Raw genomic sequence first — 57,671 nt, 5'->3', positions numbered from 1 at the left:
ACGGTCTCGATCCGAAACCGTCCGTCACCTTGCCAGACAAACCAGCAGCGCGCGAGCGCTGGCTGACGCGCGAGGAAGCAGCGGGATTGCTGCGCGCGGCATTGCGGCTGCGCCGGAAGCACGGTCAGTACGCTCATCTCTGCCGCTTTATCATTGTGGGGCTCTACACTGGCTGCCGACATCGTTCAATCCTGCAACTCAATTGGGATGGCGAGGCCGCAGGAGCTTGGCCGGACCTAGGCCGCGGTGTGCTCTATTGCAAAGATCAGCACGCGAAAAAAAGCAAGAAATGGCGTCCGCCGGCGCGACTGCCGTCACGGCTGATCGCCCATATGCGCCGCTGGAAGCGTATCGATTGTGACTGCGGGCCGGTCGTCCATGACAGCCTGGGCAAACCGACAAAGCGCATCGAGAAGGCGTTCCGCACGTGCCGCGTGGAAGCCGGACTCGGCGACGACGTCACCCCGAATGTGCTTCGCTATACCCGCACCATATGGCCTGTGCTGTGCGATGTCGACATGTGGCGGATCGCAAGCAAACCTATGCGCTCAGGCGAAATCGCGTGACATCAATGGCCGCGGCCATCAGTGTCTGCGTGTAGATTGCCTGCGGATTACTGAAGATCGCCTCGGCCGGTCCTTCCTCGACAATCTTTCCCTGCTTCATGACGATGATGTAGTCGGCCATGGCGCGCACGACGGCGAGATCGTGGCTGATGAACAGATAGGACAGTTCGTGGTCGGCCTGCAGCTTGCGCAGCAATTCGACGATCTGCTTCTGCACCGAGCGGTCCAGCGCCGAGGTCGGCTCGTCCAGCACCACCACTTTCGGCTTGAGGATCATGGCGCGCGCAATAGCGATGCGCTGCCGCTGGCCGCCGGAGAATTCGTGCGGATAGCGGTTGCGCGTGTTCGGGTCGAGCCCGACTTCGAGCAAGGCGTCGATCGCGCGGAGATCGCGCTGCCTGCCCGACAGATTGGGCTCATGGACCAGAAGCCCCTCGGTGATGATCTGGCCGACGGTCATGCGTGGTGACAGCGATCCGAATGGATCCTGGAAGACCAGCTGCAATTCGCGCCGCAGTGGCCGCATCGCCTGGCGGTCAGCGTGGGAAATGTCGCGGTCGCCAAGCCGGATGATGCCGTCGCTGGGCAGGAGCCGCAGCAAGGCGCGGCCGAGCGTCGATTTTCCCGAGCCGGATTCGCCGACGATGCCGATCGTCTGGTTGCGCTTCAGCCGGATCGAAATGCGATCGACGGCGCGCAGCAGCAGCGGCTCGCCGCCAAGAAATCCGCCGCCGATCTTGAAGGTCACTTCGACGTTCCTGCCTTCAAGCAGGACCGGGGCATTCGGAGGCGGCGGCGCCTTGGTGCCGGTCGGTTCGGCGGCGAGCAGCATCTTGGTGTAGGCGTGCTGCGGGTTGGCGAAGATCGCTTCCGCCTCGCCCTCCTCGACCACCTCGCCATAGCGCATCACATAGACCCGATCGGCAAAGCGCCGGACGATGCCGAGATCGTGAGTGATGAAAACGATCGCCATGCCGAGCTTGCGCTGCAGTTCGGCGAGCAGCATGAGGATCTGCGCCTGGATGGTGACGTCGAGTGCGGTCGTCGGCTCGTCGGCGATCAGTATATCGGGGTCGTTGGCCAGCGCCATGGCAATCATGACGCGCTGGCGCTGGCCGCCCGACAACTCGTGCGGATAGGATTTCATCCGCCGCTCCGGATCGGGAATATGGACCAGCCGCAGCAACTTGAGCGTCTCCTCGCGCGCCGCGGCGGCGCCAAGTCCGCGATGCTTGCGGATCGGCTCGATCAGCTGGTTGCCGATCGAATAGAGCGGGTCGAGCGAAGTCATCGGCTCCTGGAAGATCATGCTGATCTTGCGGCCGCGGATCTTGTTGAGCTCGGGCTTGCTCAAGGTCAAAAGATTGCGACCGCGATAATCGACGGTGCCGGTGGCTTCGCCGTTCGAGGCGAGCAGGCTCATCGCCGCCATCATCGTCTGGCTCTTGCCGGAACCTGATTCGCCGACGACGGCAACAGTCTCGCCTGATTTGACGTGAATATTGATGCCCTTCACCGCCTCCACCACACCGTCGAGGGTGCGGAAGCGGACGCGAAGGTCTTTGACGCTGAGGATGGTTTCGGAAGCAGCCATCTCAACGATCCTTCGGGTCGAGCGCGTCGCGCAGCCCATCGCCGACGAAATTCAGCGCGAACAGCGTTGAGACGAGAAAGAAGGCCGGGAACAAAAGCAGCCAGTTGGCAGAACCGATGTTCTGGGCGCCGACCGAAATCAGCACGCCCCAGCTGGTCATCGGCTCCTGGACGCCGAGCCCGAGGAACGACAAAAAACTCTCCAGGATGATGACCTGCGGCACCAGCAGCGTCATGTAGATCACCACCGGCCCGAGCAAATTGGGGATCACATGGCGCAGCAGAATGCCGCGCTGGCCGACGCCCATCGCCTCCGCCGCCTGGACATATTCCTGCCGGCGGATCGACAGCGCCTGTCCGCGCACGATGCGCGCCATGTCGAGCCACAGCACCGCGCCGACGGCCAGGAACATCAGCACGAAGTTCCTGCCGAAGAACACCACCAGCATGATGACGAAGAAGATGAACGGCAAAGAATAAAGCACGTCGACGACACGCATCATCACCTCGTCGACCCTGCCGCCGGCAAGGCCGGCGGTGGCGCCGTAGAGCACGCCGATGACAACGGCCACGATGCCGGCAAGCAGGCCGATGGCCAGCGATATGCGCCCCGCCATCAGCGTTCTGGACAGGAGATCGCGGCCGGTATTGTCGGTGCCGAACAGGAAATATTGCTGCTTGATCGAGGCACTCATCACCATCTCGAGACCGTCCGGCGATTTGCTCTCGATCTTTGTGTCATCAAAGGTATCGGAACGATCAAGGTAGCGAATGTTGCGGTCGTCGATCGGCTTGGACGATTTGACGGTAACGAACACACGGCTGCCCTCCTGCCGCCACTCCTTGATGTCGACGCGCATACGCCTGATCGCCTCATCGAGAGCGCCTTCGATCATGTCGGCCTTCGGATAGGCGGAGAAGCTCGGCGGCGTACGGACATAGTCGGCATAGATTGTGGTGTATTGGTGCGGCACGAAATAGGGCCCAAACACGCTGATGACGGCGATGAAGGCAAGATAATAGAGGCTGAACATGGCCGCGCGATTGGCCTTGAGGCGCGCCCAGGCGTCACCCCACAGGGACCGGCCGACGACTGGTGCGGCAACTGCGATATCAGTCATAGCGCACCCTCGGATCGACGACCCCATAGAGGACGTCGACGATCAGGTTGAAGACAATGGTGAAGAGCGCGATGACCACCACCGTCCCCATCACCAGTGTGTAGTCGCGGTTGAGCGCGGCAACGACAAAATGGCGGCCGATGCCCGGGATAGAGAAGATGGTCTCGACAATGATCGAGCCGGTGAGAAGGGCTGCAGCTGCCGGACCGGTGAAGGAGACGATCGGCAGGATGGCGCCGCGCAGTGCATGCTTGACGACGACTGACCAGTCGGACAGGCCGAGAGCGCGCGCGGTACGGATGTGATGCGAGTGCAGCGATTCGATCATCGAGCCGCGCATCAGGCGGGCAACGATGGCGATCTGCGGCAGAGCGAGCGTCAGCACCGGGCCGACCTTGTTGATGAGGGCTCCATCGCCCCAGCCACCGATCGGCAGCAGCTTCCAGGTCAATCCGAATACAAGCTGGATCACCGGGGCGATGACAAAGGTCGGTATGGTGCTGCCGGCGGTCGCCAGCGCGATCACCGAATAGTCGGCAAGCTTGTTCTGGTTGAGCGCGGCAACAGTGCCGAGCACGCTGCCGAGGAGCAGCGCCAGAACGAGCGCCGAAGCGCCGAGTTGGATCGAGATCGGCAGGCCTTCCCTGAACAGCTCGCCGACGGTGAAATCCGGCATGTTGTAGCTGGGGCCGAAATTGCCGCGCAGAAGATTGCCTAAGTAATGAAGGTACTGCAGCCAGAGCGGGTCGTTGAGCCCGAACTGGGCTTCGAGATTGGCCCTGATCTCGGGGCTCAGGCCCCGCTCCTGGTTGAACGGGCCGCCCGGCGCGACGCGTATCAGGAAGAACGCTATGGTCACGATGACGAACAGCGTCGGGATGGCGGTCAGCAGCCGCCGGAAAACGAATCGCAGCATCGATGCCCCGCTTGATCCAGAGCAGCGCGCGTCCGGCTGGACGATTGCGCTCTAGCCTTCAAATCTTCGCACCGACATTGTCGAAAATCGAATCCGGTTCCCGGGCCGATGCGATGGCAAACCGGCGCCGCCGCGCGTTGAGTTGCGCGGCGGTCTGGCTAAGGGATCAGTCCTTGCTGATGAAGCGGGACGGATGGATGTCCATCACATTGTCGTCGAAGCCGTGCAGCTTCGAGGAAACGATGTCGTGGTAGCTGTAGTAGAGAAGCGGTATCTCGCCGACGTCGTCGACGAGGATGCGCTCGGCCTCGGCGAGTTCCTTCATGCGCTGTTCGGGCTTGCCGCCGGCGGCGGCGGCCTTATCCATTGCCGCTTCGAATTTCGGGCTGTCGTAGCTCGAATAATTATTGCCGCTGGCCTTGCGGGATATGCCGAGGAAGGTTTCCGGGTCCTTGTAATCGGCGATCCAGGCGGCACGCGCCACGTCATAGTCGCCCTTCTGCTCGAGGAAGGAGTAGTGCGTCTTGGTGTCGGTGTTGAGCAGGCTGACCTCGACGCCAAGCGGCTTCAGCTGTTCCTGGATGGCGACAGCGGTGTTCTTGTGGTTTTCCGAGGTGTTGTAGCGGATCTGCATCTTCAACGGATGCTCGGGTGTATAGCCGAGTTTCTCGAGGATCTTCTTCGCAGCGTCCTCGCGGTCGATCTGCGACATGTCGGCGTATTTGGCCAGTGCCGGCGTGTAGCCCTCGATGCCCGGAGGCACCATCGAATAGCCGGGCAGCATCGAATTCTGCCAGACTTTTTCAGCAAGGAAGTCGCGATCGATCGCCATCGAGATGGCGTTGCGCAGTTCGACATTGTCCCACGGCGCCTTGTCGGTCTTGATCGCGTAATAGTAGATGCCGAGATATGGCCCGACACGGACCTGGTCGCCGAATTTGGCCCTGAGGTCGGCGAGCTGTTCGGTCGGCAGGTCACCGTAACTGTCGAATTCGCCGGCCTCGAAGCGCTTCATCGCAGACGAGCGATCCTCGGTCGGGATGTAGTTGACCACGTCGAACTTGACGCTGGCGGCGTCCCAGAATTTCGGATTCTTGACCAGCTTCAGATGGTCGTTGGGAATCCACTCTGCCGCTGTAAAGGCCCCGTTGGAGACCAGCTTGCCTGCCTTGATCCAGTCGGCGCCAAGCTTTTCGATGGACGCCTTGTTGACCGGATAGGTTGCCTGATGGGTCAGCATCTCCAGGAAGTAAGGCGTTGGCGCCTTAAGCGTGACTTCGAGGGTATTTGCGTCAATCGCCTTGACGCCCATATCCTCCGGCTTGCCCTTCTTGGTATTGACTTCCTCGGCACCCTTCACGGGATAAAGCATGGAAGCGTATTCGGCTGCGGTGGCCGGATCTTCCAGCCGACGGAACGAATAAACGAAGTCGTCCGCCGTCACCGGGCTGCCATCCGACCAGAGGCCGTCCTTGCGCAGCTTGAAGGTGTAGACAGTGCCGTCGTCGGACACCGTCCAGCTTTCGGCGGCGCCCGGAATGAGATTCGTCTTCTGGTCATGCATGACGAGGCCCTGGAACAGGTCGCGTATGATATCGGCTTCGTAGACCGTCGAGGTCTTGTGCGGATCGAGCGTCTCCGCTTCGGCGGCGGCTCCGCGGTTGTAGACGGTTTCGGCGAAAGCCGGCGTGTAGAACGTACCGGCGGCCAAGACCATGGTCGTGGCGAGTACCGTCGCCTTCAGCACATGTTTCAGCATGGAGTTCTCCCTAATGACGTCGCCCTTCAGCGACGTCTCTAAGTGTTGACGCCCCGAAACCGATTGGCTGGTTCCTTTCGAGCGCGCAGCCGGTTCCCTTTCCGGCAGCTGGTGGCCAAACAGTAACGTGGAGATTTTTTATTTCAACAGACTCTCGGGGTCACCCAAAGTAAGGGGGCCGGGGCAGTCGTTTTGCGAGCGGCCAATCAATGGTCGAAACCATGAGTTTGACTGGGTTTCCTGGCCAGAACGCCGATCTGGGAAATAATCTGGCCGGTCATTTCAGTTTACCAGAATGTATTAATTGGTTCTTAGGCAACCAACGGTTACAAACTTCGATGGGATCGACACATCGACCTTGGGTTCCAACGGGCAAGGGCAATGAACAAGATAGACAGTAATACTGTCACATTGAAGCGTAAAATATTGCGCCTAATACGGATGAATCTACGCAAAATTGGAGAAGAGTCCGGAACTTCCGCGGTCGAGTTTGCCCTGCTTTCCCCGATCTTTATCCTTCTTTTGCTCGGAATGGTTGCATACGGTATCTATTTTGGTGCAAGCAACTCCTTGCAGCAAATCGCCGCCGATGCCGCCCGTACCGCAATTGCCGGATTGAATCAGACCGAGCGCCAGGCGCTGGTGGCGAGTTTCGTCAAAAACAATGCCAGTGGATACCCGTTCGTCGATTCCGGCAAGCTGACCTATCAGGCGACGGACAGCACGGCCGACGGAAATCAGTTCGTCGTGTCGATCCAGTACGATGCCAGCAACCTGCCGATCTGGAACCTGTTGCCCAGCCTTGCGATGCCGCAAACCACGATCTCACGCAGGTCGACCATCCGGATTGGAGGCATTTGAAATGTCGCAGTTCTTGCTGAGGGGCATCGGGGGGATCGCTCGCTCGATGGTTGGCGACAAGAAGGCGAACTTTGCCGTCATGACGGCGCTGATAGCGCCATTCGCGTTGGGGCTGGCGGCCTTCGCTGTCGACGAAGGTTCGATCTACACGGAGCGCAGGGAAGCCCAGGCGATGACCGATCTGGCGGCGATCACCGCGGCGTCGAACATCAACAATATGGAAGCCGCGGCAGTAACCACGCTCAGTGACAACCGAATGCCCGGCATCATTGTTCAAAAGCCAGGTCAGACAATCGTTCCCACGGTTGGCAAAACCGTCGTGTCGGTCACCGGCGGCCGATACTCAGCGGCGTCCTCCGTTGGCGTCGACAAGCGCTTCGAAGCCGGTAAAACGCCTTACAACGCCGTTCGCGTCACTCTGAAAAAAATCCCCGACCGGTATTTCGCCAGTTCGCTCATCCCTACTCCGGTCGTCGGCACCGAAGCCATTGCCAGCGTGACCCCGCAAGCGATGTTCTCGGTCGGGTCCAGGCTCCTCAGCGTCAATGGCGGCATCCTCAACGCGCTTCTCAGCAAGTTGCTGGGCGCCAACATTGCGCTCAGCGTCATGGACTACAACGCGCTGATCTCGGCCGATGTAAACGTGCTTTCGTTCGTCGATGCCCTTGCCGTACAGTTGCAACTGACAGGTGTCAGCTATTCCGACGTGCTGGCGTCAAAAGCGACGGTAGGCCAGATCGCGACCGCCATGGCCAATGCGTCCGGGTCGGGCAGCGCCAGCAAACTTGTGCTGCAGACGATCGCGTCGAGGGCCACCAACACGGTCAAGATACCCCTCAGTCATCTTATCGATCTTGGCTCGATCGGCAAACTCGGCCTCGGACAAAAGTCTCCCGGCTTTTCCGTCGACGCAAGCGCGATGGGCATGCTGGGTGCCGCCGCCTCGCTGGCCAATGGCTCAAACCAGGTCCAGGTCGATCTCGGCGCCACTATTCCGGGACTTACCTCCACCACGCTCTCCATCGCCATCGGCGAACCGATGCAATACTCACCCTGGCTGGCCGTCGGGGAAAAAGGCACCGTGGTGCGCACCGCGCAGACGCGCATCAAGCTGGTCACCACAGTCGGCATCGGCAATTCCAATCTCGGCGGCGGCATCAGTCTGCTGTCCGTCAACCTGCCTCTGCATGTCGAAGTCGCCTATGCGGAAGCCAAGCTAACCGACATCAGCTGCCCGACGGGCCGGCCGGATAGCATCAAGGTCTCGATCGCCGCGCAGCCTGGCGTGGCCTCGCTGCACCTTGCCGCCAGCGACGCCGACAACAACCCATCGGCCTTCGCCGATTTCAGCAATCCGCAATCGTTCTCCGATGCCACGATTGCACAGGTAAGCGTGAGGCTTCTGCTGCTCACCCTCAATCTGCTCGATGTGAAGGGTTCGTCATCGCTTGCCATCACCAACAACGATCCGACCACATTGACCTTCGACAGCACCGATATCGCCAACAAGACGATAAAAACTGTCGCCACGAAAAACCTGACGCAATCGCTCACGACATCGCTGGTCAGCGGCCTCTCGCTCTCGGTCAATGCACTGGGCCTCGGGCTGGACGTGACGGCCCTGCTCGGAACAGTGAAGCCGGCGGTGGTAACGGTTCTGAACGGCGTGACGGCGCCGGTCGACGAACTGGTCTATAACGTGCTTGCAGCTGTCGGCGTGCATGTCGGCGAGGCCGATGTGCGGGTTGTCGGCGCGACTTGCGGGCGCTCCGTGCTCGTTCAATGAGATGATGAAATAGAGCTCAGCCGATCCGGCCGAGGAAGCAGCCCAACGGCGGCATCGACAGAGTTCTTTCCTGCAAGACGCCGGCAGCACCGCCAATATCTATCGGCTCTATCGCTTCCACACCCGGTGGCAAGTGCCAGCCGGCGGGCTCGTCGGCGAAATTGAAGACACAGAGCAGCTTTTCGTCACCGCCTTCGCGAATGAAAGCAAGGACGTCGCCGTTGGAATCGAGGAACCGGATCGAGCCTCGAACCAGCGCCGGATGCTGCTTGCGCAAGGCCAGCATCGCCCCGTAGCTCGCCAGGACGGAGGTTTGCTCGCCATTCTGGACGTCGACCGCCCGAGCGCGATGGCTTGCCGGGACCGGAAGCCACGGCTTGCCGGTCGAAAAGCCGGCATTGTCGGCGCCAGCCTCCCAGACCATCGGCGTTCGGCATCCATCCCGCCCCTTGATTGCCGGCCAGAAGCGGATGCCGAAGGGATCGCGCAAATCCTCGAACGCCAGTTCGGCCTCCTCTAACCCGAGTTCTTCGCCCTGGTAGAGGCAAATCGATCCGCGCAGGCAGGAAAGCAGCACGATCGAGAATTTCGCCACCCTGTCCGGATCGCCGCCCGGCCTTGTCCATCGACTGACATGGCGCACGACATCGTGGTTGGAGAACGCCCAGCAAACCCAGCCGTCGAACACCTTACTCTCGAAGGCCTCGACACAGCCACGCACATGCGACGCCGAGAATTGCGGGCCGAGCAGGTCGAACGTGTAGGACATTTGGAGCTTGTCGCCACCGCCGGTATAGGCGGCGAGTGTCTGCAAGGAACGAGTTTCGTCCCCAATCTCGCCGACAGCGACGCGGCCTTCATATTCGTCAAGCAAGGCCCGGAAGCGCCTGAGGAAAGCAAGGTTTTCCGGCTGGCTCTTGTCGAACAGATGCTCCTGATAGAGATAGGTGCTGGTTGCCGTATTGGTGCCGGCGACGCTTTCCGCCAAAGGCGGGTTGCTGCGAAGCCAGCGGTCGTGGACGTAGTAGTTGACCGTATCCAGCCGGAAACCGTCGACGCCGCGCTCGAGCCAGAACCGCACCGTTTCCAGCAACGCGTCCTGCACCTGCGGATTGTGGAAATTCAGGTCTGGCTGCGAGGCGAGGAAATTGTGCAGGTAATATTGCCTGCGCGTTGCGTCCCATTCCCAGGCCGGGCCGCCGAAAAGCGACAGCCAGTTGTTGGGGGCGGTGCCGTCGGGCTTCGCGTCGGCCCAGACGTACCAGTCGGCCTTGGGGTTGTCGCGGGTTGTGCGGCTTTCGACAAACCATTCGTGCCGATCCGACGAATGCGACAAGACCTGGTCGATGATCACTTTCAGGCCGAGCCGATGCGCCTCTGCAACCAGCCCGTCGAAATCCTCTGATGTGCCGAACATCGGATCGACGGCGCAGTAATCCGAAACGTCGTAACCCATGTCGGCCATTGGCGACTTGAAGAAAGGCGACAGCCAAACCGCGTCGACACCGAGCGATGCGACATGGGCCAGCCTCGAGGTGATGCCGCTGAGATCGCCGCTGCCGTCACCCGTCGTGTCCTGGAAGGAGCGCGGATAGATCTGGTAGATGACGCAGCCGCGCCACCATTCGGCATTGTCAGCCATCATGGCTCTCCCCTGCGCCCGCCCGCGATGTCCTGCTTTCGATCATGAACATGACCGTTCGCCCGGGCACCGGCCGTAAGATATCGCTACTATCCGGTTCGATAGCTGGGCGCCAAAGAAAACCGGCCCGTTCCGGCAGCGTGAACATGCAGGCCCGGCGGTCGCCATTGATGACCACCGCAAGGCGACTGTTCTCACCGCTACCGAGAATCATGACCAGCCGGTGCCGCCTGGGATCGTGCCAGGCTGCCTCGTCGAGCGGCATGCCGGTTTCCGTCAGCCAGGCTACGTCAGGTATTTCCGGGCCCGCTGGCGGTTCTCCGGTCAGGAATGCTGTGTCCAAGAGCGCCGGCGCGGCACGACGCATCTTGGCGAGCAGAGCCGTGTACCGCTCCAGCGCCAGATCGCGCCCGGACCAGTCGAGCCAGGTGATGTCATTGTCCTGCGCGTAAGCGTTGTTGTTGCCGCGCTGCGTGCGGCCGAACTCGTCGCCGGCCGTCAGCATGATCGTGCCGCGCGAGCCAAAGAGTGTCGCCAGCAGCGCGCGCCGGTCATCGAAACGGGCCGTAACGATTGACTGGTCACCGGTCTCGCCCTCGACGCCATTGTTCCAGGACAGATTGTCGTCGTGACCATCGCGGTTCTGTTCGCCATTGGCCTCGTTGTGCTTGTGTTCATAGGCAACGATATCGGCCAGCGTCATGCCGTCATGCGCAGCGATGAAATTGACACTGCGGCTCATTGTCTGGCCTGCTTTGGCAAAGACATCGGACGAACCGGCAAGCCGCGTCGCCAACGCACCGATCGTGCCGCCGTCGCCGCGCCAGAAGCGGCGGATATCGTCACGGTATCTGTCGTTCCATTCGAGGAAGGGCGGTGGAAAATTGCCGAGCTGATAGCCATCCGGTCCGATGTCCCAAGGCTCGGCGATCAGCACCCGGTCGCCAAGAACAGGGTCGTTGCGAATGGCGTTCAGCAGCGGCGCATCAGCGTCGAACACGCCCTCGACCCGACCCAGAACGGGCGCCAGGTCGAAGCGGAAACCGTCGACGCCGGCATGGCGGACAAAGTGACGAAGCGTGTCGAGGACCATTTCCCGGACGACCGGATGATCGCACGCAATCGTATTGCCGGTTCCGGTGTCATTGACCAGAGCGCCGTCAGCCTCGTGCCGGTAATAGGCGCGGTTGTCGAGGCCGCGCAGCGACAATGTCGGGCCAAGCCGGTCGCTTTCGCCGGTGTGGTTGAACACCAGGTCCAGAATGGTACCGATGCCGGCCTCGCGCAGCGCGGCGACCGTTCCGCGCAATTCGGCCAGACCGCCGGGCGCCAGTCGCGGATCGAGCGCCATGAAGGTCACGGGATTATAACCCCAGGCGTTGCGCAGACCGAGCGGCGGCAAATGCCGCTCGCCGATCGATGCAGTCACCGGCATCAGCTCAACGGCTGCGACACCTAGTTTTTGCAGATGCTCGACTACAAGGGGGTGGGCAATGGCTGCAATCGTGCCGCGTTGCTTCTCGGGAATGTCGGGATGCAGCTTTGTGAAGGCGCGTACCGGCACTTCGTAGATGAGGCCGCCAGGCCGAAACAGCGGCGGCAAGGCGGGCAAGGGTTGCGGCAAGGCGCCAGCAATGGCCTTCGGCATCAGCGACGCCGTGTCGGCCCCCGCGCCACGGCGCGCGGCCAGCCGGCCGTCATAGGTATAAGGCCTGTCGATCTCGACGGCATAGGGATCGGCCAGCAGCTTGTCGGGATCGAACCAGAAACCGTGTTCCGGCGCGTAGTCGCCATCGGCGCGGAACCCGTATCGGGTGCCGGCGGCGAGACCGGCAACAAAAAGTGCGTAGACGCCCTCGCCTTCCGACTGGAGTTCCAGCCGGTCGACTTCACGGTTGCCGTGTTCGTCGAAAATCGAGACCCAGATGCGCCGAGCCGACGAGGACCATGCGGCGAAGCGAATGCCGCTCTGCCCGGCAAGCCCGCCAAATCGCGGACGATAGCCGGCGGATAGTCCCGACGACATCAGGTGATGACGCTCGGCTTGGCGCGGCCGGTATGGCTGCGAATCCCGGCAATGTCGTCGGCCGCCGCGATTAGATCGGCAAGCGCCTCCTGGGTGTCGAGATCGTGGCGGCTCTTGTCCGGCTCGTAGCGCTCGACATAAAGCCGTAGCGTCGCGCCCGAGGTGCCGGTGCCGGACAGGCGGAAGACGACGCGTGAGCCGCCTTCGAACAACACCCTGATGCCCTGGTTCTTGCTGACCGAGCCGTCGACCGGATCGTGATAGGCGAAATCATCGGCGCTGGCGATCGTCATGCCGCGCACGCTGGTGCCAGGCAACGAGCCGAGCTTGGCGCGCAGCTCGTCGACAAGCGCGTTGGCACGATCGGTCTCGACCTCCTCGTAGTCGTGGCGCGAATAGTAGTTACGGCCGTAGGCCGCCCAATGCTGGATAACGATCTGCTTGGCGCTTTCGCCGCGCACGGCAAGGATGTTGAGCCACAAAAGCACGGCCCATAGGCCGTCCTTTTCGCGGACATGGTTGGAGCCGGTCCCGGCACTTTCCTCGCCGCAGATCGTCGCCATGCCGGCATCGAGCAGATTGCCGAAGAACTTCCAGCCGGTTGGCGTTTCATAGATGCCGATGCCGAGCTTTTCGGCGACCCGGTCGGCAGCACCGCTGGTCGGCATCGAACGGGCGATGCCTTTCAGCCCGGCCTTGTAGCCCGGCGCCAGATGGGCGTTGGCTGCGAGCATGGCCAGCGAATCCGACGGGGTGATGAAAATGCCCTTGCCGATGATCAGGTTGCGGTCGCCGTCGCCATCGGAGGCGGCGCCAAAGTCTGGCGCATCCGGGCCCATCATCTCGTCATAGAGATGTTTTGCATGCACCAGATTGGGATCGGGATGATGGCCGCCGAAATCCGGCAGCGGGATAAAGTTGCGGGCGGTGCCGTTCGGCGCGCCTAGCCGGTTTTCGAGGATCTCCTTGGCGTAGGGGCCGGTCACCGCATGCATGGCGTCGAAGCGCATGCGGAAGCCCGACTTGAACAGCGCGCGCAAGGCGTCGAAATCGAACAGGCTTTCCATCAGTTCGGCATAGTCGGTGACCGGATCGATGATTTCGACGGTCATGTCAGCCGCCTTGACCGTGCCGATCGTGTCGATGTCGACCGGCCCGATATCGGCGATTTTGAAGCTCGAGATCGCCTTGGTTTTTTCGAAGATCGCGTCGGTCAGCTTTTCCGGCGCCGGGCCGCCATTGCCGGCATTGTACTTGATCCCGAAATCCTCATGCGGGCCACCCGGATTGTGGCTGGCCGACAGGATGATGCCGCCGAAGGACTTGTATTTGCGGATGACATGCGAAGCAGCCGGCGTCGACAAGATGCCGCCCTGCCCGACCATCACCTTGCCGAAGCCGTTTGCCGCGGCCATGGCGATGGCCTTCTGGATGACCTCGCGGTTATAGAAGCGGCCGTCGCCGCCGATCACCAGGGTTTTGCCATCGAATCCGTCCAGCGCATCGAAGATCGACTGGATGAAGTTCTCGGCATAGTGCTCCTGCTGGAACACCGGGACTTTCTTGCGCAGCCCAGAGGTGCCGGGCTTCTGGTCGGGATAGGGTTTGGTGGCGACAGTGCGGATCATCAGTCAGGCAGCCCTTTTCGAAAGCAGCAAGCGATAGAGTTCGACATATCTTTCGGCGCTTTTGTCCCACGAAACGTCGGCCTTCATGCCTTGCCGCTGCATCGACGTCCACACCGCGAGGTTGGCATGCGCCTCGACAAGGCGGCGGACGGCGTACAGCAGGGCGCCGGCATTAGCGGGGGCAAACTGGAAACCGGTCGCAACGCCGGCTGAGATGGCGGCTTCGTTGGCATCGATGATCGTGTCGGCAAGGCCGCCGGTGCGCGCGACGACCGGCACGCAGCCATAGCGCAGGCCGTAAAGCTGCGTCAGCCCGCATGGTTCGAAGCGCGATGGGATAATGATTGCGTCGCAGCCGCCCTGCATGGTGTGGGAGAGTCCCTCGTCATAGCCGACGACGACGCCGATGCGACCGCGATGGCGGGCTGCGGCGGCAAGCAACGCGCCTTCCAGCCCAGCGTCGCCAGACCCAAGGACTGCCAGCCGTGCACCCGCCGCGACGATGCCGTCGACGGCCGCAGCCAGTATGTCCATGCCCTTTTGCCAGGTCAGCCGGCTGACGACGCAGACAATCGGGCTGTCATCGCGATCGAGGCTGAAACGGTCCTCGACCGCGGCCTTGTTGGGCATCCGCGCCTTGAGCGTCTTTGCCGTGTAGTTGGAGGCCAGATGCTTGTCGGTTTCCGGGTTCCAGATCTCGGTATCGATGCCGTTGACGATGCCATGGAGATCGACGGATCGCATATTGATCAGGCCGTCGAGGCCCATGCCGAATTCGGGCAAGCGGATTTCCTGCGCATAGGTCGGGCTAACCGTGGTGATCGCCCACGCCGCCTGCAGGCCGGCCTTAAGGAAGCCGACGCCGCCATAATATTCGACGCCGTCGAGCGCCATGGCCGCTGCCGGCAGGCCAAGCTCGCCAAAGATGCCGGCGCCGAACTGGCCCTGGAAGGCGAGGTTGTGCACGGTGATCATCGACGGCGTGCCGACCGCCTTGCCGTAGCGCATGTAGGCAAGCGTCATTGCCGACTGCCAGTCATGGGCATGGACGATATCGGGCAGGTAGCCCGAGATTGCGCCGCCGGCAATATCACCGCCTACCTGGCTCAAGGCCGCGAACCGGCGCCAATTGTCCGGCCAGTCGCCGCCGGTCGCGTTGCCGTATGGGCCGCCGGGACGGTCGAAAAGATGTGGCGCATCAAGCACGAACAGGTCGAGCCCGGCGATCTGGACGGCATGCACCGAAGCCTTGCCGCCCTGCAGCAATGGATATTGCTGAACCGCCTTCTTTTTCCTGAAGGCGCCCATCACCTGCGGATAGCCGGGGACGAGGGTGCGCATGGTGACGCCCTTGCCGGCCAATGCCACGGGTAAGGCGCCGGTTACGTCGGCGAGCCCGCCGGTCTTGACCAGCGGAAAGATCTCGGGCGCCACCGACAGAACCTGCATGCACTACGATCCCAACCTGTTGATCATGTCCTGCGTGACGAGGCAGATGCCTTTTTCCGAAACGCGGAAACGCTTGGCGTCGAGGACGGGATCCTCGCCGACCACCAGACCCTCCGGGATCCTGACGCCGTGATCGATGACCACACGCTTCAGCCTGGCGTTGCGGCCGACATGGACGTCGGGCAGCATGACGACCTCCTCCAGCGTCGAATAGGAATTGATTCGCGCGCCGGTGAAGATCAGGCTTCGCTTCAGCGAAGCGCCCGAAACGATGCAATCGCCCGACACGAGAGACGACACGGCCGACCCGCGGCGGCCATCCTCGTCATGCACGAACTTTGCCGGCGGCTTCAACTCGGCATAAGTCCAGATCGGCCAGTCGCGGTCGTAGAGGTCGAGTTCCGGCGTGATGTCGGTCAGGTCGATATTGGCTTCCCAATAAGCATCGACCGTGCCGACGTCGCGCCAATAGGCCTCGTTCTCGGCGGTCGAGCGCACGCAGGATTTGGCGAAGCGATGGGCGATCGCCTTTCCGTGCTCGACGATGTAGGGGATGATGTCCTTGCCGAAGTCGCGGCTCGAGCCGGGCTCTGCCGCATCGCGACGCAATTGCTCCATCAGGAACTTGGTCTTGAACACATAGATGCCCATCGAGGCCAGCGCAAAATCCGGTTTGTCGGGAATGCCCGGCGGATCGGCCGGCTTTTCGATGAAAGAGATGATGGTGTCCTTGTTGTCGACATGCATGACGCCGAAGCCGGTGGCTTCCAAGCGCGGCACTTCGAGGCAGCCGACGGTGACATCGGCGCCGGCCTCGACATGCTGGCGCAGCATCATTTCGTAGTCCATCTTGTAGATGTGGTCACCGGCCAGGATGACCATGTATTCCGGCCCATAGGCCTCGATGATGTCGATGTTCTGGTAAACGGCGTCGGCGGTGCCCTCATACCATTGTGTTTCCGACACACGCTGGCTGGCCGGCAGGATGTCGAAACTCTCGTTGCGCTCGGGCCGCAGGAAGTTCCAACCGCGCTGCAAGTGGCGGATCAGCGAATGCGCCTTGTACTGGGTAGCGACGCCCAAGCGCCGGATACCGGAATTGAGCGCATTGGACAGCGCGAAGTCGATGATGCGGGTCTTGCCGCCGAAATAGACCGCCGGCTTGGCGCGGCGGTCGGTCAATTCCTTGAGCCGGCTGCCACGGCCGCCGGCCAGCACATAAGCCATGGCCTCGCGTGCCAGCGGCTGTGTTCGTTTTATTTCAGCCATTCTTATCCTCCCAGGTTAGATGCTCCAGACATAGCTCCGTCCGGGACGAATTCGAGCATGATCGTCGACAGCGGCGGCAAAAGCATCGTCGCCGAAATGCCTCCTCCTTCCGCCTGAGCCTCGACGCCGCCGCTATTGCCCTTGCCGGAACCGCCATAATCCGTGGCATCGGTGTTGATGATCTCGCGCCATTTTCCGGCCTGCGGCAACGGCACGCGGTAATTGTCGCGCGGCACCGGCGTGAAGTTGGAAATGACGGCGACCGGGTTGCCGCCCGGCGCGCTGCGCAGCCAGGCAAATACCGAGTTCGCGCTGTCGTCGACGATCAGCCAGGAAAAGCCCTCCGGCTCGCAGTCGCGGGCATGCAGCGCCGGGCGCGAGCGGTAGAGATAGTTGAGATCGCGCACCGTCTGCCAGACGCCGCGGTGGAGCCGGAAATCGAGCAGGTTCCAGTCGAGCGCGCGCGCCTCGCTCCACTCGCGGCGCTGCGCGAACTCCTGGCCCATGAATAACAGCTTCTTGCCGGGATAACCCCACATGAAGGCGTAATAGGCGCGCAGCGTCGCGAATTTCTGCCAGTCGTCGCCGGCCATTTTGTTGAGGAGCGTGCCCTTGCCGTGCACCACCTCGTCATGGGACAGCGGCAGCACGAAATTCTCGCTGAAGGCGTAGACCAGGCCGAAGGTGATGTCGTTGTGGTGATGCTTGCGGAAGATCGGCTCCTTGGAGAAATACTCCAAAGTGTCATGCATGAAACCCATGTTCCACTTGAAACCGAAGCCCAGTCCGCCTTCATGCACCGGCTGCGAGACTTTCGGCCACGAGGTCGATTCCTCGGCGATGGTCATCACACCCGGATGATGGCCGTAGACCTCCTTGTTCATACGCTGCAGGAAGCTGACCGCTTCGAGGTTCTCGCGCCCACCCTTCTCGTTGGGAATCCATTCACCGGCCTTGCGCGAATAATCGAGATAAAGCATCGAGGCGACCGCATCGACGCGCAGTCCGTCGACGTGATATTTCTCTGCCCAGAACAGCGCATTATTGACCAGGAACGAAATCACTTCGCGGCGCCCGAAATTATAGATCGCGGTGTTCCAGTCGGGATGGAAGCCCTTGCGCGGATCGGCGTGTTCGTAGAGTGCGGTACCGTCGAACTTTGCCAGACCGTGTTCGTCAACCGGGAAATGCGCCGGCACCCAGTCGAGGATGACGCCGACGCCTGCACGATGGGCGCCGTCGACGAAGCGGGCAAAACCGTCCGGATCGCCAAAGCGGGCAGTCGGCGCATAGAGGCCGGTCGTCTGGTAGCCCCAGGAAGGGTCATAAGGGTGTTCGGAGATCGGCATGAATTCGATGTGGGTAAAACCGATCTCGACCACGTAAGGGATCAGCCTGTCGGCGAGCTCATCCCAAGACAGGAAGCTGCCGTCGTCGTGAAGCCGCCATGACCCGGCATGGACCTCGTAGATCGATACGGCTTCGCGCCTGTGGTCGGCATTGCGCCAGTAGTTCCGGTGCGCCTCGTCACCCCATTCATGCGCCGGCGGCAGCGCCGTCACCGAGGCGGTGGCCGGGCGCAGCTCGGATTTGAAGGCGAACGGATCCGCCTTGAGTGGCAATCTGACGCCATCCGGCCCGATGATCTCGTATTTATAAGGGCGGCCGGCGCCGATGTCGGGAATGAACAGCTCCCAGATGCCGGTATCGCGGCGGTCGCGCATGGTATGCCTGCGGCCGTCCCACTCGTTGAAGTCGCCGACCACCGAGACGCGCCTTGCATTGGGCGCCCACACCGCAAAATGCATGCCCGATGCACCTTCATGGTCGATGAGATGGGCGCCGAGCTTGTCGAACAGCCTGAGATGCGACCCTTCGGCGATGTAATAGTCGTCCAGCGGACCGAGCACGGGGCCGAAGGAATATGGATCGGTCAGCCACCAGTCGCCGCCAGAATTCCTGGCATGATAGCGCAACGGCTGGCGTTTGCGCAGCGACAGTTTGCCCTCGAAGAAGCCGCGGTCGTCGCGTCTCGACAGCTCGCCGGCCTTCTTGCCGGTCAGCGTATAGGCGGTGACGGACTCGGCATGGGGGACGAAGCAGCGGGCGACAAAGCCCTTCCCCGCCTCATGTACGCCAAGCACGGCAAAGGGGTCGCCATGCGTGCCGGCGACAATCGCCGCGACATCGCCGGCTGGCGTCAGTCCGTCCGGCCCGCTTGTCGCAACGGTCGCGCGCGGCTTGCTCATCAGGCAGTGTCCCTCCTCGGGCACCAAGTGTGTGTTTCTAGTGAAGTTTTGAATTCGATAGTCGCAGGCCGCCTGACCTTCCAAGGGATGCGAAGGTCAAATCACTCCACTAGGGCCACATTGTTCCTGGTCTCATGCAATCACATCAGGCGGGCACGTGCCAGATGTCTTTCGCATATTGGCGGATCGTGCGGTCGGACGAGAACCAGCCGACGCGGGCGACATTGCGGATCGCTCTGGCGTACCAGTCCGGGCTGTTGCGCCAGACGGCATCGACGTCGCGCTGGGTGGCGGCGTAGGCATCGAAATCCGCGGCGACCATGAACCAGTCGCTCTGGTAAAGACCGTTGATCAGGTCGCGATAACGGTCCGGATCGTCAGGCGAAAAGACCCCGCACGAAACCGCGGCAAGCGCCTGCGCCAATTCGGGCGATCCCTCGATTACGACGCGTGGATCGTAACCATTGTTGCGCCGCTCGGCGACTTCCTCTGTGGTCAGGCCGAAGATGAAGATGTTGTCGTCGCCGACGCATTCCTTGATCTCGACATTGGCGCCGTCGAGCGTGCCGATGGTCAGCGCGCCGTTCAGCGCGAACTTCATGTTGCCGGTGCCGGACGCTTCCATGCCGGCGGTCGATATCTGCTCCGAAAGATCGGCGGCCGGCATCATGATCTCGGCAAGGCTGACATTGTAGTTCGGCACGAACACCACTTTCAGCAAACCGCGCACCGCCGGGTCGCGGTTGATGACCCGGGCGACGTCGTTGGCAAGTTTGATGATCAGCTTGGCGTTGTGATAGCTGGGCGCCGCCTTGCCGCCGAAGAATTTGACGCGGGGCATCCAGTCGCGCTCCGGATGCGAGCGGATCTGGTCGTAAAGTGCGACCGCTTCGAGAATGTTCAAGAGCTGGCGCTTGTATTCGTGGATGCGCTTGACCTGGATGTCGAACAGCGCCGAGGGGTCGACCTTGATACCGAGCCGGTCGGCAACGAGATTGGCAAGCCTCGTCTTGTTCGCCCGTTTGACAGCGGCGAACTTGTCGCGAAAGGCGGCGTCCTCGGCGAAAGTATCAAGCCGCTTTATCTCGTCGATGTCGTCGAGGAAGCCGTCGCCGATCGCCTCTCGGGTGAGTGCAGTGAGGCCGGGATTGCACTGTATCAGCCAGCGCCGCGGTGTGATCCCGTTGGTCTTGTTGTTGATGCGATCCGGGTAGAGCCGGTGGAGGTCGGCAAACACCGTCTCCTTCATCAATTCCGTATGCAGTGCCGACACGCCGTTGATCGAGTGCGAGCCGACAAAGGCCAGATTGCCCATACGCACGCGGCGATCGCCATTTTCCTGGATCAGCGAGATGCGACTGATCTGCTCGTCCGAGAACTGGTCGGAGGCGCGCGCCTCGAGCAGCACCTCGGCGTTGATGGCGTAGACGATCTGCATGTGGCGCGGCAACAGCCGCTCGAACAGCGGCACGGGCCAGCTTTCCAGCGCTTCGGGAAGCAGCGTGTGGTTGGTGTAGCCGAAAGTCCGCTTGGTGATGCTCCAGGCCTGGTCGAAATCCATGCCGTGGACATCCATCAACAGGCGCATCAACTCGGGGACGGCGATGGCCGGATGGGTGTCGTTGAGATGGATCGCCGCCTTGTCGGGCAGCGATTGCAAGTCGCCATACTGACTGAGATGACGCTGGACGATGTCCTGCAGCGAGGCGGTGGAGAAGAAATACTCCTGCCTGAGCCGCAGCTCCTGGCCGGCCTTGTGGGAATCGGCCGGGTAAAGGACACGCGACAACGCATCGGCCTTGTTGCTTTCGGCGAGCGCGCCGATGTGATCGCCGGCGTTGAACTTGTCGAGCAAGATCGGGTCGATCGGCATGCCGGACCATAGACGCAGCGTGTTGACGCGGTTGGCCCGCCAGCCAACCACTGGCGTATCGTAGGCAACGGCCAGAACATGTTCGGTCGGCTTCCAGACATGGCGCTCGAGCCTGCCGTCCTTCGAGGTGATCGATTCCACCGAGCCGCCGAAGCCGACCTCGAAGGAGCGTTCGCGGCGCTCGAACTCCCAGGGATTGCCGTGATCGAGCCACGTCTCGGGCAGCTCCACCTGCCAGCCGTCATGGATCTCCTGCCGGAACATGCCGTTGGCGTAGCGAATGCCGTAGCCATGCGCGGGGATGTTGACGGTCGCCATGCTTTCCATGAAGCAGGCGGCGAGCCGGCCAAGCCCGCCATTGCCAAGGGCAGCGTCAGGTTCGAGCGCTGCAATGATGTCGAGGTCGACGCCAAGCGACGAAAGCGCCTCGCGCATGTTGTCCATCAGGCCGAGATTGGAGAAGGCATCGCGCATCAGGCGGCCGATGAGGAATTCCAGTGACAGGTAATAGACGCGCTTTTCCTGCTGGGCGTAGGCCTCTTGGGTCGCCTGCATCCAGTGATCGACGATGCGGTCGCGCACAACCTTGATCGAGGCGGTGAGCCAGTCGTACTGGGTTGCAACGTTGGTGCCCTTGCCAACCCTGTATTTGAGGGCCTGCAAGACTTCCTCGGCGAGCGTCTTTGGATCCGGGTTTTCGAGCGTGGGCAGAGGAGCTTCGGTTGTCATCGCGCGCGTCATGCTGCCTCTCGTGACGTTGCCAGGATCATACGGCTTTCACCATCTCTGCCAATGCTAATGCATCCCGCCGAATGTTCAATCGATTCAGGCGACCGCAAGCCGAGTTGCCCTGCGGCAATTTGGTATCTTGAAACAGCGCGTTTGGGCTCCTCGGCGATGGGCCTCAAGTTCTTGCTCAAGCCGCCAGCGCCGCTTCCGGCGGCACCTTGGCGCCGGTCATGAAGGCGACCGCGTCGGACATCGTATACTGCTTCGGATCGATGACGCACAGGCGACGGCCGAGCCGGTGAATGTGGATGCGGTCCGCCACCTCGAAGACATGCGGCATGTTGTGCGAAATCAGCACGATCGGCAGGCCTCGCTTCTTCACGTCGAGGATCAATTCGAGCACACGGCGGCTCTCCTTCACACCAAGTGCCGCCGTCGGCTCATCCATGATCACCACCCGGCTGCCGAAGGCGGCGGCGCGCGCCACCGCCACACCCTGACGCTGGCCGCCGGAAAGCGTTTCCACGGCCTGGCTGATGTTCTGGATGGTCATCAGGCCAAGCTCCGTGAGCTTGTCGCGGGCGCGCTTTTCCATGGCCGGACGGTCGAGCATGCGCAGCCAGCTGCCAAGAAAGCCCGGCTTGCGGATCTCGCGGCCGAGGAACATGTTGTCGGCGATAGACAGCGCCGGCGACAGCGCCAGATTCTGGTAGACGGTCTCGATGCCGGCTTCGCGGGCCTCCATCGGCGACTTGAATGCAATAGGCTTGCCTTCAAGCCGGATCTCGCCTTCGTCGGGGGTGACGGCTCCGGAAATCGCCTTGATAAGCGACGACTTGCCGGCGCCGTTGTCGCCGATGACAGCAAGGATTTCGCCCGGATAGAGGTCGAAGTCGGCGCTGTCGAGAGCGGTGACGCGGCCATAGCGCTTGACCAGGCTGCGGGCGGTAAGGATCGGTTCCTGAGTCTGGTTCATGCCGAGATCTTCCTGATCCACTGGTCGATTCCAACAGCGATGATGATAAGGGCGCCGACGGACAATTGCGTCCATTGGGGATCTGTCCCCCAAAGCCTGAGGCCGAGCGCGAACACCCCGACGATCAGCGCACCGAAGATGGTCCCGAGGATGGAACCGCGGCCGCCGAACAGCGATGTGCCGCCAATCACCACGGCGGTAATCGAATTGATGTTCTCGAACTGCCCGGCCTGCGGCGAGACCGATCCGATGCGTCCGATCAAGGCCCAGCCGGCGATGGCACAAATGATGCCAGTCAGCGTATAGACCGTGACCAGCATCCGGCTGACGCGCACCCCCGACAGTTCCGCGGCTTCCGGGTCGTCGCCGACTGCATAGACATGCCGGCCCCATGCCGTGTGATTGAGCACGTACCAGGCAATTGCCCCCATGATCAGCACCAACAGCACGCCGTAGGTGAAGACGGCGCCGCCGATCCTGAACGAGCCGCCGAAAAACTGCAGCAGCGGTGCCGTTGCCTCGAGATCCTGACTGCGGATGGTCTCGTTGCCGGAATAGATGAAGTTGATGGCAGCGTAGATCGACCAGGTGCCGAGCGTCACGATGAAGGGCGGCAGTTTCACCCAGGCGATGAGAATGCCGTTGATCAAGCCGCAAATCGCGCCGACAAGCAGCCCGACGGCAACGGCGACCGGCGCTGGAACACCGTAATGCATGGCAAACTGGCCCATAACAACCGAGCTCAGCACCATGATGGCGCCGACTGACAGGTCGATGCCAGCGGTGAGCACCACCAGTGTCTGCGCGATGCCGACCATGCCTGTTATCGCCACCTGCTGGAGGATCAGGGTGAGGGTGAACGGAGAAAAGAAGCGGCCACCGACGACGACTGCGAACAGAACCACCGAGATGAGTAGGATGATCAGCGGCACCATGGCGGGGCTTTTGTGCAAGCGGTGCTGGATGCTCTCCAATGTCGAGCGGGAATGCGTCTCGAATGAAGCGACGCTGGCGTCGCTGGCGGCCAGGACCGTCTCGAATTCCTGCGGTCCCTTGCTCCTGGTTGTTTCGACGCTCAAGTCGGCCTCCCCGCCTGTGATGTGGAGCGGCCGAAACCGCTCCACATTCTCGATTGTTGTTTTGAAGTTGAGCCGATCAGGGGATCAAATCAACCCCAGCACTTGCTGAGGCCTTGCTTCGTGTCGATGGATTCAATGCCGGCGGCAGGCTTATCGGTGATCAGCGTGACGCCGGTGTTGTAGAAATCCAGACCGGGCGACGGCTCCGGCTTCTTGCCGGTGTCGGCAAAGGTCTTGATCGCTTCGATGCCGAGCGAGGCCATGAGCAGTGGATATTGTTGTGAAGTGGCGCCGATCACGCCCTCGGCAACGTTCTTGACACCAGGGCAGCCGCCATCGACCGAGACAATCAGCACGTCCTTCTCCTTGCCGACCGCCTTCAGCGCCTGGTAGGCGCCCGCGGCCGCAGGTTCGTTGATGGTGTAAACGACGTTGATATCCGGATCCTTCTGGAGGCAATTCTCCATGGCAGTATGCCCGCCATCCTCATTGCCGCTCGACAGATCATGACACACGTTGCGTGCGTCGGTTTCGTCGCCGATCTTCTTGGGATCGCCGAGGTCGATGCCGAAGCCCTTCATGAAGCCTTGATCACGCTGAACGTCGACGGAGGGCTGGCTGGCGATCAGATCCATGTAGGCGATGTGCGCATCCTTGGCCTTGTCGCCCAAGGTAGCCTTTGCCCAGGAGCCGATAAGCTCGCCGGCCTTGAAATTGTCGGTCGCAAACGTCGCATCCGCGGCATCGGCAGGCTCGAGCTGCGTGTCGAGAGCGATCACCAGCACCCCTGCATCGCGCGCCTTCTTCACCGCCGGCACGATGGCCGCAGTGTCGGTGGCGGTGATCAAAATGCCCTTGGCGCCGTCGGCGATGCAGGATTCGATCGCCGCAACCTGGCCCTCATTGTCACCTTCCGCCTTGCCGGCATAGGCTTTCAAATCGACACCGATTTCCTTGGCTTTCGCGGCGGCACCTTCCTTCATCTTGACGAAGAAGGGGTTGGTGTCGGTCTTGGTGATCAGGCAAGCACTGACATTGGCCGCGGACGCGGTCGAAGCAAAGGCCATCAGGCTCAGTCCGGCCGCGGCAAACACGGTGGATTTCAACAGTTTTGACGTGGTCACGATTTTCCTCCCATGGAACCATTTAGGATGCCGGCCAACCGGCATCTGCAGCGCGTCCGACGAAATCTCCCAGTGTCGGCGCCGACCTCAAAAGACACCAGTCAGCCAGCACTGTCAATAATTAAATCACTCTTATTTATTATTGACAACGCAGGATTGTTCACTCACTCTAGACCAAAAGCATTGAGGGGAACGACGGGAGGAACAGGGTGGAGACCGGCATTACGAGGCACGGCTCGCCCGATGCGGCCGAAAGCCGCCTGCACCGCGGCACCAATCAAAGCGGCATGCGGGACCACAACGAGCGGCTGGTGCTGTCGCTGGTGCGCCAGCACGGCAGCCTGGCCAAATCCGACATTGCACGCATGACTGGCCTTTCGGCGCAGACAGTGTCAGTCATCATGCGCGAGCTGGAGGAGGACGACCTGCTCGTCCGGCAGGCGCCGTTGCGCGGCAAGATTGGCCAGCCCTCGATCCCCATGGCGCTCAATCCGGACGGCGCCTATTTCATCGGCCTGAAGATCGGCCGGCGCAGTGCCGAGCTGGTGCTGATCGATTTCCTCGGCAATGTGCGCTCGATGCTACAGCATTCGTACCGCTATCCGGCGCCACGCGAGACGGTGGAATTCGTCACAAGCGGCATGAAGAAGATGCGCGGCCAACTCACCCCTGCGCAGGACAAACGCATTGCCGGGCTTGGCATCGCCATGCCGTTCGAATTGTGGAACTGGGCCGACACCGCCGGCGCACCGCGCGAAATCATGGACGAATGGCGTCATCGCGACATCCGCTCCGACATCCAGGCGCAATGCGAATTTCCGGTCTATCTGCAGAACGACGCCACCTCGGCCTGCGGCGCCGAGCTCGTGTTCGGCCAGGCGGCGGGCGCGGCGCGCGATTTCGTCTATTTCTATATCGGCGCCTTTGCCGGCGGCGGCATCGTGCTCAATGGCCGGCTTTTTGGCGGCCCAACCGGCAATGCCGGCGCGCTGGGCTCGATGCCGGTGCCCGGGCCGGACGGCAAGCCGACCCAGCTGATCGACGTGGCGTCGATCGCCATGCTGGAAAAGGCGCTCAACGCGCGCGGCGTCGAGGCCTCGCATCTGTGGACCTCACCGGAGGACTGGGGCGAGATCGGCGCCGATCTCGACGACTGGATCGCCAGCGCCTCGCAGGCACTCGCCTATGCCATCGTTGCGGCGTCCTCCGTCATCGATTTCGAAGCCGCGGTGATCGACGGATGGATGCCGCTCGCCGTGCGCCGCCGGCTCGTCGATGCCGTCATCCAGGCCATCGGCCGGATCGACGGCGAAGGCCTGAGGCTGCCGGGCGTTCGCGAGGGAACGGTCGGCATCCATGCGCGAGCGCTGGGTGGCGCCAGCCTGCCGCTATCGGAGCGCTTTCTCATCGGCTCGACCACGATTTCCCGGAGCTTCTGAGCATGCTGATCGGCATCCCGGCGCTGCTCGGCCCGGAGCTTCTGGCGATATTGCGCGCCATGGGCCATGGCGATGAGATCGCCCTGGTCGACGGCAACTACCCGGCCGAGCAGCAGGCACGGCGGCTGATCCGCGCCGACGGCCATCATCTCGTCCCGGTGCTCGATGCCATATTGAGCGTGTTGCCTGTCGACGACGCCGTGCCGCAGGCGCTGTTTCGCGCCTCGGCCAAAGGCGATCCCCTGCTCGCCGATCCGGTTCATCATGAGATCGAAGCGATCTGCGCCAGGCGTGTGCCGGGCCGCAAGGTGGTTGCGCTTGCCGGCGCCGACTTCTATGCACGGGTCAAGGCCGCGCACGCAATCGTCGCGACGAGCGAGCCGCGGCTTTACGCCAACATCATCATCCGCAAGGGCGTGATCTATCCGCCGGAAAGCAAGACTTCATGATCCTCTGCTGCGGCGAAGCCCTGATCGATATGCTGCCGCGGACCACGACGGAGGGCGAGCCGGCCTTTGCGCCCTATGTCGGCGGTGCCGTCTTCAACTCGGCAATTGCGCTTGGCCGGCTCGGCGCGCCTGCTGCCTTCTTCTCCGGCCTGTCGTCGGATCTGTTCGGGGGCCAACTCAGGGAGGCCCTGGGAGCCAGCAAGGTCAGTTCCACCTATGCACACACCTCGCCGCGGCCGACCACGCTCGCCTTCGTGCGCCTCAACAACGGCCAGGCGACCTACACATTCTATGACGAGAACACCGCCGGGCGCATGCTGACCATCGAGGACCTGCCGGAACTCGGCAGCGAGATCGAGGCCATGCTGTTCGGCGCCATCAGCCTGATCTCGGAACCGGCCGGGTCGGCCTATGAGGAGTTCATGCGACGCGAGCATGAGCGCCGTGTGATGATGCTCGACCCCAACATCCGGCCAAACTTCATTGCGGACAAGGCCAAGCACCTCAGGCGCATCCGCAACATGATGGCGATGGCCGACATCGTGAAACTGTCGGACGAGGATCTGAACTGGTTCGGCGAAGCCGGCTCGCATGAGGACGTCGTCCGCAACTGGCTGGACCGCGGTCCGAAGCTGATCGTCGTCACCCATGGCAGCGAGGGCGCGGTCGGTTATAGCAGCCAGCACCGGGTCACGGTCGTCCCGGACAAGGTCGAGGTGGTCGATACGGTCGGCGCCGGCGACACATTCAATGCCGGCATTCTTGCCTCCTTGCACGAACAGGGTCTGCTCTCCAAGACGGCAATCGCCAGTTTGCCCGAAGACGCCATCCAAAAGGCGCTGACGCTCGGCGCCAAGGCCGCGGCCGTGACGGTATCGCGGGCCGGCGCCAATCCGCCATGGCGGCATGAACTCGCCTGACCGGCCGGTGCGCAGCCCATGGACTGCTCACCGGCGATCACTTTATGTTTCGCCCAGCCTGGCGGGCGGGATGCGAAGCCTGTATCAGGCCGGCCGAAGCCCGGATTTCCCCGCGTTTAAGAGGGCAGATCGGAAATCAGAGGTAACAGGCTGCGACACTTGAGCAATTCAGGGTTTTGCCCTGCGGCTTTCTCGGCCGTGCCAAGTCTGCTACCAGCGGCCGGTTATCTGACTAAAACGGTTTGAGGCCGACATGCAGTTCATCGATCTTGGCGCGCAGCGCGAACGCATCCGCGACAGGCTAAAAGCGGCAATCGACCGGGTTGTCGACGAGGGCCGCTATATTCTCGGACCTCAGGTCACCGAATTCGAAAACAAGCTCGCCGCCTATATCGGCACCAAGCATGTCGTCGCTTGCGCCAACGGCACCGATGCGCTGCTGCTGCCGCTGTTTGCCGCCGGCATCGGCCCGGGCGACGCGGTGTTCGTGCCGAGCTTCACCTTCGCCGCCACGGCCGAAGTGGTGGCGCTGACCAAGGCCGAACCGGTCTTCGTCGATGTCGATGCCGACAGCTACAATATCGACATCGCCAGCCTCGAGGCGGCAATCGCCATGATCAAGGCGGAGGGCCGGCTGAGGCCGAAGGCAATCATTCCCGTCGACCTGTTCGGCCTCGCCGCCGATTACGAGGCGATCATGGCCATCGCCAATCGCGAAGGCCTGACGGTCATCGAGGATGCCGCGCAGGCGACCGGCGGCTCGGCTGACGGCAAGATGTGCGGCTCGTTCGGCACCGTCGGCTCGACCAGCTTCTATCCGGCAAAGCCGCTCGGCTGCTATGGCGATGGCGGTGCGATGTTCACCAATGACGATGCGCTGGCCGAACAGCTGCGCTCGTTTGCTTTTCACGGCAAGGGCGAAACGCAGTACGACAATGTCCGCGTCGGCATCAACTCGCGGCTCGACACGCTTCAGGCGGCGATCCTGATAGAGAAGCTGGCCATTCTCGAGGACGAGATGGTGGCGCGGCAAGCGGTCGCCAATCGCTATGCCGAAGGTCTCGGCGATATCGTCAAGGCGGCGCGCAATCTGGGCGGCGGCCGCTCGGCCTGGGCGCAATACGCCATCGAAACGCCGAAACGCGACGGGCTCAAGGCACATCTTGGTGAAAAGGGCATTCCGTCAGTCATCTATTATGTGAAACCGCTGCACAGCCAGATTGCCTATCGCGACTATCCGCGCACGCCGACCGGCCTTGCCGTTTCGGAAGAGCTGCCGAATCGCATCCTGTGCCTGCCGATGCATCCCTATCTGAGCGAGGCCGACCAGGACCGGATCATCGAAACTATCCGTAACTATATCGGCTCGAATTCGGCGCATGTAGCGGCGGCATAAATTCGAAAGCTTCGAAGCGTGGTCGCGGATTACATCGACGAGTTCATCATGTTCTGCGCCGGGTTGTGGATGGCTGGCGTCGGCTTCGGATTTTTCTCGGACCCCTCTCAAGCTCGCCCCGGCCAACAGCAGGCATGGTGGACCAACTTTGGAACCCATTTTAAATGGATGGGGCCGCTGTTGATCCTCATCGCGATAGTGCTCGCGATCGCGGCACCTTCCTAGCTGACCCTATTCGGCGGGCTATTCACGAAGTTCGGTGCGATCAGCTTGAGTGATGGAAAATAGGTACGATAGCGACCAACATCGCGAGTGAGCAGCGGCAACCCGTTGACGGCGGCATGGGCGCCGATGAAAAAGTCGGGCAGCACGCCGGAGCGCAATCCGCCCGATCTCCTGTATTGGGTAAAGACCTTTCCTGCCAGGAACAGTGCTGCCCGTGGCATCGAAGCGATTTCGAGACCAGCTTTGTCAAGAAACGCGTCGAGATCCTCGATGCGCCCGTATCGGACGGCCAACTCCGCATAGACAGCATCGTTGATCAACAGCGGTCCATTCAGGCTTTGGGCCTCAAGCTGCGCGATCGACCAATCCGCCCAGTTCGGATCATTGGTGACAAGATCGAGCAGAACGTTGGTGTCGACCAGCGTCACACGTCGCCACGCGTCAGTGCCATGATCGCGTCGGTATCGAGACCCGTGCCGGCATGGCCGCGCAATTTCGCGAAGCGGCTCGCGGGCTGCTTCTTGTCACTGCGCGTAATCACGACGTTGCCGTCATCGGCGCGGCGGAAGTCGACTCGGCTGCCCGGGACGATCCCAAGCAGTTCGCGGACCGGCTTTGGAATGGTCACCTGTCCCTTGGCTGTGACTTTGGTGGTCATGTTCGAACCTCGGTAATACCAATAATCAACAAGGTATTACCCGTCGTGTTGGATTTCAACCGCTAGATCCATATCCATCCGTCATTTTTGCGATCGCACATTGGCCTTCTGCCACTGCCAAAAACTCCTCCCCTGCCCTCTCTCCAAAATCGGCCGGAGCGGCTTTGAAGATTGCCGTCAGGGCAAATTTTTGGAGTGCTTTGCTCTGCGCCGAAGCATAATCTGCACCTGTCTTCCCTCTAGGCTGGCTATCTCATGAAGAAGATTGGTTTCCTCTCGTTCGGGCACTGGACGCCCTCGCCGCAATCGCAGACGCAGACGGCATCCGACGCGCTTTTGCAGTCCGTCGAGCTGGCCGTCGCGGCCGAGGAGCTGGGTGCGGACGGCGCGTATTTCCGCGTGCATCACTTCGCGCGCCAGCTCGCCTCGCCCTTCCCGCTGCTGGCAGCGGTTGGGGCGAAGACCAGCCGAATCGAGATCGGCACGGCGGTGATCGACATGCGCTATGAGAACCCGCTCTACATGGCCGAGGACGCCGGCGCCGCCGATCTAATCGCCGGAGGGCGTCTGCAGCTGGGCATCAGCCGCGGCTCGCCGGAGCAGGTAATCGAGGGATGGCGCTACTTCGGCTACGCCCCGCAAGAGGGGGAGAGCGATGCCGACATGGCCCGCAGACACACCGGAGTGCTGCTCGAAGTGTTGCTGGGCAAAGGCTTTGCGCAGCCCAACCCGCGGCCGATGTTTCCCAACCCGCATGGCCTGCTTCGCGTCGAGCCGCACTCGGAGGGCCTGCGCGAGCGCATCTGGTGGGGCGCCGCCACAAACACCACCGCAGAATGGGCTGCGAAACTGCGGATGAACCTGCAGAGCTCCACGCTCAAATTCGACGAAGGCGGAAAGCCGTTTCACATTCAGCAGGCCGAACAGATCCGGGCATTTCGCGAGGCCTGGAAGGCGGCCGGACACACGCGCGAGCCGCGGGTGTCGGTCAGCCGGAGCATTTTTGCGCTGGTCGACGATCGTGACAGGGGCTATTTCGGCGGCAACCAGAGCGGAGATCATTTCGGTTACATCGAGGCAGATAGACGCGCCGTGTTCGGCCGCTCCTATGCCGCCGAACCGGACGTCCTGATCGAGCAGCTAAAGGGCGACGAAGCCATCGCCGAGGCCGATACGCTGCTGCTTACCGTCCCCAACCAGCTCGGCGTCGACTACAATGCCCATGTCATCGAGGCGATCCTGACCCATGTCGCCCCTGGCTTGGGCTGGCGCTGACGCGCGACTTTGTTGGAAAAGCCCACGGCGGTCGATACGATGCTCGCGTTCTAGCGATCTCGCGGCTGCTTCCCGTCGGCTCGTTTCAGCATCGCAAATGCGCGACTGATCCGTTGCAGCGCCGTCGCGTTGGCCAGCACTGCGTACAACGCGAACCCGCCTGCCAGAATCCAGGGCGAAGCCGCGCCGGTGGCAGTCGCGACTCCGTCGGCGGCGAGCAGCACGCAAATGAATACCAGACGTTCCATCCGCTCGAAGAAATCCGGCCAACCGTGGTTTTCCACAGGGATTTCCAGCGCCGTCCGCGCCTTGGCGTAACTTGTGAGTATCCCGCCGGCGAACGCGAACATTGCGATCGCCCACAGATCGGCGACCCAGCCGATTGCCGCAAAGACGGCCAATTCCTGATAGCGGTCGACGACGGCATCGAAATAGCCGCCGGCCTTGGTGCTCATGTTTGTCCGGCGGGCGACCGCACCGTCCAGCGCGTCGAAGGTGAAGGCAAACGCCAGGCAAAGGCCAAAGGCGAGACTTGAATGGTGGTAGACGTAGGCGGCCGAGGACAAAACGACGAGCACGAGTCCGCTAGCCGTAACCTGGTTCGGCGTCATGCCGATCCCGATCAGCGGAGAGGCGGCCTGCTCCCATAGCGGGTCGATGCGACTTTTCATGAGACCGGCGATCATGGCGGTTCCTCTGATGATGTCGTTTCACCGAGCTTTACCAGCAATTTGCGGGTTTGTTCCACCGTCGCTACCGTTCCAATTAGTCAAAGCGGGCCCAGCAACATTCTCAACTCGCCGCAACAGCGATTTCTTTCGGCGAATGCGGCCGGCGGATTAAGGCGCTCGCCGAGCTGACGGAGCAAATCGGCCGGCGGTCTGGCGGTCGCACCCGAACGATGTGACTATGATTGCTTGCCATCCTCGGGAAGCCGGCGAAACTCGATGCATAAATTTCCACCCACGTTCGCCTACCTGCTCGCGACCTCTCTTGGCGCGGGATTATCTCCACTATGGCCGGGCACGGTCGGCGCAATAGTTGGAGTGGCTGTTGCCGCAGCTCTGATACCTGCATCGCCTTGGCTGACCGTGCTTGCCTATGCAGCCCTGTTCGCCGTCGGCGTATGGGCGTCATCGCATGTCATCTCCCGTACCGGGAAGGAGGACCCGCAGATCGTTGTCATCGATGAGACCTTCGGCGCCGCCGTGACACTTTCCATGCTTCCGATCGACCCACTCTGGTGGGCAGCAGGCTTCCTTGCTTTCCGGTTTTTCGACGTCGTCAAGCCTTGGCCTATCCGTATCATGCATGACCAGCTAAGGGGTGGGGCCGGCATCATGCTGGACGATGCTGCCGCGGCTGTCGTCGCTGGGGCGTTGCTGCTCCTGCTGAACGGTTTGATTGACCATTTGCGGTAACGGCGACATTTCGGCCTCCGCTGCCAAAGGAGTTAGCGCCACAAGGGAGGACCGGACCGCTGCGAAGCCACAGGATCGCGGCCTTTCCAGACGATGGGATCGGCGAGGAAGTCATAGCCGCCGGACTTCGTGCGCTGGCCGTCAGAGCCCTGGGCATCGGAACGCAGGAGGCATCCGCGCCGCTCACCGATGGTGTTCGTGTCCCTGCGTGCGGAAACCAGACCCTTCAAGTGTTTCGATCAGCACCTGTACGCGATCAGGCACACCGTGCGTTGACCGCCACGCGACAAAGCCGTCCGGCCTGACCAAGACAGCACCGCCGCTTTCAACCCCGAGCGCGGAAGGCCACCGATGGTCCATGTCAATCAGGTCCCCATTGGCGCCCAAGGCTTGGCAGGTCAGCGGCATTCCGAGGCGCTGGCTTACGGCTTGAGCGGCCTGACACCATGCTTTATCGGCGCAGAGGAGAAGAAAGTCGCGATCGCACAAATCGAGACTCGAAATCCGCTGGCCGGCGCGCTCGACCGCGAAATGCGGTAAACGCGTGCCAGGGCGACCCGACAGCTCGGCGGATTTTTGGAACGGGTGATCGTCCGGTGTGGATTCCCGAGCCACGATGCCTGCAGTGTAGCGTTGGCCAAATACCACGTCGTAATCCTCGACGATCGCAACAGGAGGAGGCAACCGCTTCGACGGATCGTCGAACCATTTCTGTAGGCGGGCGAGCGCTTGTGCCAACGTAGCCTCGATGACCGGCCGGCGCTCCATGTCATAGCTATCCAGCAACGAGGGATCGGCATGCCCGCGTGCCACCATCGCAAGCTTCCAGGCAAGGTTATGGGCGTCGTGGATACCTGAATTGCCACCGAAAGCGCCTGTTGGGGGCATCACATGTGCGGCATCCCCCACAAGAAACGCGCGGCCTCGGCGGAATTGGTGCGCTGTGAGGGCTGCCACTTCCCAGGAGCGCGCATCGACAAGCCTCGCCGTGATGTCCGACCGGCCCGCACCTCGTATGATCAGTTCCCTGCACCTGGCTTCATCAAAATCCTGGGGTTTCTCCCCCTTTTCGGGAAAGTACTGGAGCGCCAGAAGCCATCGTCCACCCTCCCTGGGCGTGAAGGTCCCGTTGAGGTCGGTCACGAAGCACGACGTGAAGCGCTTGCCGCCTATCGTCGGAGGCATGTCCGTGTCAAAGACGACATTCATCCAGTGCTGAAGGCCGCCTGCCCCGCTGCGGCTGATCTCGAGCCTCTCTCGCATCGAGCCGTTCGCACCGTCCGCGACGATCAGATAGTCGGACGAGATGACCTCCCTTGCGCCGGTCGCGATATCGCGAATTTCCGCGCGGACGACGGTCTCATCCTGATCGAAAGTCACCAGCTCCGTGCTGAAACGCACGTCTGCACCGTTCCGCTCGGCGTAGCGGCGCAGAATCGGTTCCAGGACGTGCTGATCACACGTCGCCGGTTGCGTGGGGCTGAGGGCACTTGCATCCGGCCACGCCGATCCGCCCCATTGAATCTCCGGATCGGCGAGATTCCTGGCGCGCGCAATAGCGCCCGCCTGCTGGTCCCCCGTCCGATTTGCACGAATCTCCTCCTCGAGGCCGAGGCTTCGGAAGATCTCCATGCTGCGCGGGGAAATGCCGGCAAACTTGTATTGGATTGACGTGTCGGGATGGCGCTCGACGAGGACACACGCAATGTCGTTGTGAGCCAAAAGGGCGGCCGCCGTCAGACCGTTCAGGCCGCCTCCGACGACGAGAACCGTGGTGTTGGTCATCTCGGATCTCCTCTCATTGCTTTGATCGCCAAAATATTTTGGTTGATCAAATCATATGATTGGTCCAAATATGTGTCAAGACACGAAGGAGCGTGGAATGGGACCGAGCCAAGATCGCTTGCAGCACGCCACCGAGGCATGGCGCCTGATGTTTGATTTCCTGATGCGGTCCGCGCCGGACCGGTTGGCGATCCAGCAGAAATTGGGCCTGACGCCCAACGACTCGCGCGCCCTCTTCACTCTCGACAAAGATGCGGGCAAGCCGATCGGCGCATTGGCCGCTCAATGGCACTGCGACCCTTCGACGGCTACCTGGCTGGTCGACCGGTTGGAGCAGGCGGGGCTCGCCGAACGGGTTCCGTCGCCAAGCGATCGCCGTGTGAAACTTGTCAAGCTTACGGCCCAGGGGGCTGCAATCATTGAGGAATTGACAAGGGAATATCACAAGCCCCCTGCCGAGATGCTTGCGCTTACACGCGCGGACCTGGATCAGCTGATCGGCTTGGTCAGAAAGTTACAGGCTGGCAAGTCCGAAGGTTGATTACGTCCCGAGGGGCGTTGCTGCTGCTCAGGAAGATCATTTGGACCGTCCCAATGGCTATTAGTCAGGCTGCGCCTCTATCTTCAGCATCACACCTCTTCCAGTCTGCGCACGCGAGCTTTGACCCCATTGCCGATGGCATCTACGACTTGCGAAGGGAAACCTTTGGGAGTGCTGCAGAAACTAGTTCGATTGCCGCCAGTGCCCGTTGGCGCAGCTCGTCAATAATCGCCGCGACGGATTTTGGACCAATTCCTGCCTTGGCGGCGGTCTGGATGAAATGGCGCGGCATAACGCTATCGATAAGATAGTGGCATGCGTCGCCTATAGCCATCGCCAACTTCATTTTGTTGCGCCTGATCTGTCCCGCATCAAGGCTGGTCTGCGCTGAGATCACATCATAGAGCGGCGTCATACGGAACCGGCCGCCGGGAGAAAGAAAGACGCTAAAATTCTTGGCATGCCCATCTGTGGCGCCGAGAAGCCAAAATGCGACCACGGCCTTCAGCACCGCAGCTTGATCTACCTCCGGCTGGTCGCTTCCCTTCATCAAACCAAGGATAGCTGGAACCCCGGGCCCGCCATCGGATTCGTATTTCAGCGACGGAGGCACAGACAAAGCCTGGCAGCAGTCTTCCTGGGGCAAGCGCAGGAGACGGTTGTCACTCGTCCATCGGCGATCGAAACGTTCGACTACGAGCACGCGATTGCCTTCGAAGTCCTCGATTGCCGCGACGGCGCACGGGAGCCCCAGGGCGGCTGTCATCTTGAGGCAGAAAAATTCGTTTTCAACACTGAAGGAAAGGTCGATGCCATTTGGCAAGCGTCCGATCTGTGGCTTAAGGATGTGCGTTGTAGCAGTCGTCGACAGCGGCTTGTACCAACGTCCTTTCCAGAACAAGAGCGCAGTCTTTTCCTGAGCGCCAGCGATCGAGATCCGGAAATCCTCATCCTCGCCCAGCCCGAGGGGGGCCGATGCCAGATCGCGGAGGAGCCGAGCAATCTCGGTATCGTCAACGGGTTTGCCGTCGACGATACCGGCGGGGCCCGGCTCAACATCATCCGGCAGGAATTGCAGCGCGCCGACACAATCCCGCCCGACAGCGGCAAGCAAGTCGTAGGCATCTGTGCCTTGAGCATGAACACGCTCCGCTATGCGGCGGCGAATCGGAATGCTGTCGGGCAAGAGATTGTCAAAGACGGCAATGAGGGGTGCACCGATATAGCGGTCTTCACGTAGAGGCAGAGATAGCGAGACTGGTAGGGCGTGCTCCCAGGCAAGCCAGGACGGATCATACTGAAAATCGATCGCGCCGCTGGATTGTCTATTCAGCCGCCCGACGAGACGGCTGTTCAAGAAGACATTGAGCGGGAGGTGCCGCCTCGCGCGAGCCATCAGAAGATGTCCTCGATCTCGGTCGACTTTGCTCTGGTCCGAGGGCGGACAACCAATTCAAGGTCGAGCGCTGCGAGAATGTCACAAAGCGTTCCGAGCTGCGTTCCGGGCGCACCATTCTCGACGGCCGAGATGGTCGCTTGGCGCAGCATAGTGCGGTCCCCGACAGTGGTCTGGTTCAGGCCGAGTTTGCGGCGCTGCCGGCGGATGGCATCTCCGAGTTGTTTGGGCGTTCGGGCGATTTGGTCCACAGCGTTCCTCTCTAGCTGCGAGATATACGCTTTGGCAGATAAAATTCAATATGCGCTGCACCGGATAGCACCGTAAATACGCTCAAGCGCATAACGGCAGGATATGTGTTCCCGCGTATAAACCGCTCCCGCCACGCGGAATTCTCACAGCCGGATAGTGGGTGTCCACCAGCTTCCTCAGGCACAGCAGCCGAAGGCCTGACGATTATGGCAGGTCAGTTCGCCAACCGAGCCGCGACTCGACGCGGCGCGCACTGGTCTTGACCATTGTAATCAAATCGGGGTCCTTTTGCCTCAGCTTCACATCCGGGACGACGATCGAGATCGTAGCACGGCAGGCTCCTTGGCTGTCACGGATAGGAGCGGCAATGCAAGCAACCGAAAAGTCAGATTCACCGGCCTGTATCGACAGCCCCTGCTCCAACGCTGCGGCGGCCGCGCGAGCCAGCACATCCTCGTCTGTCTCGGCGCGTCCGGTGGGAGAGGCGATCGCGCATCGGGCGAAAATGGCGCGGCGTTCGGCTTCCGGCAAATGGCCGACGAGCAGCCGGCCCGACGCAGTCCAGTTCAGCGGCGTCCGGGTTCCGACGCGAGATGTGACCTGGAAATGATCCTGCCCCTCTTCCATCGCAAGCACGACCATATGGTCGCCGTCACGGCCGCATAGCTGGATCGTCTCCTTCGAACTCTGGGCCAGCTCGTGCATCTCCTGCGTTGCCACGTTGAGCAGGTCCAGCGTGCGGGCGTAGGTCAGGCCGTACTGATAGAGCCGCGGACCCAGCCAGAGCAGGCCGCCGTCCTTGCGGTCCAGCAACTCCTTTTCGACCAGATCATCGACGATGACGTAGATCGTCGACAGGGGGGCGCCGATGTCGTGCGCAATCTCGTATGCGGTCGCTGGCCGACCCTGCTTTTGCAGATAGTCGAGTATTTGCAGCGCGCGGTCGATACCGCTGGTGCGCGAGCGGCGGGGTTCGCGTGCGCCTTCGGCGGGGTTCGGGTGCAGGTCGGGCGCAATCGCAGACATGTCATTCTCGGAACTGGTTGTGGTTCCACTGTAAGGCAGCCGGGCATTTACCACAGCTACTCTCAATCCGGCCAGTTGAGAATGGCAGCCTCGCGAGCGATGAGACGCTCGTTCCATGGTGTGGCGATGATCGCATTCGATTCGCGCGCGCGATCAAGCTCCTCGGCAAGTCGTGCCGCCACGACGAATTCTTCGTCAGGATGCAAATTGCATGGATCGAGGAAGAAATAGCCGTGTTCGACCTCATGGTCGCGGACGATCACAGGCGGATTGCCGGCTGCCAACCGGTCGGCCAGATCCCAGGCCGAAATGCGGGCTTCGGCGGCTTTCACCGACACTTTCAAGCGGTCGAGCGGATTACTGGTCGGGTCGGGTACGACAGCGACAGTGATGCCGGGCCGGCCCTCAAGGGCTTGTGCCCAGCTGTCGACCGCGCGGCGTTCGCGAGCACGGATGCCGTCATGGTCACGCGTTTTCCAGGCCTGGAGAGCGGCGAGCGCACCGACGATGCCTTCCTTGCCGACCTTCATGCCGCGCCCGATGCCCCGGTTCTGCAAATAGACGTCGCGCACTCGCGCCTTCGAGCCTGCGACGATACCGGATGTCGGGCCACCCAGGAATTTGTGACCCGAATACAGCACCAGATCCGCGCCGCTGGCGAGAAAGCCCGCCAGATCGTATCCGGACGCTGCGTCGACGATGACCGGAACCGCGCGTGCATGGGCTGCTTCAACGAACATCTTCAGCGGGATTTGCCCATACTCGACGACATGGTGCGACACGACATAGATTGCCGCAGCGGTGCGCTCCGTTATGGCGCCTGAGAGCTGATACACTGAGGCGCTGGTCGCCTGACCTACCGGCACGACCTTGGCGCCGGCGAGACGGATCGCCTGTCCGATGGGTGCGCCGTAGCTGACCATGTGGCCGGACTGGATGACGACCTCGTCTTTCAGTCCCGCGGCGTACGGCAGCCGTTCGATTGCGGCAAGGTCCGGGCCGGTCATGCTGGCTGCCACGGTCAGGCTGATTGCCGCGGAACAGGAGGCGGTGATGAAGCCCGCTTCTGCGCCCGTCAACTCGGCGATCACGCCGCTGGCCTTGCGATGCAGATCGGCCATGTCAACAAACTCGGTGAGAATGCCGGAAACCGCCTCGACAGCCGCAGGAACGACAATGGAGGCGCCGAGCGAGGTCATCGTGCCCGAGACGTTGATGACGGGCCTGAGCCCCAACTGGCTGCGGATATCGTCAACAGGCATGGTCTTGTGCTCCGGCTATTCGTGATCCTATCAATCAATGGCGATGACGGCTTCGATTTCGACGCTTATCCCTCCCGGCAGTGATCCGTGGCCGACCGCAGAGCGGGCGTGACTGCCGCGCTCGCCGAAAACATGAATGAGCAGGTCCGAGCAGCCGTTGATCACCGCGGGGTGGTCGGCGAAATCAGGCGCGGCGTTGACCATGCCGAAGAGCTTCACCACACGTCGCACGCGGCGCAGATCGCCAAGCGCTGCGTGCATGACGGCAATGAGGTTGACCCCGGTCAACCGCGCATGGGCATAGGCCTGGTCGACCGTTACCTCGGCACCGACCTTGCCCGTATAGACCCGGCCGTCGGCCTCACTCGGCCCTTGGCCGGACAGGAACAGCAGCTTGCCCTCCTGCATATGTGTAACAAAATTGGCGATCGGCGGCGGCGCCTCGGGCAGCGTTATTCCAAGTGCCAAAAGCCGGTCGTAAGGCGTGCTTTCCGGTTGCTTCTTGAACTCGGAAAAAGTCATACACAAACTCCAATCAGATCGTTTTTTCGTTGTGCCGAATGCAGGCCACGTGATGCCCGCCGCCGATATCGTCGAGGGGCGGAATGATCGCGGCGCAGGCGGCAATTGCCTCCGGACAGCGTGTGCGGAAGACGCAGCCGGAAGGCGGGTCTATTGGGCTTGGGATATCACCATGCAATGCGACGTGGGTGCGTCGGCGGGTCGGGTCGGGCACCGGTGCCGTCGCCAGCAACGCCCTGGTGTATGGGTGCCGGGGCCTGGCGTAGAGACGATGGCTCGGACCACGTTCCATGACACGGCCGAGATACATCACGACCACTTCGTCGCAAAGGTATTCGACCACCGAGAGATCATGCGCGATGAACAGCAGCGTCAGGCCGAGCCGCCTTTGCAACTCACCGAGCAAGTTAAGCACCTGCGCCTGCACCGACACGTCAAGGGCCGAGACGGGCTCGTCGGCAACGACGAATTGCGGCTCGACGGCGAGCGCGCGCGCAATTCCGATGCGCTGGCGCTGGCCGCCGGAGAATTCGTGCGGGTAGCGCGTGGCATGATCGGGCGACAGGCCGACCAGGGTCAGCAGTTCGGCGACTCTGTCGGCACGCTGCTTGCCTCGCGGAAAGCCGCGTGCATCGAGCGCCTCGCCGAGGATGGCGGCAATGCGCATGCGGGGGTTGAGGCTGGAGAATGGATCCTGGAACACGATCTGCAGCTTTTGCCGGTAGCTGCGCATTTCACGTGCGGAGAGCGAAAAGAGATCGACGCCGTCGAACAGCGCCTTGCCTCTGGTTGGCTCAACCAGCCTGAGGATGGCGCGTCCGGCCGTGGTCTTGCCGGAGCCTGACTCGCCGACCAGCCCCACGGTCGAACCTCGCCCGACATCGAAGCTGACATCCTCGACAGCATGAATGATGCGGCCGTTGCGGGCGGGAAAATGCTTTGTCAGACCCTGCACGCTGAGCAATGGCGCAGCCTGCGCATGACCGGCGATCACTGCGGCGCTCACAGCTCTGCACTCCTGATGCAACGGGAAGCGCCGCGCGGTCCTGCCGGCATCAATGGCGGCGGCGCCGCGCGACAGGGCGCGATGGCGAAGTCACAGCGCGGCTCGAAGGCGCAACCTGGTGGCAATGCGGTGATCGGCGGCACGCTGCCGGGAATGGAATAGAGCGCCCGGCGCTCGCCGTCGTCGCCGATGTCGCGCGCGGCATTGGGCGTGCAGGCCAGCAGCCCCCTCGTGTAGGGATGACGCTGGTGCGCGAACAGATCGTTGACCGGCGCCTGCTCGACGACACGGCCGCCATACATGACGACGACCTCATGGGCGATCTCGGCGACGACACCAAGATTATGGGTGATGAAAAGAATCGACATGCCCATTTCGACCTGGAGGCGACGCAAGAGATCGAGGATCTGCGCCTGGATGGTGACGTCGAGGGCCGTAGTCGGCTCGTCGGCGATCAGCAGCGACGGATTGCAGGCGAGTGCCATGGCGATCATGACGCGCTGGCGCATGCCGCCGGACATCTGGTGCGGATAGTCGTCGAGCCGCGAGACGGGGTCCGGAATCTCGACATGCTTCAGCATGGCGAGCGCAAGGCTGCGCGCTTGCTGCCGGGTCACAGGCTCGTGCAACGCGATCATTTCGCTGATCTGATCGCCGACCGTGAAGAGCGGGTTGAGGCTGGTCATCGGTTCTTGGAAAATCATCGCGATTTCCCGGCCTCGTACCTTGCGGAATTCCTTCTGGGTAAATCCGGCGAGGTCATGGACCCGCTCCTGCCGGTCGCGGAATAGTATCTTGCCGCCGGCGATCCTTCCGGGCCGTGACAGCAAGCCCATGATCGACAGGCTGGTTACCGACTTGCCGGAACCGGATTCTCCGACCACGGCCAGCGTCTTGCCGCGCTTAAGGTCGAAGGTGACGCCATCGACTGCCTTGGCGGTAAGGCGGCGGGTCTGAAACCAGGTCCGCAAGTCCCGAACCGACAAGATGACGTCGCTGGCGATCGCGCCGCTCATGATTTCCACCCACAATGCGGACAGACGGTCACACTGCCCGCAGCACCTGCCGGCGGCAGGTGGCGGTGGGCAACGATCGCTTCGGCACCGAGGATGGCGTGGCGTGGCTCGAATAGCCGGTGAAGCCTGCTTGTCGCCCCTTGCGAGTCCTTCACCGTGAGGTCGGCGTCGACGAGATCGAACAAAGTGAATTCCGCCGGCCTGCCCTTCTCCAGTAGCCCGTCGGCGGCCAACCGGATGGCGCGGCGCGGCGCCGTCGTCGAGGCCGTCACCACATCTTCGAATGCCATGCCGAGCGACAACAGCTTCGACATGGTGGTTGCCATATCCCACACCGCGCCGTCGAGCGAGCGATTGTGCAGATCGGTCGAGATCGTCTTCGGTGGCAGACCGCGCTCGAGCGCCGCTTTGGCGACATCAAAGGAGAAGGAGGCGCCGCCGTGACCGACATCAAGCACAATGCCGCGCTGCGCCGCATCCTCGGCGAGCCGATAAAGGTCGTCGTCCTCGATGATCGAGCCGCCGGCCTTGCCATTGAAGCAATGAGTGACGATGTCGCCTTCGCTCAGCAGGCCGAGAACGTCGTCATAGAGTGGCGGAGGCTCACCCACATGCACCATCAGCGGCAGCTTGAGGATGCGGCCGAGCTTCTTGGCCAGCCGGACCGGCGTCAGATCCCAGCCGCCGGTAATGACGTGGCTGGCACGCACCTTCAGTCCAACGATGACGTCGCGGTTGGCCTCGACGGTAGCAATGGTGCGGTCGATGTCGATCGAGCGCATGTCGATCAGCTCACTGACACGGTTGCAGGCGACCAGACCGATCGAACCTATGTTCAGGAACGCGTATATATTCTCTCGCGCCGGCTCCATGATGAACTCGCGAAAGCCGTGGAAGTTGGCTTCGCCGGCCGAGCCGGCATCGACCATCGTGGTGACGCCTCGGGCGGCGCCACATTGCTGCGGCCGCAGCGAAATGTCGGTGCCGCCATACCAGACATGGACGTGGAGGTCGGTCCAGCCGGGCGACAGGAACGCGCCGTTGGCCTCGACCACCTCTAGATCGTCGCCGGCGGCAATGGTTGAGCCGGTTTCGGCGATACGGCCATCCTCGCCGATCAGCACATCGATGGTCTGGCCAAACCCGCCGCCGAAGCCGACTGGCTTTGCGCCCTTGATCAACAGCGGTCTTACGGCTCGGGAAGAGCGATTGTCGAACATCAGATGTCCTTTGCCAGACGAGGGTCGAGAAGGTCGCGCAAGCCGTCGCCGACGAGCTGCAGCGACAGCACGGTGACGACGATGGCGCTGCCCGGAAACATCATGATCCAGCCGGCCTGATCCATATATTGACGGCCGGTGGCGATCATCGTGCCCCACGTCGGGATGTCGGGTGAAATGCCAACGCCGAGGAAGGACAGACCGGCCTCGGCCAGGATGGCGTTGGCGAAGATGAAGGTTGCCTGCACCAGCAATGGAGAGGTGACGTTGCGCAGCACATGCCGCACCAGGATAACCGGCGTCGGGACGCCGAGTGCGCGGGCCGCCTCGACATAGGGGAGTTCGCGAATGACCAGCGTCGAGGCGCGCACGACGCGTGCGAGCCGTGGCGCGTAGACCACGCCGAGCGCGACCACGACATTGATGGCGGTGGCGCCAAGTGCCGCCACGAGCGCGATCGCGAGCAGTATGTCGGGAAAAGCCATCATGGCGTCGATCAATCGAGATACCGGCGCGTCGAGCCTTCTGAAGAAGCCGGAAGTCAGACCCAAAACGACGCCGATGATTGAGGCGAAGATCACGACAGCAAAGCCGACCGTCAGCGAAGTGCGCGCGGCATAGAGCATGCGGGTAAAGATGTCGCGCCCGAGATCATCGGTGCCAAACAGGTGGTCGAGGCTCGGCGGATGCAGCCGGCTGGCGATGGAAAGCTTGGTCGGTGCGTAGGGGGCGATGACTGGCGCGAGGATCGCGGCAAGCACGATGGCGATCAGTATGGCGATGCCCACTGCCGCCGTCGGCCGGGTCATCAGCCGCGAAACAATATTTGGCTCTACCTGGAGCGGCACCGAGATAGCGGCCATCAGTAGCGAACCCTTGGATCGACAGCCAGATAGAGCATGTCGATGGCGAAATTGACCAGGACGTACAGCCCCGCAATGACCAGCAGCGCGCCTTGGATAACCGGATAGTCGCGCCGTAGCACCGCCGAGACGACCAAGCTGCCGACGCCGGGCAGGCCGAACACCGTCTCGGTCACCACCGCACCGGAAATGAGCAGTGCCGCGGTCAGGCCGATGACGGTGAGGATGGGGATCAAGGCATTTCTGAAGGCATGCTTCAGCACCACACGCCATTCGCTCATGCCTTTGGAGCGGGCGGTCCGCACATAGTCGTCATTGAGCACGTCGAGCATCGAGGCACGCGTGAAGCGGGTGATCAGTGCCGAGCTTATGAGACCGAGCGCCAGCGCCGGCAGCACCAAATGGTCAAGCCGGTCGGCGAACGAAGCTCCCGGCCCGCCATAGCCGGATGTGTCGAACCAGCCGAGCTTCACGGCGAAGAACTGAATCAACAAAAGGCCGAGCCAGAAGCTCGGCACGCTGGCTGCGAACATGGCAATGGTGGTTGCTGCCTGGTCGAAGATAGAGCCGCGCTTATAGGCCGACAGGATTCCGACCGGCAGCGCGATGAGCGTCGCGATCACCAGGGAGAAGACGGTGAGAAAAAAGGTCGGTTCGGCGCGTTGGGCGAGCGCGGTCGTGACCGGCTCGCCCAGGAAGATCGACTGGCCGAAGTCGCCTTGGACGACATCGAGAGCGTAGCGCCCGAACTGTTCGAGGACGGAGCCGTCGAGCCCGAGCTTGGACCGCAGCGCGGCAATATCGGCGGCGGTGGCGTCTGGACCCAGCATGACAGCCGCCGGATCGCCCGGCGTCACCCGTACGATGACGAACACGATGGTGACGACCAGCGCCATGACGACGATCATGCCGAGAAGTCGGTTGAGGATTGAGCGCAGCATCGGCGTTATAGCATCCCTGAGCAACCATCGAATGGTTTGCCGGGCGCCGGCTTTGTCGGCCGGCACCCGGTCGCCTATCGTTGAGTGGAGGCGGAAAGCAGGACCGTCTCAGTTGCCTTCCAGATAAGCGTTCCAGAAATAGGGCCACGGCGCCGGCGTCACGCCTTTCAGCTTGGGGGCCTGGGCGGCCAAAGCGTTGAAGTCGCCGACCTTGAACGCTGGAACCTCGTCGTAGATCGCCTTCTGGACATCTGCAAACAGCGCGACGCGCTTGGCCGGATCGGCTTCAGCGTTGAACGCTTCAAGCACACTGTGCTTGCGATCCGAAACCCACCAGCCCGGAGAGGAATCCGACATTATGCCGGTCAGCGACGGTTCGGGCAGGAACGGACTGTGGGAAATGTAGATGTCCCACAGGGCCGGGTCGGTGCGGTTCTTGGTCAGCGTCGCCCATTCGACCACGTCGAGCTGGACCTGGAAGCCGGCGGCTTTCAGATACTCGGCCGCGACCTGCGCCATCTTGTAGTGGAACTCGTACTGGCGGCTGGTGAGGATGCGCAAAGGCTTGCCGTCATAGCCAGCTTCCTTCAGCAGCGCCGCAGCCGCTTCGGTGTCGCCATCGGGCTTGTAGGGCTCGGTGCCGGCGTCCGTGTGCCAGGCGAAGCCTTGCGGGTACATGTCACCGTCGGCTGCGAAGAAGTCCTTCGAGCCGAATGCGGCGAGCAGCATGTCGTTCGGCGCCAGCGCCGCTTGTATCGCCTTGCGGATGCGAATATCGGAATTCAGGCCCTGCTTGGTATTCAGGACGAATACCGGCCAGCCGAACGGCTTCAAGATGACCGGCTGGGTCTTGCCTCCGGAAATCTTGTCAAAGGACTCGACCGGCAGCGAATCAACATAGGCGAACTGGCCGGAGACAGCGCCTTCGACGCGGGTGTTGGCATCGGGAACCGGCACAAAACGAATTTCGTCGAGATATTGTTTTCTGGCGCCACCATAGCCGTTTGGTTCGCCATCGCGCGACTTGTAGCCGTCGAACCGGGCAAGCTGAATGTACTGGTCGGGCTTGCGTTCCTTCAACATGTAGGGGCCGGTACCGACGAAGCTGGTCAGCGGCTCCTGTCCTGCGTTTTCGGACGGGATGATGATTGCGGCCGCATTGTTGAGTGAGAGCAGCGACAGAAGTGGCGCGAACGGCTTTTTTAGAGTGATGTTGACGGTGTGGTCGTCAACGGCATCGACTGCGGCGATCACTTCGGCTGCCTGCTTGCCGCGCGTGGCAATCTTCATCCAACGCTGCAGCGAAGCGACCACATCGGCCGAATTCATATCGCTGCCGTCGTGGAACTTAACGCCGGTTCTGAGCGCGATGGTGTAGGTACGGCCATCCGGTGAAATCCGTGGCATATCGGCGGCCAACAGCGGCGTGATTCCCCAGTCCTTGTCGAAGGTATAGAGCGTCTCGAAGACGTGCTGCGTGACAATGCCAACCAGATCGGCGGTCGAGGCCATCGGATCCAGCGTCGGCGGCTCCCCAATGGTCGCCACGTCAATCACTCCACCTTTAGCGGGCTCGGCCCAGGCAGCGCCTGTCGCCGGCAGCACAAGCGCGGCGAATGAAGTGACGATTTGCAAGAAACGCCTCATCTTGGTTCCCTTCGCTTTGTTCCATAGTAATGGAAGTTATATCCTAGTTACGGACGAAGTAAACGCATCCCAACATGGTGTCGTCAAGCTTTTTTCGCCGCGAGGACCTAGCGCGCCCGGAGTCGCTGATGATGCTCTTGCGCCAAGGCGTGGCCTTGCCACAGGCCTGCATTACGCGATCGCCCACGCGCCTAGGCCGGGTAGCGGGATATCGGTGGCGGTGCGATGAACCTGCTATCTGCCGCCAGCACACAACTAAGTCCTGAGCTCGCGCGATCGAACTCAGGTCCATGGAATATCGCCTCACGCGACAACCACTTTACGACCGCGCTGATCCTCGCGGTGAACCGCCTGGTACGTACCAGGCGACATCGCCACGTCGGCCCGTACGATTACGCTGGCATCAACGGCTTGACGCGATCGACAATGGCGGCGACCGCTTCCTTCGGGCTTTTGCGACCGAGGACAGCCAGTTGAACCTCCTCGAGAAACGTCGACTGAGCGCGAGCTGCTTCGGGAAAAGCTGGGAAAGCCGGTCGCGCCTTGGAGAGCGCGGCAGCCTCGACCTTCGCCTGCGGCAGCGACCCGGCGAACGACGACTCGGCATAAGTCGAGGTGCGGACGGGGCCATTGCCGTTGCGCGCCATGTCGAGTGTGGCCGCCTTGCTCGCTACGAAGCGGATGTAGTTCCAGGAGAGCTTCTTGTCCGTCGAATTGGCGGGAATGGCCATCGCCCAGGATTCGACGACCGAATGCATTTCGTGACCGCTGCCGAGGGTTTTGGAGCCGGGGAACTCGATCGCCTTGATCTTTCCCGGTGCGGTCGACTGTTCCTTGCTGTTGAGCTGCGCGTAGCGGGCGAAAGGCAGCACCGCGAAGGCAGCGCGCCCCTGCTGCATCCACGTCACCATGTCGTCGTTGCGCGTTGTGGCATAGCTGCGGGGGAGTGCGCCGGCCTTGAAGAGGTCGGCAAGCACGGACAGGCCTTTTTCCATCGCCTCCGGATCGGGGACCACCTTGAACTGCTTGTCGATGAAATCGCCGCCGAAGGCGCGGGCGAACATGACCGGGAAGACGGCGAGGTCGCTCGCAAGGATCATGCCGACGACGGGCGTGCCGGACCTGGAGGTGAAGGTCAGCTTCTTCGCCTGCTCGACCAGCTCCTCAAGCGTGTTCGGTGGCGCCGAAATGCCGGCCTCTTGAAGCAGCTCCTCGTTGTAGAAAAGCCCCTGCGTGGCATGGCGCACCGGAACGCCGACGAGCTTGCCGCCGACGGTCATCGACTGGCGCAGGCCCTCGGCGATATCGTCGAAATCCTCGATCGGCTCGGCTTTCAGGAGATCGTCGAGCGGCTCGAACAGCGAGGCGATCTGCGACGTCATGCGGTTGTCGATGACATAGCCGACGTTGAAATCGGTCTCGCTCAGGCTCGCTTCCCGAAATAGCCGGTCCTGGAGCGGATTGCTGTCGAGCGTGGTCCAGGAGATCTGGGCGTTGTTCGTGTCCTCCCAGGGCTTGATGACATTGCCGGCGGCACCGGTCGTCAGGTTGGCTTGGTGGACGCGATGGCAAAGCACGTTCAGCGTCTTTACCTGGGCATGGGCCAACCGACCCAAGGCGCTCGTCGCGCCGGCGGCCATCGCGGTCGTCAGCAGGGCTCTGCGTGTCAAGTGCAAAGGCATTGTCTTCCTCCCTTTCTCGGTGACGTCGTCACCCCTTGGTCGCGCCGGCGGTCAACCCGGCGACGAGAAACCGGTTCATCAGGACCACGAAGACGAGAACCGGCAGCAATTGGACGGTAGAGGCCGCAAAGAGCACGCCCCAGTCGACGCCGTCGATCGAACTGATCATCTCCGAAAGGACCAGAGGCGCGGTCTTGGCGTGGTTGGCGGTGAAGATATAGGCGAACAGAAACTCGTTCCACGCGAAGACGACGACGAAGACCGCGACGGCGAGCATGCCGGGCGCTACGAGCGGCAAGATGATCTTCACAAGGATCGTCAGCGGCCGCGCGCCGTCGAGGACGGCCGCCTCGTCGAGTTCGCGCGGTACCTGGTCGATGAACGTGCGCATCAGGAGCGTGCCGAGCGAGACGAAGAAGGTCGCGTAGAGCAGGATCAGCACCAGATGGGTGTCGTTGAGCCCGAGCCGATTGACGACCGGGAACAGTGGCAGCGTCACGACGATCGGCGGGATCAGCCGCGATCCGATCAGAAACATCACCGATCCTTCCAGGAAACGGACGCCACGATAGCGGGAGTAGGCAAAACCGGCTAGCAGACTTGCCATGACAGCAAGCGCCGTCGCCCCGGTGGTGATGATCAAGCTGTTGACGAGCCCGTCGAAAAAGGCCGGCCAGCGCTGCCACAGCGAGGCGTAGTGCTCGAAGGTCGGTTCGAAGAAGAGCTCCGGTGGAACCGCGAAAATCTCGCGACCGGGTTTGAACGACGAGAGCACGATGAAGCCGATCGGAAACAGTGACCAGACGACGATTGCCGCAACAGCGAGCATCTTTCCGGCACCGATGGCGAGACGCCTAGAACGCATTGGCCGTGGATTCCTTGCGCAGCCGCCACACATAGCCAGTCGCAAGCAGCAGCGAGATGACGACCATCATCCACGCCGTCGCGGCCGCCGTGCCGAACGAATTGTAGCGGAAGCCTTCCTGATAAAGATAAACGGAAACGACCTCGGTCGTGCGTGCCGGGCCGCCCTGGGTCAGGAGCCAGACCTCGGAAAAGAGGCGGAAGGCGAAGATGTAGCGGAAGAGCAGCGCGATCAGCATCGCTGGCGCCAGAAGCGGCAGCGTGATGTTGCGGAAGAGCTGGAACGCATTGGCCCCGTCGGTGCGCCCAGCCTCGTAGAGCTCCTTCGGAACCGCGAGCCGTGCCGCATAGAGGATGATGAATGTGAATGGCAGGTGCAGCCAGATCGTGAGCAGGCCGACGAGGATGAGGCCGTGAGATGGGATGAACGTCCAGTCGAGCGTCGGCAGACCGGTGTATCGCAGCATCAGCGTGATCGGGCCGACGTCTGGATCGAACAGGAAGCGCCACATTGCGACCGCCGTCACCTCGCTGATAGCGTAGGGAGCGAGCACCACAACGAGCATGACGCGCTGGAGGGGAAGCCCGGAGGCGAAAAGCAGGGCAAGGCCAAGGCCGAGCAGCAGTTCGATATGAACCGCCACGGCGACGACGAGGACCGTGTTCCAGACCGAACCCCAAAAATAGGGATCGGTGAGGACGCGGATATAGTTATCGAACCCGACGAAGGTTGCCGATTGGCCGAATGACGAGGCTTCGAAACTCAGCCACAGGACGAAGATGGCCGGGAGCACGATGATCCCAAGCACCAGGAGGTGCACGGGCGTCGCATAGAGGTAGGCAGGCGAAAACGCGAAGCGCCGCCTCTTGGTCTCGCCAGCCGCTTCCGCCGCACCTTCCCCCCTATGGCCGACGGACGCCTCGGAACCAAATGCCATTGCTCCTCCCTGAGCGGTTGCGCGTCAGCCGTCCCTGGCGGCAAGTGGAACGGTGCCCTCCACCGTTGTTCTGTACATCACCCGGCGGTATCCGGGATAATCGTTGATGGCGGTGTGCAGGACATGGGGATTGTTCCACATACCGAGCGTCTTCGGTTCCCAACGCAGCCTGCAGTTGAACTCGGGCCGGACAGCCCGCGCCATCAGGAAGTCGATCATCGGCTTGCTTTCTTCCTCCGTCATCCCCTTGAAATTGGTCATCACGCTGCTGACGAAGACATAGCGCCGGCCAGTCTCGGGGTGGCGACAGATCACAGGATGCTCGACGACGGCATTCTCGATCGCCTCGACATCGGCCTTGACGCCGAGCCGGCTGTGGGCCGCGTTGATGGCGAAGACCCCGCGGCCGCTATGGAGGCCCGTCAGCCCTTGCAGGATCTCTACCAGGCGCGGCGAAAGCGAGTCATATGCCTTCTCGAGACTGGAGAAGCAGGTGTCGCCGCCAACCGGCGGCACCTCCTCACCGTAGAGGATCGTAATGCCCGGTGGCTTCGGTAGCCAGGCGAGGTCCATATGCCAGTCCTCGCCGATCACTTTGCCGGTGTCGTCCGGCTCGCGCACGAAGCGCACAATATCGTCGAAGCCGTCGATCGGCGTGTGCACCGGATTACCGCTAAATGGTCCGAACCGGCGGGCGACCTTGTGGACGCCGGCGGCGTCAAGCTCCTGATCGCGCACGGCGAGCGCATGATACTTGTAGAGCGCGCGGCGAACGTCCTGGAAGGCATCCTCGCTCGCGCTCACCAGATCGATCCCACGAATTTCTGCACCGAGCGCTCCAGTGAAGGGGCTGACCTCGAAACGGGTGAATGCATCATCGCGCAGCACGTGATCCTCCCTAATACGCGCCTCGTCGCCATCATGGGCTGACTTACCTGCAAGTAAGTAACTTGAAAGCCAAAGGCTGTCAACTCACCCTCGCTTTGATCCACCGGATGTCTAGCCTCGACCCGAGCCCTTCCCCGCATCCTGCCAAGCGGCGCGGATGATCGCGGCGAGCGCTGCGAAGGTCCTGGCGACCTCGTCGAAGCTTCCGGTGTCCTGCGTCATCGGTGGACAGGACAGAAGGGTAATACGCAGCATGTGCACGAGCTCGTGCGTGAGCGTGTCGGAGGAAAGCTCTCCGTCCTTCACCGCCTGGTCCACCGCATGTCGCAGGCTCTGATCATAGACCCGGTTGACGCGCTCCAGGGCACGTTCCGCTGGTTCGCCGAGAACCGGGAGGTCGTGGCGAAGGCGCGAAAGCGGGCTCCACATATTGCGGGCCCCCTTCTCAGCGTTGAAACGTTCGTAGAAGCGGCGCAGATCCTCGAGCTGCATATCGAGACGGTCGAAGAACCGGATATCGGGGGTCGTCCAGAAGCGCTTGATGCGGGCCTCGGCGTTGGCGGCGAAGTCGGCGATCAATTCCTCCATCAGCTGACGCTTGTTGCCGAAGTGATGATGGATATTGGCGCGCGTCGTGCCGATTGCCGTCGCTATATCGCCGAAGCTGAAACCATCGTGGCCGCGCAGGACATAGAACTCGGCCGCGACCTCTTTGATTCTGCTGCGGGTAGAGTGCGCCTCATCGCCGGGAGATCCTGAAGTGTTGGCTCTCATATCCGTTCCGAAATTCATGCCGCCGTTGAACGATCAGTATACGGGAGCGAGCTGCCCCCCGTTTCATACATTGATATTCTTCTACACACGAGTGGAAGTAATTTGCGCCAGGTGCAGACATTCGCGAAGCATCTTGGCGGCAGCGATTAGTGCGGTGCGGCGGGTGAGTAGATACGTATCGAACTTCAATCGGGTTCGGCCCTCGACTGAGAATTCCTGGTCAAAGCAGGGCAAATCAGCTTGCTGGCGACACGCCGCAACTCAGGCAGTGGATAGCGGCTGCGCATCCGCTGCGCCGACCACTTCCCGCATTGTCACGATGGTGCGGAACGCCTTCACGTTTGAATCGGCGTGGAAGACTTCCCGCGCGAAGACATCGTACGCCTCCATCCCCGGCAATTGGAGGAGGAGCACGAAATCGGTTTCACCGGTGACATACCAGGCCTGACGAACCTCCGAGCGCCCACGGAGCTTGCCGATGAAGGCGTCCAACTCGACAGCGCTCTCCCGTTCCAGGGAAACGAGCACATGGATGGTTAGCGGCAGGCCTACGGCAGCCGGACGAACGACGGCAATATCTGCTGCGATCACGCCATCCTTTCGCAGTCGACGCAGGCGGCGCAGGACCGCGCTCTGGGAAAGCCCGACCTGCTCGGCGAGACGCCGCGCCGGAACCTGGTTGTCGCGCTGAACCAGCAACAGCAGCACATGGTCGAAGCGATCGAGGGCGGCAGTTTTCGTCATGAGGACAGGCATCTATGACGAAATCAGGCGGCTGGGCAACGACAATAGGCGCCAAGCGCCATCGTTTCCGGAATAGAATTTCGCTTCATGACCACAGACACACAGCCGGGCCTTGGCCCCGATCTCATTGCGGCGCTGTTACAGCGCCTGTCGCCATTTTATGCACCGACACCGCTGCTCGACCTGCCAAACCTGGCTGCGAGCCTGGATGTGACCCAGGTGCTTGCCAAGAACGAGGGCGACCGTGCCCTGGGCAGCTTCAAGTCCCTCGGCGGCACGTATGCCGGTCTGTGCGCTCTCGCTCGCACTACCGGGATGGACATCGATGAACTGCTCGATCCAGAGCGGGCCCAGACGCCGCTGCCGGCGCTCATCACGGCCAGCGCCGGCAATCACGGACTTGCCGTTGCGGCGGCGGCGAAGTTTGCTGGCGGGACGGCAAAAATATACCTCCACACGGGCGTTCCTGCAGCGCGAGTGCGGCGTATCGAATCCCAAGGCGCCGAAATCGTGTGGGTCGACGGCACCTATGACGATGCCGTCGATCGGGCCTCTGCGGCGGCCCGCTCCGGAGAAGGCATTCTCGTGGCGGACACCTCGAGCGACCCGGACGACCCAGCTGTCGCAGATGTCGTCGCTGGCTATGGCGTGCTTGCCGCGGAAATTCGTCGCCAGGTCGACGAGATTGGCTATCCGAGGCCAACCCACCTTTTCGTGCAGGCCGGTGTCGGTGGACTTGCCGCCGCCCTGACGACTGGGCTGAAGGACTGGCTGATGCTTCCAGGCATGATCGTCGTGGTAGAACCAGAGGCCGCAGCCTGCGTCGCGGCCGCGCTGTCGCGGCGACGGCCCGTGCGGATATCCGGCGATCTCAAGACGTCGGCGGACATGCTCGCCTGTGGCGAAGCGGCCGCATCGGCGCTCGACGTGCTCCGCCAAGCCAACGCCCGGGTCATAACCGTGTCCGAAGCGGCGTTTGCCGATGCGAAGAGCCGGCTTCGCGAGGCAAACGGTCCAGGTACAACCCCGTCGGGTGCCGCCGGCCTCGCTGGTCTCGCCACAGCCGTCGCGGCTTCCGGCCGGTCGCAGGAGCTTGCGCTCGATGGATCGAGCCGGGTGCTGATCATCGTGACCGAGGCCGAACTGGAGAAGGACGCATGACAATGGCGCCGGACGCCGGACCATTGAACAGAAGAGCGGCTGGGCCACGGACTGCTCTAGATGCCTCCGCGTTCCAGACTCAGCACCGAACGGGTCCATGAAACTCATCTACCAGACCCACTCCCCCTACGCGCGCAAGGTTCTGGTCTTTGCCCACGAGGCCGGGCTTGTCGGGCGTCTGCGCGTCATTCATCAGGAGACGAGCCCCATCAATCGCAACGATGATGTGTTTGCGATCAATCCGATTGGCAAGGTGCCCGTTCTCGTTCTCCACGACGGCTATGCGATCTTTGATTCGGGCGTAATCTGCGACTATCTCGACAATCTCGAAAGCCGTCGTCGGCTCATCCCCGAAACAGGGCGGGCCAAATGGTGCGCCCTGCGCCTCCAGGCGCTTGCCGGCGGCATGTGCGACGCAGGCATTTCCATTCGCTGGGAAAACGAGCGCCGCCCTGAACATCTGCGTTATCCCGCCTTGGGCGCAGGCATGACGATGAAGCTTATCGAATCCTATGACTTCGTGGAACGCGAGGTCGAATTCGATGCGCCGCTCCATGTCGGCCACATCGCACTGGCTACTTGTCTAAGCTGGCTGGAATTCCGCGGACTGCCCGACTTCTTGCAGGGAAGGCCACGACTGGCACAATGGTATAGCTCCTTCCTGGAACGCCCTTCAATGCGTGCCACACCCTACGGCGGCGACACGCGAGATTGATATCGATCACCAGGCGTTCGAAATCCAGTATGTGCCGGCCACCAGCCAAAGCGTGCTCGAGGCCTGACGCAGCGCCGCGTCAGGAGGCAGCCACTGCAACGAAAAGCGATTGCCCTTGTCTTTCGATGCGGAACAGGATGGGCTTTTTCTGCTGGCGGGATTTCGTCCACTCTTGCTGGATATCCGACGGCTGCGTCACGTTGCGGTTGTTGGCCGAGACGATGACGTCGCCAGGCCGAAGGCCGTTCTCGGCGGCGGGGCTATTCGGCGCCACCTCCTGGATAAACACGCCGGTGGTACCCGGCTGGAGACCGAGTTGTTGGCGCGCTTCATCCGGAATGGGGCTGAGCGACAGTCCGAGACGTTGGTCCGCCGCTTCCGGACTCGGAACGGCACCGGTCTGCACCTCCTCGTCCTTGCGTTGACCGACGGTCAGCTCCACCTCCTGCTGGGAGCCGCCGCGGTTCCTTGTCAGCGTCGCTTTCGACCCTGGCTTTTCGTTCGCTGCCGCCAGTGTCAAGTCATGGACGCCCTGGATGTCCTTGCCGTTGAACCGGGTGATTAGATCGCCCGATTGTAGGCCGGCCTTCTCCGCCGGACTGCCGGGCTCGACCGAGGCGACCAGCGCTCCCTTGGTGCTCGATATCCCAAGCGCTTGGGCAAGCGACGGCGTCACCTCCTGGAGACGCACTCCGATGAAGCCGCGGTCGATCCGGCCGGTACGGATCAGTTGATCGGCGACGCTTCGTGCAGTTCGGGACGGCACGGCGAAACCGATGCCGATGCTGCCGCCCGATGGCGAGACGATGGCCGTGTTGACGCCGATCACTTCGCCGCGCGCGTTAAACAGCGGGCCGCCGGAATTGCCTCTGTTGATCGAGGCGTCTGTCTGGAGAAAATCGTCGTAAGGGCCGGCCTGGATGTCGCGCGAGCGGGCGGAAAGAACGCCGACGGTAACGGTTCCCCCGAGCCCGAAGGGACTGCCAATCGCGATCGTCCAGGCACCCGGCTGCATTGCGTCAGAGTCACCCCAGGCGGTGGTCGTCATGTTGGGGCGTGGATCGACCTTCAGCACGGCGATGTCGGTTGCTGGATCGCGGCCTACCAGTCGCGCCGGCGACGTCTCCTTATCGGAGAATACGACGCGGATTTCGGTGGAGTCGGCGACGACGTGATTGTTGGTGACGATGTAGCCCTCGGGACTGATCACGAAGCCGGAGCCAAGAGCTTCTCGCACCTGCGGCTGGGCAGGCCCGCGGCTATCGAAGGGGTTGAGAAAGTCGTCGAGCATCGTTTGGTCCTGGATGATCTGCCTCGTCGTGATCGCGACCACGGCTGGCAGCTTCTGACGCACGATTGCGCTGAAGTCGTTCGGGATTTCCTGTGCTGAAACCGGAGCAAAGCCGCCAGCCGAGAGCATCAAAATTCCTGCGACGAGGCCAATGCACAGTCGCTTCCTAGAAATGTAAGCCATGATTGGTTCTCCTGCCCGACCGCCCCGGCGCTGCTGCGCGACTTGTCCAAGACGCAAGAACTGACATTCACGCCGATTGTTTCGCCGGTTCGAAAAAATGTTGATGGTGGGCTGAACTTTGAGGATGTGGCCTTGTCGCGGCCATTGAAATTTGGTCGAAACCCTCCAAAATTTCAGTTGGTGGAAATCGCGAGAGCCGCCAAGATACTTCAACAGAGGAGACTATTCAAAGCGGAGGACCATCGATGGAAGGAGCCATTTCGACGAGTTTTCCCCCAATCGGGCCCGAGGGTCCTGATGTTTTTCTTGACCGGTTGCTCCATCCGGCACGGCATTTCGAGCGACCGCAGGACGTGCTGACCGATGTGACGCTGGACGTCCAGGAGAAGCGCGCGATCCTTTCGTCATGGGCATCGGATGCCTGTGCAGTGGAATCGGTCCCTGCGCTGCGCATGCCGCCGGGAGTCACCGAACCGGTCAGCTTCGATGCCATCATGGACGCGTTGCGCCAATTGGATCAATTGGAGAAGCTTCCCGGCGCCGGTCGCGGTCGTGAGATCAACAGCATCGCGGTCACCGGTTTTACAGCATCCGTCGATCGACTTTGAGTGCAACGCTCCGAGGGGCCCGATCCGCTGGCGAGGAACTCGCCAGCGGCCAACGCCGCGTGCGATCTCCTCGCCCATTGGTCTATACTTCTGGATCTCGCCTAAAAATTTTTTCTATAGCCCCTCTTGAACGTCTAACGCACTGTTATAGATAACTAATTGTCGGTCGCCGGATGGGGCCGGCATAAGTCCAGGAGGCGTCAAGGCGCTCTTGGCGCTTCTTGTATCCATGTTGCTCAAAGGAGGATGTGGCTATGAGGACAAACCTCGATTTTACCCCTCTGTTCCGGTCCAGCATCGGCTTCGACCGGATTTTCAACATGCTGGAAAACGCGAGCCGTGTCACTGCGATAGACAATTGGCCGCCTTATGACATCGCCAAGACTGGTGAGGACGACTATCGCATCACCATGGCGATCGCCGGCTTCTCGCAGGATCAGCTGACCATCACTCATCAACCTAACCTGCTGGTTGTGAGCGGGTCGCTATCTGGCGACGATAATGGCCAGTATCTCTATCGCGGCATTGCCGGGCGCGCCTTCGAGCGTCGGTTCGAACTGGCCGACCATGTGAAGGTCGTCGGCGCCAGCCTGGACAATGGGCTGCTAAACATCGATCTCAAGCGCGAACTTCCCGAAGAGATGAAACCGCGCCGGATCGCCATTGCCGGCAGCACGGCAAAGGCAGCGCCGCGGCAGATCGACGCCGAAAAGAACGCAGCCTGAAGTCAGAGTGAACCAGAAGCGACAGGCATCGGCATTCGCCCGGTGCCGCGCGGTTGAACGAGGAGGTGAATGAAGATGAACGTGCGTGACCTTATCCCGTGGGGCCGCAACAGCAACCAGGCCCCGAGCATCTATAGCGGTGGCGATCCCTTTCTTTCGCTTCACCGCGAGGTAAACAGGCTCTTTGACGATATGTTGAGGAGCTTCGAGACGCGCTTGCCTGCTGCGGGACAGCTTTTGCCTTTCGATAGCGGCTGGCCGAAGGTGGAGATTTCGGAGTCGGACAATGAGCTTCGCGTCACCGCCGAAGTCCCCGGTATGGAAGAGAAGGACATCGAAGTCCTGCTCGATGAAGACGTGCTGACCCTGCGTGGCGAAAAGCGGTCGGAGACCAACGAGAAGGACTACTCCGAGCGCTTCTACGGTCACTTCGAGCGGCGCATACCCCTCGGCTACGAGGTCGAGGACGACAAGGTCAAGGCGTCCTTTGCCAACGGCGTCCTGACCCTGACGCTGCCGAAAAACCCGAACGCGCAGTCCAAGGTGAAGCGCATCCCGATCACCCACTGACGCATGGAGCAAGTCGGAGGCGGCAGGCCGCTGCCTCCGGCGCATCCTTCGCCAGGGATGAATGATGCGGAAGCAAGAAAGAGAAGTCACACCGGTCATAGAAAATCTCGAACCGGCAAAAGACAATCGCGGGCGAGCGCCGTCGTTCGGCCGATCCGGGTTTCCGCGTGATGCGGTGGCGCGGATCTGCAAGCCTTGCCGCTCAATCATGACCTCGGGGCCGTGCGCGGCCGAAAGGCTGGCGGCTGGTATTCGAGCGGCGTACTGCGCCGGTCATCGAACCGCTGATGGGCTACACCGGAAGCGGTGACACGCTGATCCAGGTGGAGCTCGATTTTCCGACGGCGCAGGCGGCCATCGACTATGCCGAACGGGAGGGACTTGCCTACACGGTTCAAGGAAGCCCGGCGGCCGAAGAGTCCGGTGTCGAATCTTCCGATGCGCAAAAGCGGCTGCAGGCCGGTACACGTTGTCTGGAAGCGCCCGGGGGGGGGGGGGGGGGCGGAGACCCCCCGGGGGGGGGGGGGGGGGGGGGGGGGGGGGGGGCGGCGGCCCCCCCCCATTTAAAAACACCAGGGGCGCGGTTTTAGCGGGGGGAAACACCCCCCCCCGGGGGGGGGGG

51 protein-coding genes and 2 pseudogenes (1 of these 53 running past the window's edge) are annotated in these 57,671 nt (G+C 62.0%); 17 read left to right on the top strand and 36 right to left on the bottom strand.

Translation table 11 applies throughout. From position 1 onward, the window contains the following. Nucleotides 1-566, top strand: partial view of a site-specific integrase gene (locus NKJ46_RS15545; RefSeq protein ID WP_352665856.1) — the end only. 724 nt of this gene lie to the left of the window's left edge; only the last 566 of its 1,290 coding nucleotides appear in the window; its start codon lies beyond the left edge, outside the window; the stop codon is at nt 564-566. Here NKJ46_RS15545 and NKJ46_RS15540 read toward each other — a convergent pair. The 4 genes from NKJ46_RS15540 to NKJ46_RS15525 form a co-directional block, all read right to left on the bottom strand. Next, on the bottom strand, nt 541-2,160 hold the full coding sequence (locus tag NKJ46_RS15540; protein WP_352665855.1) for an ABC transporter ATP-binding protein: 1,620 nt from the start codon (nt 2,158-2,160) through the stop codon (nt 541-543). The genes NKJ46_RS15545 and NKJ46_RS15540 overlap by 26 nt on opposite strands. A gap of 1 nt (nt 2,161) precedes the next feature. Further along, complete coding sequence (locus NKJ46_RS15535; protein WP_352454280.1) at nt 2,162-3,280, bottom strand: ABC transporter permease; 1,119 nt, start codon at nt 3,278-3,280, stop codon at nt 2,162-2,164. Further along, complete coding sequence (locus NKJ46_RS15530; RefSeq protein ID WP_352490801.1) at nt 3,273-4,196, bottom strand: ABC transporter permease subunit; 924 nt, start codon at nt 4,194-4,196, stop codon at nt 3,273-3,275. Before NKJ46_RS15530 ends, NKJ46_RS15535 begins: the two co-directional genes overlap by 8 nt. 166 nt (nt 4,197-4,362) lie before the next feature. Next, complete coding sequence (locus tag NKJ46_RS15525) at nt 4,363-5,955, bottom strand: peptide ABC transporter substrate-binding protein (protein ID WP_352490800.1); 1,593 nt, start codon at nt 5,953-5,955, stop codon at nt 4,363-4,365. A gap of 441 nt (nt 5,956-6,396) precedes the next feature. Between NKJ46_RS15525 and NKJ46_RS15520 the strand changes: the two genes are divergently transcribed. Then, nucleotides 6,397-6,816 (top strand): TadE family protein, encoded by a 420-nt coding sequence (locus tag NKJ46_RS15520; RefSeq protein WP_352566541.1) that lies wholly within the window; start codon nt 6,397-6,399, stop codon nt 6,814-6,816. Between the two features lies 1 nt (nt 6,817). Further along, the gene (locus tag NKJ46_RS15515; RefSeq protein WP_352665854.1) at nt 6,818-8,602 is read left to right on the top strand and encodes a pilus assembly protein TadG-related protein; all 1,785 of its coding nucleotides are present in this window, start codon (nt 6,818-6,820) and stop codon (nt 8,600-8,602) included. A gap of 16 nt (nt 8,603-8,618) precedes the next feature. On the opposite strand, the gene bglA is transcribed toward NKJ46_RS15515, so the two are convergent. The 10 genes from bglA to NKJ46_RS15465 all read right to left on the bottom strand — a co-directional run bounded on the left by bglA (nt 8,619) and on the right by NKJ46_RS15465 (nt 24,628). Continuing rightward, nucleotides 8,619-10,247: a beta-galactosidase BglA gene (bglA, locus tag NKJ46_RS15510; RefSeq protein WP_352665853.1), complete on the bottom strand. Its 1,629-nt coding sequence runs from the start codon at nt 10,245-10,247 to the stop codon at nt 8,619-8,621. Further along, on the bottom strand, nt 10,237-12,270 hold the full coding sequence (gene glgX / locus NKJ46_RS15505; protein ID WP_352665852.1) for a glycogen debranching protein GlgX: 2,034 nt from the start codon (nt 12,268-12,270) through the stop codon (nt 10,237-10,239). Before glgX ends, bglA begins: the two co-directional genes overlap by 11 nt. Continuing rightward, nucleotides 12,270-13,898: an alpha-D-glucose phosphate-specific phosphoglucomutase gene (locus NKJ46_RS15500; protein ID WP_352665851.1), complete on the bottom strand. Its 1,629-nt coding sequence runs from the start codon at nt 13,896-13,898 to the stop codon at nt 12,270-12,272. The genes glgX and NKJ46_RS15500 overlap by 1 nt, the downstream gene beginning before the upstream one ends. Before the next feature lie 3 nt (nt 13,899-13,901). Beyond that, entirely contained in the window at nt 13,902-15,347 is a 1,446-nt protein-coding gene (glgA, locus tag NKJ46_RS15495) for a glycogen synthase GlgA (RefSeq protein WP_352665850.1), read from the bottom strand. A gap of 3 nt (nt 15,348-15,350) precedes the next feature. Continuing rightward, entirely contained in the window at nt 15,351-16,616 is a 1,266-nt protein-coding gene (gene glgC / locus NKJ46_RS15490) for a glucose-1-phosphate adenylyltransferase (RefSeq protein ID WP_352665849.1), read from the bottom strand. 2 nt (nt 16,617-16,618) lie between these two features. Continuing rightward, nucleotides 16,619-18,865 (bottom strand): 1,4-alpha-glucan branching protein GlgB, encoded by a 2,247-nt coding sequence (gene glgB, locus NKJ46_RS15485; protein ID WP_352665848.1) that lies wholly within the window; start codon nt 18,863-18,865, stop codon nt 16,619-16,621. Between the two features lie 145 nt (nt 18,866-19,010). Continuing rightward, nucleotides 19,011-21,479 (bottom strand): glycogen/starch/alpha-glucan phosphorylase, encoded by a 2,469-nt coding sequence (locus tag NKJ46_RS15480; RefSeq protein ID WP_352665847.1) that lies wholly within the window; start codon nt 21,477-21,479, stop codon nt 19,011-19,013. Between the two features lie 175 nt (nt 21,480-21,654). Further along, a complete protein-coding gene (locus NKJ46_RS15475) occupies nt 21,655-22,443 on the bottom strand; it encodes an ATP-binding cassette domain-containing protein (protein WP_352665846.1) in 789 nt (262 codons plus the stop codon). Beyond that, complete coding sequence (locus NKJ46_RS15470) at nt 22,440-23,522, bottom strand: ABC transporter permease (protein WP_352566490.1); 1,083 nt, start codon at nt 23,520-23,522, stop codon at nt 22,440-22,442. Before NKJ46_RS15470 ends, NKJ46_RS15475 begins: the two co-directional genes overlap by 4 nt. 89 nt (nt 23,523-23,611) lie before the next feature. Continuing rightward, on the bottom strand, nt 23,612-24,628 hold the full coding sequence (locus tag NKJ46_RS15465) for a sugar ABC transporter substrate-binding protein (RefSeq protein WP_352665933.1): 1,017 nt from the start codon (nt 24,626-24,628) through the stop codon (nt 23,612-23,614). A gap of 227 nt (nt 24,629-24,855) precedes the next feature. On the opposite strand from NKJ46_RS15465, the gene NKJ46_RS15460 reads away from it, so the two are divergent. The 5 genes from NKJ46_RS15460 to NKJ46_RS15440 all read left to right on the top strand — a co-directional run bounded on the left by NKJ46_RS15460 (nt 24,856) and on the right by NKJ46_RS15440 (nt 29,075). Continuing rightward, complete coding sequence (locus NKJ46_RS15460) at nt 24,856-26,085, top strand: ROK family transcriptional regulator (protein ID WP_352665845.1); 1,230 nt, start codon at nt 24,856-24,858, stop codon at nt 26,083-26,085. 2 nt (nt 26,086-26,087) lie between these two features. Then, on the top strand, nt 26,088-26,534 hold the full coding sequence (locus NKJ46_RS15455; protein WP_352665844.1) for an RbsD/FucU family protein: 447 nt from the start codon (nt 26,088-26,090) through the stop codon (nt 26,532-26,534). Continuing rightward, nucleotides 26,531-27,454, top strand: coding sequence for a carbohydrate kinase family protein (locus tag NKJ46_RS15450; protein ID WP_352665843.1), 924 nt, complete (start codon nt 26,531-26,533; stop codon nt 27,452-27,454). The genes NKJ46_RS15455 and NKJ46_RS15450 overlap by 4 nt, the downstream gene beginning before the upstream one ends. Before the next feature lie 253 nt (nt 27,455-27,707). Then, nucleotides 27,708-28,850, top strand: a complete 1,143-nt coding sequence (locus NKJ46_RS15445; RefSeq protein WP_352665842.1) for a DegT/DnrJ/EryC1/StrS family aminotransferase — start codon at nt 27,708-27,710, stop codon at nt 28,848-28,850. An 18-nt stretch (nt 28,851-28,868) separates the two neighbouring features. Next, nucleotides 28,869-29,075 carry a hypothetical protein gene (locus NKJ46_RS15440; protein WP_352665841.1) on the top strand — a complete coding sequence of 69 codons (207 nt, stop codon included), beginning with the start codon at nt 28,869-28,871 and terminating at the stop codon, nt 29,073-29,075. Here the strand turns inward: NKJ46_RS15440 and NKJ46_RS15435 are convergent. After that, nucleotides 29,072-29,503: a type II toxin-antitoxin system VapC family toxin gene (locus NKJ46_RS15435; protein ID WP_352665840.1), complete on the bottom strand. Its 432-nt coding sequence runs from the start codon at nt 29,501-29,503 to the stop codon at nt 29,072-29,074. The genes NKJ46_RS15440 and NKJ46_RS15435 overlap by 4 nt on opposite strands. Next, nucleotides 29,500-29,733, bottom strand: a complete 234-nt coding sequence (locus NKJ46_RS15430; protein ID WP_352665839.1) for an AbrB/MazE/SpoVT family DNA-binding domain-containing protein — start codon at nt 29,731-29,733, stop codon at nt 29,500-29,502. Before NKJ46_RS15430 ends, NKJ46_RS15435 begins: the two co-directional genes overlap by 4 nt. Nucleotides 29,734-29,988: 255 nt before the next feature. Between NKJ46_RS15430 and NKJ46_RS15425 the strand changes: the two genes are divergently transcribed. Next, nucleotides 29,989-31,008 carry an LLM class flavin-dependent oxidoreductase gene (locus NKJ46_RS15425; protein ID WP_352665838.1) on the top strand — a complete coding sequence of 340 codons (1,020 nt, stop codon included), beginning with the start codon at nt 29,989-29,991 and terminating at the stop codon, nt 31,006-31,008. Between the two features lie 50 nt (nt 31,009-31,058). Here NKJ46_RS15425 and NKJ46_RS15420 read toward each other — a convergent pair whose 3' ends face one another. Then, a complete protein-coding gene (locus NKJ46_RS15420) occupies nt 31,059-31,694 on the bottom strand; it encodes a CDP-alcohol phosphatidyltransferase family protein (RefSeq protein ID WP_352665837.1) in 636 nt (211 codons plus the stop codon). Nucleotides 31,695-31,955: 261 nt separating this feature from the next. Here NKJ46_RS15420 and NKJ46_RS15415 point away from each other — a divergent pair, with 261 nt between their 5' ends. Beyond that, a complete protein-coding gene (locus NKJ46_RS15415) occupies nt 31,956-32,429 on the top strand; it encodes a phosphatidylglycerophosphatase A family protein (protein ID WP_352665836.1) in 474 nt (157 codons plus the stop codon). Nucleotides 32,430-32,612: 183 nt separating this feature from the next. On the opposite strand, the gene NKJ46_RS15410 is transcribed toward NKJ46_RS15415, so the two are convergent. Continuing rightward, nucleotides 32,613-34,214, bottom strand: a complete 1,602-nt coding sequence (locus NKJ46_RS15410) for an FAD-dependent monooxygenase (protein WP_352665835.1) — start codon at nt 34,212-34,214, stop codon at nt 32,613-32,615. A 97-nt stretch (nt 34,215-34,311) separates the two neighbouring features. Here NKJ46_RS15410 and NKJ46_RS15405 point away from each other — a divergent pair, with 97 nt between their 5' ends. Beyond that, complete coding sequence (locus NKJ46_RS15405; protein WP_352665834.1) at nt 34,312-34,755, top strand: MarR family winged helix-turn-helix transcriptional regulator; 444 nt, start codon at nt 34,312-34,314, stop codon at nt 34,753-34,755. A gap of 89 nt (nt 34,756-34,844) precedes the next feature. Here the strand turns inward: NKJ46_RS15405 and NKJ46_RS15400 are convergent. From NKJ46_RS15400 to NKJ46_RS15320, 17 genes and pseudogenes are all read right to left on the bottom strand, one after another. Further along, nucleotides 34,845-36,151 (bottom strand): annotated as a pseudogene (locus NKJ46_RS15400) (type II toxin-antitoxin system HipA family toxin). Beyond that, entirely contained in the window at nt 36,151-36,402 is a 252-nt protein-coding gene (locus NKJ46_RS15395) for a helix-turn-helix domain-containing protein (protein ID WP_352665832.1), read from the bottom strand. The pseudogene NKJ46_RS15400 and the gene NKJ46_RS15395 overlap by 1 nt, the downstream one beginning before the upstream one ends. A gap of 205 nt (nt 36,403-36,607) precedes the next feature. Continuing rightward, nucleotides 36,608-37,429 carry an IclR family transcriptional regulator gene (locus NKJ46_RS15390; RefSeq protein ID WP_352665831.1) on the bottom strand — a complete coding sequence of 274 codons (822 nt, stop codon included), beginning with the start codon at nt 37,427-37,429 and terminating at the stop codon, nt 36,608-36,610. A 62-nt stretch (nt 37,430-37,491) separates the two neighbouring features. Then, nucleotides 37,492-38,691 carry an aminotransferase class V-fold PLP-dependent enzyme gene (locus NKJ46_RS15385; RefSeq protein WP_352665830.1) on the bottom strand — a complete coding sequence of 400 codons (1,200 nt, stop codon included), beginning with the start codon at nt 38,689-38,691 and terminating at the stop codon, nt 37,492-37,494. 30 nt (nt 38,692-38,721) lie between these two features. Then, nucleotides 38,722-39,213: a RidA family protein gene (locus NKJ46_RS15380; protein ID WP_352665829.1), complete on the bottom strand. Its 492-nt coding sequence runs from the start codon at nt 39,211-39,213 to the stop codon at nt 38,722-38,724. A gap of 13 nt (nt 39,214-39,226) precedes the next feature. After that, entirely contained in the window at nt 39,227-40,219 is a 993-nt protein-coding gene (locus NKJ46_RS15375) for an ABC transporter ATP-binding protein (protein WP_352665828.1), read from the bottom strand. Continuing rightward, on the bottom strand, nt 40,216-41,235 hold the full coding sequence (locus NKJ46_RS15370) for an ABC transporter ATP-binding protein (RefSeq protein ID WP_352665827.1): 1,020 nt from the start codon (nt 41,233-41,235) through the stop codon (nt 40,216-40,218). The genes NKJ46_RS15375 and NKJ46_RS15370 overlap by 4 nt, the downstream gene beginning before the upstream one ends. Beyond that, the gene (locus NKJ46_RS15365) at nt 41,232-42,455 is read right to left on the bottom strand and encodes an amidohydrolase/deacetylase family metallohydrolase (RefSeq protein ID WP_352665826.1); all 1,224 of its coding nucleotides are present in this window, start codon (nt 42,453-42,455) and stop codon (nt 41,232-41,234) included. The genes NKJ46_RS15370 and NKJ46_RS15365 overlap by 4 nt, the downstream gene beginning before the upstream one ends. Beyond that, nucleotides 42,455-43,318, bottom strand: coding sequence for an ABC transporter permease (locus tag NKJ46_RS15360; RefSeq protein ID WP_352665825.1), 864 nt, complete (start codon nt 43,316-43,318; stop codon nt 42,455-42,457). Before NKJ46_RS15360 ends, NKJ46_RS15365 begins: the two co-directional genes overlap by 1 nt. Next, nucleotides 43,318-44,259 carry an ABC transporter permease gene (locus tag NKJ46_RS15355; RefSeq protein WP_352665824.1) on the bottom strand — a complete coding sequence of 314 codons (942 nt, stop codon included), beginning with the start codon at nt 44,257-44,259 and terminating at the stop codon, nt 43,318-43,320. Before NKJ46_RS15355 ends, NKJ46_RS15360 begins: the two co-directional genes overlap by 1 nt. 108 nt (nt 44,260-44,367) lie before the next feature. Beyond that, nucleotides 44,368-45,906, bottom strand: coding sequence for an ABC transporter substrate-binding protein (locus NKJ46_RS15350; RefSeq protein WP_352665823.1), 1,539 nt, complete (start codon nt 45,904-45,906; stop codon nt 44,368-44,370). 392 nt (nt 45,907-46,298) lie between these two features. Then, complete coding sequence (locus tag NKJ46_RS15345; RefSeq protein ID WP_352665822.1) at nt 46,299-47,588, bottom strand: ABC transporter substrate-binding protein; 1,290 nt, start codon at nt 47,586-47,588, stop codon at nt 46,299-46,301. A 28-nt stretch (nt 47,589-47,616) separates the two neighbouring features. Then, a complete protein-coding gene (locus NKJ46_RS15340; protein ID WP_352665821.1) occupies nt 47,617-48,453 on the bottom strand; it encodes a carbohydrate ABC transporter permease in 837 nt (278 codons plus the stop codon). Continuing rightward, nucleotides 48,443-49,390: a carbohydrate ABC transporter permease gene (locus NKJ46_RS15335; protein WP_352665820.1), complete on the bottom strand. Its 948-nt coding sequence runs from the start codon at nt 49,388-49,390 to the stop codon at nt 48,443-48,445. Before NKJ46_RS15335 ends, NKJ46_RS15340 begins: the two co-directional genes overlap by 11 nt. Nucleotides 49,391-49,414: 24 nt before the next feature. Then, nucleotides 49,415-50,278 (bottom strand): TauD/TfdA dioxygenase family protein, encoded by an 864-nt coding sequence (locus NKJ46_RS15330; RefSeq protein ID WP_352665819.1) that lies wholly within the window; start codon nt 50,276-50,278, stop codon nt 49,415-49,417. 111 nt (nt 50,279-50,389) lie between these two features. Beyond that, nucleotides 50,390-51,052: a TetR/AcrR family transcriptional regulator gene (locus NKJ46_RS15325; RefSeq protein WP_352665818.1), complete on the bottom strand. Its 663-nt coding sequence runs from the start codon at nt 51,050-51,052 to the stop codon at nt 50,390-50,392. Nucleotides 51,053-51,313: 261 nt separating this feature from the next. Continuing rightward, the gene (locus tag NKJ46_RS15320) at nt 51,314-51,796 is read right to left on the bottom strand and encodes an Lrp/AsnC family transcriptional regulator (protein WP_352665817.1); all 483 of its coding nucleotides are present in this window, start codon (nt 51,794-51,796) and stop codon (nt 51,314-51,316) included. A gap of 87 nt (nt 51,797-51,883) precedes the next feature. Between NKJ46_RS15320 and NKJ46_RS15315 the strand changes: the two genes are divergently transcribed. Next, nucleotides 51,884-52,957, top strand: coding sequence for a pyridoxal-phosphate dependent enzyme (locus tag NKJ46_RS15315; RefSeq protein ID WP_352665816.1), 1,074 nt, complete (start codon nt 51,884-51,886; stop codon nt 52,955-52,957). 97 nt (nt 52,958-53,054) lie between these two features. Beyond that, the gene (locus NKJ46_RS15310; RefSeq protein WP_352665815.1) at nt 53,055-53,672 is read left to right on the top strand and encodes a glutathione S-transferase family protein; all 618 of its coding nucleotides are present in this window, start codon (nt 53,055-53,057) and stop codon (nt 53,670-53,672) included. Between the two features lie 79 nt (nt 53,673-53,751). Here NKJ46_RS15310 and NKJ46_RS15305 read toward each other — a convergent pair whose 3' ends face one another. Continuing rightward, nucleotides 53,752-55,146: a Do family serine endopeptidase gene (locus NKJ46_RS15305; protein WP_352665814.1), complete on the bottom strand. Its 1,395-nt coding sequence runs from the start codon at nt 55,144-55,146 to the stop codon at nt 53,752-53,754. Between the two features lie 245 nt (nt 55,147-55,391). Between NKJ46_RS15305 and NKJ46_RS15300 the strand changes: the two genes are divergently transcribed. From NKJ46_RS15300 to NKJ46_RS15285, 4 genes and pseudogenes are all read left to right on the top strand, one after another. Continuing rightward, a complete protein-coding gene (locus tag NKJ46_RS15300; protein ID WP_352665813.1) occupies nt 55,392-55,754 on the top strand; it encodes a hypothetical protein in 363 nt (120 codons plus the stop codon). Between the two features lie 254 nt (nt 55,755-56,008). After that, a complete protein-coding gene (locus NKJ46_RS15295) occupies nt 56,009-56,479 on the top strand; it encodes an Hsp20 family protein (RefSeq protein ID WP_352665812.1) in 471 nt (156 codons plus the stop codon). Nucleotides 56,480-56,554: 75 nt separating this feature from the next. Further along, nucleotides 56,555-57,049 carry an Hsp20/alpha crystallin family protein gene (locus NKJ46_RS15290; RefSeq protein WP_352665811.1) on the top strand — a complete coding sequence of 165 codons (495 nt, stop codon included), beginning with the start codon at nt 56,555-56,557 and terminating at the stop codon, nt 57,047-57,049. Nucleotides 57,050-57,110: 61 nt separating this feature from the next. Further along, nucleotides 57,111-57,447 (top strand): annotated as a pseudogene (locus tag NKJ46_RS15285) (NADH dehydrogenase ubiquinone Fe-S protein 4); the annotation flags it as partial. Nucleotides 57,448-57,671: the final 224 nt, after the last annotated feature.

Source organism: Mesorhizobium sp. M0166 (genome assembly GCF_040322255.1).
In the GTDB taxonomy this organism is placed as follows: Bacteria; Pseudomonadota; Alphaproteobacteria; order Rhizobiales; family Rhizobiaceae; genus Mesorhizobium.
The sequence above is the reverse complement of the archived record's forward strand: the minus strand, read 5'-3'. Positions and strand labels throughout refer to the sequence as shown.

Coding starts and splice junctions, on each gene's coding strand:
- NKJ46_RS15500 (WP_352665851.1), bottom strand. CDS start 13,898: ATGATCCGCACTGTCGCCACCAAACCCTATCCCGACCAGAAGCCCGGC.
- NKJ46_RS15360 (WP_352665825.1), bottom strand. CDS start 43,318: ATGGCCGCTATCTCGGTGCCGCTCCAGGTAGAGCCAAATATTGTTTCG.
- glgX (WP_352665852.1), bottom strand. CDS start 12,270: ATGTCGTCGGGACTATCCGCCGGCTATCGTCCGCGATTTGGCGGGCTT.
- NKJ46_RS15445 (WP_352665842.1), top strand. CDS start 27,708: ATGCAGTTCATCGATCTTGGCGCGCAGCGCGAACGCATCCGCGACAGG.
- NKJ46_RS15535 (WP_352454280.1), bottom strand. CDS start 3,280: ATGACTGATATCGCAGTTGCCGCACCAGTCGTCGGCCGGTCCCTGTGG.
- bglA (WP_352665853.1), bottom strand. CDS start 10,247: ATGATGGCTGACAATGCCGAATGGTGGCGCGGCTGCGTCATCTACCAG.
- glgA (WP_352665850.1), bottom strand. CDS start 15,347: ATGCAGGTTCTGTCGGTGGCGCCCGAGATCTTTCCGCTGGTCAAGACC.
- NKJ46_RS15350 (WP_352665823.1), bottom strand. CDS start 45,906: ATGAGGCGTTTCTTGCAAATCGTCACTTCATTCGCCGCGCTTGTGCTG.
- NKJ46_RS15530 (WP_352490801.1), bottom strand. CDS start 4,196: ATGCTGCGATTCGTTTTCCGGCGGCTGCTGACCGCCATCCCGACGCTG.
- NKJ46_RS15290 (WP_352665811.1), top strand. CDS start 56,555: ATGAACGTGCGTGACCTTATCCCGTGGGGCCGCAACAGCAACCAGGCC.
- NKJ46_RS15370 (WP_352665827.1), bottom strand. CDS start 41,235: ATGAGCGGCGCGATCGCCAGCGACGTCATCTTGTCGGTTCGGGACTTG.
- NKJ46_RS15300 (WP_352665813.1), top strand. CDS start 55,392: ATGGAAGGAGCCATTTCGACGAGTTTTCCCCCAATCGGGCCCGAGGGT.
- NKJ46_RS15355 (WP_352665824.1), bottom strand. CDS start 44,259: ATGCTGCGCTCAATCCTCAACCGACTTCTCGGCATGATCGTCGTCATG.
- NKJ46_RS15310 (WP_352665815.1), top strand. CDS start 53,055: ATGAAACTCATCTACCAGACCCACTCCCCCTACGCGCGCAAGGTTCTG.
- NKJ46_RS15450 (WP_352665843.1), top strand. CDS start 26,531: ATGATCCTCTGCTGCGGCGAAGCCCTGATCGATATGCTGCCGCGGACC.
- NKJ46_RS15525 (WP_352490800.1), bottom strand. CDS start 5,955: ATGCTGAAACATGTGCTGAAGGCGACGGTACTCGCCACGACCATGGTC.
- NKJ46_RS15385 (WP_352665830.1), bottom strand. CDS start 38,691: ATGCCTGTTGACGATATCCGCAGCCAGTTGGGGCTCAGGCCCGTCATC.
- NKJ46_RS15480 (WP_352665847.1), bottom strand. CDS start 21,479: ATGACGCGCGCGATGACAACCGAAGCTCCTCTGCCCACGCTCGAAAAC.
- NKJ46_RS15475 (WP_352665846.1), bottom strand. CDS start 22,443: ATGAACCAGACTCAGGAACCGATCCTTACCGCCCGCAGCCTGGTCAAG.
- NKJ46_RS15420 (WP_352665837.1), bottom strand. CDS start 31,694: ATGATCGCCGGTCTCATGAAAAGTCGCATCGACCCGCTATGGGAGCAG.
- NKJ46_RS15390 (WP_352665831.1), bottom strand. CDS start 37,429: ATGTCTGCGATTGCGCCCGACCTGCACCCGAACCCCGCCGAAGGCGCA.
- NKJ46_RS15320 (WP_352665817.1), bottom strand. CDS start 51,796: ATGACGAAAACTGCCGCCCTCGATCGCTTCGACCATGTGCTGCTGTTG.
- NKJ46_RS15430 (WP_352665839.1), bottom strand. CDS start 29,733: ATGACCACCAAAGTCACAGCCAAGGGACAGGTGACCATTCCAAAGCCG.
- NKJ46_RS15540 (WP_352665855.1), bottom strand. CDS start 2,160: ATGGCTGCTTCCGAAACCATCCTCAGCGTCAAAGACCTTCGCGTCCGC.
- NKJ46_RS15340 (WP_352665821.1), bottom strand. CDS start 48,453: ATGCGTTCTAGGCGTCTCGCCATCGGTGCCGGAAAGATGCTCGCTGTT.
- NKJ46_RS15520 (WP_352566541.1), top strand. CDS start 6,397: ATGAATCTACGCAAAATTGGAGAAGAGTCCGGAACTTCCGCGGTCGAG.
- NKJ46_RS15425 (WP_352665838.1), top strand. CDS start 29,989: ATGAAGAAGATTGGTTTCCTCTCGTTCGGGCACTGGACGCCCTCGCCG.
- glgB (WP_352665848.1), bottom strand. CDS start 18,865: ATGAGCAAGCCGCGCGCGACCGTTGCGACAAGCGGGCCGGACGGACTG.
- NKJ46_RS15380 (WP_352665829.1), bottom strand. CDS start 39,213: ATGACTTTTTCCGAGTTCAAGAAGCAACCGGAAAGCACGCCTTACGAC.
- NKJ46_RS15345 (WP_352665822.1), bottom strand. CDS start 47,588: ATGCCTTTGCACTTGACACGCAGAGCCCTGCTGACGACCGCGATGGCC.
- NKJ46_RS15410 (WP_352665835.1), bottom strand. CDS start 34,214: ATGACCAACACCACGGTTCTCGTCGTCGGAGGCGGCCTGAACGGTCTG.
- NKJ46_RS15405 (WP_352665834.1), top strand. CDS start 34,312: ATGGGACCGAGCCAAGATCGCTTGCAGCACGCCACCGAGGCATGGCGC.
- NKJ46_RS15305 (WP_352665814.1), bottom strand. CDS start 55,146: ATGGCTTACATTTCTAGGAAGCGACTGTGCATTGGCCTCGTCGCAGGA.
- NKJ46_RS15335 (WP_352665820.1), bottom strand. CDS start 49,390: ATGGCATTTGGTTCCGAGGCGTCCGTCGGCCATAGGGGGGAAGGTGCG.
- NKJ46_RS15415 (WP_352665836.1), top strand. CDS start 31,956: ATGCATAAATTTCCACCCACGTTCGCCTACCTGCTCGCGACCTCTCTT.
- NKJ46_RS15315 (WP_352665816.1), top strand. CDS start 51,884: ATGACCACAGACACACAGCCGGGCCTTGGCCCCGATCTCATTGCGGCG.
- NKJ46_RS15325 (WP_352665818.1), bottom strand. CDS start 51,052: ATGAGAGCCAACACTTCAGGATCTCCCGGCGATGAGGCGCACTCTACC.
- NKJ46_RS15455 (WP_352665844.1), top strand. CDS start 26,088: ATGCTGATCGGCATCCCGGCGCTGCTCGGCCCGGAGCTTCTGGCGATA.
- NKJ46_RS15515 (WP_352665854.1), top strand. CDS start 6,818: ATGTCGCAGTTCTTGCTGAGGGGCATCGGGGGGATCGCTCGCTCGATG.
- NKJ46_RS15295 (WP_352665812.1), top strand. CDS start 56,009: ATGAGGACAAACCTCGATTTTACCCCTCTGTTCCGGTCCAGCATCGGC.
- NKJ46_RS15365 (WP_352665826.1), bottom strand. CDS start 42,455: ATGTTCGACAATCGCTCTTCCCGAGCCGTAAGACCGCTGTTGATCAAG.
- glgC (WP_352665849.1), bottom strand. CDS start 16,616: ATGGCTGAAATAAAACGAACACAGCCGCTGGCACGCGAGGCCATGGCT.